This window comes from Sphingomonas sp. (assembly GCF_023266535.1).
In the GTDB taxonomy this organism is placed as follows: Bacteria; Pseudomonadota; Alphaproteobacteria; order Sphingomonadales; family Sphingomonadaceae; genus Sphingomicrobium.
Genome location: NZ_JAHFPY010000005.1, coordinates 1 through 54,372, shown reverse-complemented (window position 1 = coordinate 54,372; position 54,372 = coordinate 1). Strand labels below are relative to the sequence as shown.

The following is a 54,372-nucleotide window of genomic DNA, read 5'->3' as shown; positions in this document are numbered from 1 at the left end:
CGCAGGCCGCCTCGGGCTAGCCATGATCCCGCTTGCGTTGATCGGCGCCTCGGCCTCGGCCGTCACCAGCAGCCCCGACCCGTCGACCGATCCGATGCGCTTTTTCGAGGGGCGCACCGAAAGCAACAGCATAGTCAAGCTGATCATGCGAAGGCCGTTCAATTCGCGCTCGATTGGCCAGGGCGAGATCGATAGCGGGGTGCTGGAACTGGTTCAGCGGGTCCAGGACGAAGGCAAGGCGCCGTTCAACCGGCAATGGCGCATGCGGCAGGTTGCGCCGGGACGTTTTGCGGGAAGCATGAGCGAAGCGGCCGGCCCGGTGGTCGCCGAAGAAATCGACGGACGCTTTCGTTTCCGGTTCAAGATGAAGGGCAATTTGACGGTCGAGCAGTGGCTGGTGCCGCTACCGGGCGGCCAGGCCGCGCAGACCAGGACCAGCATCCGCAAGTTCGGCATGACGGTTGGCCGGTCCGAAGGGACCATCCGCAAGCTCTAAACCGATCTACATATTGCGCTCGGTGACCCGCTCCATCGCCTCGGCATGGGCCTCGGGCGGCGCCATCGGGGCGGAGTCCATGCTTTCCTCGATGGTGAAGCGCGCACCCTCGGTCAGCGCCTTGTGCACCGGGCACTTGCCGGCGATTTCAATGAGCCGCGCCCGCTGCTCCTCGTCCAGATCACCTTCGAACGCCATGCGGACGTCGAACCGGTCGCGCGGGACCTGGTCTAGCTCGCGGGTGTGACCGACGGCGGTCCTGATCCGCTTGACCGCCCATTCCTTGCGATCGGCATAAAGCCGCACGGTCATGGTCATGCAGGCGGCCAGCGCGCTGCCGAGCAGTTGGAAGGGCGAGGGTCCGCTGTCCAATCCGCCAAAGCTGTCGGGCTCGTCGGCGAACAGCTGGTGCTTGCCGGTGCGGATCAGCAGCTGGAACTTGCCGCGGCCGGTCTCGACCGCCTCGACATCCTGCGGCAGCTCAACGTCCGGCGCGGGCTCGATATAGGCATCGGCCCAGGCGCCGATCAGCGTCGCGGCGCGCGCCGCATCCTCCTTGCGGGTCAGCAGATGGTCGGCTTTGTCGAGCGACAGGAAACTCTTGGGCTGGCGCGCGGCGGTGTAGATTTTGGTGGCATGGTCGATCGACACGCTATTGTCGGTCGGCGCATGCAGCACCAGCAGCGGCCGGTGGAGCGAGGCGATGCGTTTGCCCTGGTCCTGCTCGCGGAGGCTGTCGATCAGCTCGCGCCCGACGCGGAACGGGCGCTGGGCGAGATGGACCTCGGCGCTGCCGTACCGCTCGATCGCGGCCAGGTCTTCGGGCGCGAATTGATGGATCGCATGGGCGACGTCGAACGGCGCGTTGATCGTCGCCACCGCGCGCACGGTCGCACATTTGCCCGCCGCCGCCAGCACCGCGGATCCGCCCAGGCTGTGCCCGACCAGCAGGCTGACCGGCCATCCGTGCTCGGCCATCGCCCCGCAGGCGGCGACAATGTCCTCGACATTGGAGGCGAAGCTGGTCTCGTGGAACGGACCCTCGCTGTCGCCGATGCCGGCGAAATCGAACCGCAGCACGCCGATCCCCTGCCCGGCCAGCGTGCGGGCAATGCGCACCGCGGCGAGATTGTCTTTTCCGCAGGTGAAGCAGTGGGCGAACAGTGCCCAGCCGCGCACGCGGCCCGACGGCACTTCCGGCCGTCCGGCCAGCTTGCGGCCTTCGGCGCCCTGAAACTCGAACGAGTCGATCATTCCAGCCGAACTTCAAGCACGGCGGCGTGGATGATGCACCTCATTCCGCATTTTTGCGCGAGCGGCTCGGGAAGCTAGCAATCTATCAACCCTGGCGCGCTATCGGTGCACCGATTGATGTCGCGTGGAGCAAATAAATGATGGCGCGTTGGAACTTTCGCCTTAGCCGGAGACCCTATTCCTTCTTGCTGGGCATCCTGGTCGTTTTGGCAGCTCATCTCAAATCGCCCGTCGGCTCGATTGTGAGCTACACATTGTTCGCGGTGCTAACCGCAGCGCGGTTTCGAGCGCTCGAGTGGAAGGTTGCGAAAGCATTCATCCCGCTAGCGATCGTCGCAGGGGCAACTTTGCTAAGCGCGGTGCTCATGCCCTCGACCGTAGCGGCCGCGCATGGCGTCGCCTTATTCGCGCAGTTATTCATTTCTGTCCGAGCAGGGCTGAGCACTGGCCCGCACGATCCGGTATCGCCGAAGCTCGCGCTTGCCCGAGACCTTCTTGCCAAGCGGCGGAAGCTATTGAGTACCCTACGGGAATCCAAGCCACTTCACGAGGCGCGCCAACGCGAGGTGGCGAAACTCGTCGCGCTCAATACGCAGCGGCAAGCTTACGTCGCGGAGCACGGATATGAGATGACGGAGGAACATAAGGCGCTGGCCGCGCGCTTCGAAGCGCAGAGGAACATCATTGCGCCATTGGCGGCCGAAACGGACGCGGCTACTGAACGTGCTAAAGCCCAGTCAGAAGAACTTAGGCAGGCTCGGGATGCGTGGAAGAACCGCAACCAGCGCATGGTCGGGTAAGTACAAAGGCTTGCGGAACAGCTTCGCCGGTGCTTCGCTGACGGGCAAGAGGAGACCCTATGTCCATCCGCAAGATGATCGCGCTGCATCCCGGTTCGAAAGACCATGTCAACCAGGCGTTGGGCGATGCGGTGCATCACCTGATGTACTGCGCCAAGATGTGCCTGAGCTGTGCCGATACCAGCATGGCCGAGGCGATGGACACGACCCAGTGCATCCGGCTGTGCCTCGACTGCTCCGATATATGCGAGGCGACGGCGCGGCTCGGCCTCAGGCGCACCGGCAACGACCAGCCGATGCTGCGCGAGCTGCTCGAGCTGTGCGGACGGATGTGCGAGCAATGCGCGGCGGAATGCGAGCGGCACGACCATGAACATTGCAAGCTGTGCGCGCAGATTTGCCGCGAATGCGCCAGCGACTGCGCCAAGGCCGCGGCGAGCCTGGCCTAAATCCTAGAAGTCCGACTTGCCGAAACGCGGGACGCCCTGGTTGACGCCGGGCGGGTCGAGCACGGTCACGTCGAGCTCAAGCGGTTCGCCGATCCAGTGAGCCAGCGTGGTGTGATCGGCGAGATCGTCGTCGGTCAGCGGATGGACCAGCGCGCGCAAGCCCGCCGCTTCGATCGCGGCGATCACGCCGGCGCGCGATTCTTCAAGGAAATGCACTTCATATTGCGGGATCGGGTGCGGTCCGACGCCGCGGTCGGTCATCGCTCCGGTGAAGAGGATGGCGGGGTCGCGCGAAAAGCGGTCGTGCAAGGCGCTGGCGACCGCGCGGTCGTCATCCGAATAATAGATATGGGCGTGGTAGGGCGCGTCGCTCATCAGGCGGCGCGCAATCCGCGCTCCTTGCGAGCCTTGGCCAGCTTCTTCAGCACCATGTCGCGCTTGAGCTTCGACAGATGGTCAATGAAGAGAATGCCCTCCAGATGGTCCATCTCGTGCTGCAGGCAAATCGCCAGCAGGCCGTCGAGGTCTTCCTCATGGGCCTTGCCATGTTCGTCGAGCCAGCGGGCGCGGATCTGGTCGGGGCGCATCACCTCGGCATATTGGTCGGGCACCGACAGGCAGCCCTCGGTGTAGGGCACCTCATGATCCGAATGCGACAGGATCTCGGGGTTGATGAACACCTGCGGCTCGCGGACCGGCTTGCTCTCCGGATCGTCCTCATCCTCCGGCTCCTGCAAGTCCATCACCAGCAGGCGCTTGGGAACACCAACCTGGACCGCGGCGAGGCCGATGCCGGGCGCGGCGTACATCGTTTCGAACATGTCGGCGATCAGCGCGCGCAATTCGTCATCCACCTTGTCGACCGGGGTCGAAATCTGGCGGAGCATCGGATCGGGTGTCTCGTAGATGGGCAATAGGGCCATGGCGGCGATTTAGTCTTTCAGTGGGAGGGGTTCAAGCGACCGGCCTGCGGGCGCGAAGCGCCTGGGCAAGCGTTCCCTCGTCGAGATAGTCGAGCTCACCGCCGACCGGCAGGCCGTGGGCCAACTGCGTCAAACGTATGGGAAATTTCTCCAGCCGCTCGGCTAGGTAATGGGCGGTGGTCTGACCTTCGAGCGTGGCGTTCATCGCCAGCACCACCTCGTCGATGCCGCCGGCCGCGACACGCTTCACCAGCTGGTCGATGCTGAGATCCTCTGGACGCACTCCCTCCAGCGCCGACAGCCGCCCGCCAAGCACATGGTAGCGGCCCGGGAACAGCCGCGAGCGATCAAGCGCCCACAGGTCGGCGACTTCCTCGACCACGCACAGCAGGCGGTCGTCGCGCTTGACGTCGCGGCAGATGCTGCAGGGGTCGCTGGTATCGACATTGCCGCAGGTCGAGCAGGTCGACAGCGTGTCGGCCACCGCCCGCAGTGCGGCCAGCAGCGGCTCGAGCGACGCCTCGCGCTTTTTCATCAGGTGCAGCACCGCCCGCCGCGCCGAGCGCGGGCCAAGGCCCGGCAGCCGCGCCAGGGCCTGGGTCAATGCTTCGATCTGGTGGCTGGCCATGATTGGATTGCTTCGCTTTGCTCGCAATGACGGTGGAATGTTCGTCATTGCGAGGAGTGAAACGACGAAGCAATCCAGAATCTCGCAATTTCCAGAATGCTCGGCCATAGGCGGAACCCATGCGGATCATCTTCATGGGCAGCCCGGACTTCGCCGTGCCAACGCTCGACGCGCTGGTCGCGGCCGACCATGAGGTGATCGCCGCCTATACCCAGCCGCCGCGCCCGGCCGGCCGCGGCAAAGGCGAGCGGCCGACGCCCGTCCAGGAGCGCGCCGAGGAGCTGGGAATCGAGGTGCGCAGCCCCAAATCGCTCAAGGGCGGGGCGGAACAGGAGGCGTTTGCCGAGCTGGACGCCGATGTCGCGGTGGTCGCGGCCTATGGCCTGATCCTGCCGCAGCCGATCCTTGACGCGCCGATGTTGGGATGCCTCAACGTCCATGGTTCATTGCTGCCGCGCTGGCGCGGCGCGGCGCCGGTGCAGCGGGCGATCATGGCCGGCGACGAAGCGACCGGCATTACCATCATGCAGATGGAGGCCGGGCTCGATACTGGACCGATGCTGCTCAAGCGCGCGGTTGAAATCGAGGACAGGAACGCCGCGCAACTGACCGAAGAATTAGCGAAATTGGGTGCGGCGATGATGGTCGAGGTGCTTGCCGACCTGCCCAATTACGATCCGATCGAGCAGCCCGACGACGGCGTCACCTATGCGGCCAAGATCAGCAAGGATGAGGCGCGGCTCGACTGGTCGAGGTCGGCCAGGGAGCTGCAACGCCATATCCAGGGCCTCGCTCCCTTCCCCGGCGCCTGGTTCGAGGTGAATGGCGAGAGGATCAAGCTGCTCGCTGCCGAAATGGCCGGTGGGCATCGCGGCCCGGGGGAGGTCCTGGATGATCAGTTGACGATTTCATGCGGCAATGGCGCGCTGCGGCCGACGCTGGTGCAACGAGCTGGCAAGGGAGCGATGAGCGCCGAGGAGCTGCTGCGCGGCTTCGCTATCCCCAATGGCACGGTCCTGCGATGACCCGCTGGCGGCTGACGGTAGAATATGATGGCGGGCCATTCATGGGCTGGCAGCGGCAGGACCATGGACCGTCGGTGCAGGAGACGCTCGAACAGGCGATTTTCCGCATGACCGGAGAGCTGGCGACGCTTCACGCCGCGGGACGGACCGACGCGGGAGTCCATGCACTGGCGATGGCCGCCCATGTCGATGTGGCGAAGACGCTAACCGAGCACCGGCTGCGCGAAGGAGTGAATGCGCTGGTGCGCCCCGCCCCGGTCAGCGTGACGGCGGTCGAGCCGGTCGCCGACGACTGGCATGCGCGCTTTTCGTGCATCGGCCGGCGCTATCTCTACCGCATCCTCAACCGCCGCGCGCCACCGGCGCTGGACAAGGGCAAGGTGTGGCATGTTCCCGTAGCGCTCGACGCCGAGGCCATGGCCGTGGGCGCCGCGCAACTCGTCGGTAGTCACGACTTCACCACCTTCCGTTCGGTCCATTGCCAGTCGCAAAGCCCGGTCAAGACGCTCGACAGCCTGACGGTCGAGCGGGTCGGCGAGGAAATCCATATCCGCGCGGCGGCGCGCAGCTTCCTTCACCACCAGGTGCGGTCGATGGTCGGCTGCCTGGCGCTGGTCGGGCGCGGGCGGTGGACGCCAGACGATGTGAAGGTAGCGCAGGAAGCGAGGGACCGGCAGGCGCTGGGCCTCAACGCGCCGCCGGAAGGCCTCTATTTCGTGGAAGCGATTTATCCTTAGTTCTCCTGCGAAGGCAGGAGCCTAGACCAGCGCCGCAGGCGCTGCCTTTGGCAGCGGACTGGGCCCCTGCCTACGCAGGGGAACTACACAAGTATTTCGCGAGCACGCGGCTGCGACAGGAACTCCTGAGGGCTCGCACTCAGCCCGTAGGCGCCGGCGCAGAAGATGGCGACCAGATCGCCGACTTCGGCGCGTGGCAACATCGCCTCGTCCGCCAGCAGGTCGAGCGGGGTGCACAGGCAGCCGGTGACGGTCGCTTCCTCCTCCGGTTCGGCATCGAAGCGATTGGCGATGGCGACCGGATAGTTGCGGCGGAGCAGCTGGCCGAAATTGCCCGAGGCGGCGAGCTGGTGCTGGAGTCCGCCGTCGGTGACCAGGAAGCTCTTCCCGCGGCTTTCCTTGCGGTCGACGATCCGGGTCAGATAGACCCCCGCCTCGCCCACCAGCCAGCGACCCAGCTCAATCGCGAATTCGGTACTTGCGAGGATTTTCGGCCGCTCCGCCAAAGACTTGGCCAGCGCCTCTCCCACGGCTTCGACATCGAGCGGCTCATCCTTGGCGAAATAGGGAATGCCGAACCCGCCACCCAGGTTGACATGCGGCGGGGCATGGCCCGCTTCTTTGGCAATCGAGGCGGCCAGTGCCACCGTTTCGCGCTGGAGCTTGATCAGTGCATCGGCCTGCAGCGCCTGGCTGCCGGCGAAGATGTGCAACCCTCGCCAGTCGGCGCCGGCCTCGACGATGCGGCGGACCAGCGCGGCGGCGCGATCATGGTCGATCCCGAACTGGCTAGGCAGCCCGCCCATCTTCTGGCCCGAACCCTTGAGTCCGAACGGCGGATTGACCCGAACGGCCAGCCTGGCGGTGAGGCCGTCGCGCTGGCAGATCGCCAACGCCCGCTCCGCCTCCCCCTCGCTCTCCAAATTGATGGTGATCCCGGCGCGGATCGCCGTTTCCAGCTCCTGGTCGCGCTTGCCGGGCCCGGCGAAGCTGATCGGCAGCCCGAGATGGGCGATTTTGCCCAATTCGCCCGTCGAGGCGACGTCGAATCCGTCGACCAGTTCTGCCATCGCTTCGAGCAATGGCGCGTAAGGATTTGCTTTTACTGCATAATGGAGCGCGACATCGGGAAAGGCCGCGCGGAACCGCCGGGCCTGCAGCGCGATCCGCTCGCTGTCGTAGACGAACAGCGGCGTGCCGCCCGCATGCTCGACCAAGGTCTCGACATCATGGCCGCCGATCAGCAGCCGGCCCTCGGCGTCATGTTCATAGCCGGGCGGGATTGGCCCCAGCGCCTTCATGCGATTTCGGCCTTCAGCGCCGTTCGATCGAGCTTGCCGTTGGGTCCGACCGGCAGCTCCAGCTTCCAAAGGATCCGCTGTGGCAGCATGTGCGCGGGAAGCTCGCGCCGGAACCAGGCCTGCAGCCTTTGCTCAGCCCCCTCGCCCTTGGCAACCGCGACCAGCACAATCGCCTGGCCCAGCCGCTCGTCCTTGACGCCGAAAGCGGCGGCATCGCTGACCGCGCCGCTGGCCAATGCCGCTTCCTCGATTTCGGTCGGGCTGATGCGGTTACCGCTGACCTTGATCATCGCGTCATCGCGGCCGCGGAAGCGGAGCAGCCCGTCCTCACCCTTGACCACCGTGTCGCCAGACCAGACCGCCATGCCACCCAATTTGCTGAATTTGGGCGCCGGCTTGAACCGTTCTGCAGTGCGCTCGGCATCATTCCAATAGCCTTGCGCCACCAACGGCCCGGCATGGACCAGCTCGCCTTCCTCTCCCGGCGCGGCTTCGCTGCCGTCCTCGCGCACGACCATCAGTTCGGCATATGGGATCGCAGAGCCGACGCTGTCGGGATGCTCGTCGACTTGGCTTGGATCGAGGCTCGACGAGCGAAAGGCTTCGGTGAGGCCGTACATCAGGTGCAGCTTCGCCTGCGGGAACAAGCTTCGCAAGCGGCGGACCAAAGGCTCGGGCAAATGGCCGCCACTATTGGTCAGGGTGCGCAGGCTCCGGCCCGCTTCACCCCAATCCTGCTCAGCCAGCTGCAGCCACAACGGCGGCACCCCCGCCAGCATCGTGACGTCATGACGTCCGACGGCGCGAACCACGTCGCGCGGCAGCAAATGGTCGAAGGCGATCGCGCAGCCGCCGGCCGCCCAGGTCGAAAGCAGCTGGTTCTGGCCATAGTCGAACGCCAGCGGCAACAGGCACAGCGTGCGGTCGCCGGGCTCCAGGCCGAGATAGTGGGCGACGCTGATCGCGCCGAGCCAGAGGTTGGCGTGGCTCAGCATTACGCCCTTGGGCCGCCCGGTCGAACCGCTGGTGTAGAGCAGCGCGGCCAGCTCATGCGGATCGCGGGCCGACGGCGGCAGCACTTCCTCGCCATCCGCCCAATCTTCCAGCGCAACAGCCCTGGCGTCGGCCAATTCACCGCCCTGCAAACTGTCCAGCCGCCCGCGATTGGCGACCAGCAGCCTGGCGCCGCTGTCCGCCAGGATATGGGCCGCCTGACCGTGCTTCAGCACCGGGTTGATCGGAACGTGGACCAGCCCGGCCCGCGCGGCGGCGAGCGGCATAATGCAGGCGAGCCGGGTCTTGCCCATCCAGGTTGCGATGCGGTCGCCGGGCTCAAGGCCGTTGGCGAGCAGCGCGGCAGCGGCCCTGCCGATCGCATTGTCGAGCTGCCGGTAGGTGAGCCGCACTTCGCCGACGGCTAGCGCATCTGCCTCCGGCGAGCCGCGCAGCGCCAGGTGATCCAGCGGATAGGGCGTCGGGTCGAGCACGATCACATGCCCCGCCTAGCCCGCCTCATGCTGCACTGCAAAGCTTGCCTCCGTTCGCGCCATTGCCTAGGTCGCGCAGGAGCGACCAGGGGGACCGCAATTGGCGTTGGACGATCGCAATCAAGTCGACGAAACCGTGCGCTCGCTGCTGGTCGACGTACTTGGCCTCACCAAGTCTCGCGTCGCCAGGTTCGACGATGAGACCGAATTGTTCGGTGCCCTCCCCGAATTCGATTCCATGGCCGTCGCGACATTGCTCACCGAGATGGAAGAGCGGCTGGGCATCCTGATCGAGGACGAGGACGTCGAGGCCGAGGATCTGATGAGCTTCGGCCGGCTGGTATCGCTGGCCGAGCGGCTATCGCTGACCTAGCTGTCACAAATTCGTCATTCTTCTTGCGGGCAATCTGCCTGCGCTTTACGTGCTTCACCATCGCTCAACAGGGGTAAGAGCCATCCGCCAAATCGCTGCCCTGCCTTATCGCAACGTAGGTGGCGGCCTGCGCGCGCCGGTACAGGTGCTGCTGGTGACGTCGCGCGAGAGCGGGCGTTGGGTGATTCCGAAGGGCAATTTCGCCAATACCGTGTCGCCGCACTCGGCCGCAGCGCAGGAAGCCGAGGAAGAAGCCGGTGTGCGCGGTGCGGTCTGTCCGACCCCGCTCGGCACCTATCGCTACCGCAAGCGCAAGGGCAGCGGCGCCGCGCTGATGGCCGACGTCGAGGTCTTCCCCCTGGCGGTCAGCGAGGAGCTGGCCGACTGGAAGGAAATGAAGCAGCGCGAGCGGCGCTGGTTCAGCCTGAGCGAGGCCGCCAATGCGGTCGAGGAGCCCGATCTTCGCGACCTCATCCGCTCGTTCAACAGCAGCGAATTCAACCAGATGGCGCGCGGGACCTCGGTCCTCAGCGTCGTCGCCGAAAAATCGAAAGTGGGCCCGATGTTTGCCTGGTTCCAACGACTGCTGCCAAAGACCGGCGGCTTTTTCGAACTGTTCGAAGCCCATGCCGTGGCGCTGACCGCGGCAGGCGATGCCATGGGCCGGCTGGTCCAGGGCGGTCCGGCAGTGCACGAAAATGCGCGCGAAGTGTTCGAGCGTGAGCATGACGCCGACGAAATCATCCGCGAGGTGCTGAAGACGGTCCGCCAGACCTTCCTCACGCCATTCGACCGCAGCTCGATCACCGCGCTGATCGGTTCGATGGATGACGCGATCGACGAGATGCAGGCCGCCGCGTCGGCCATCGAGCTCTACGAAATGACCGAGTTCGGCCAGGAAATGAAAGACATGGCCGCGATCATCGTCGACTCCGCCCGGCTGGTCGCGGAAGCGATGCCATTGCTGCGCAACGTCGGCGCCAACGGCGGCCGGCTGCACGAACTGACCGAACGACTGGTGCGGATGGAAGGCCATGCCGACGAAATCCATTCGGCCGGGCTCAAGGCCGCCTTCGAAGCTCATCGCCACGGCAATGCCATCGACTTCATCGTCAAGCGCGAGATCTTCAAGCATCTCGAGCGGATCGTCGACGCGTTCGAGGACGTCGCCAACGTCATCGACAGCATCGTCATCGAACATAGCTGAGCGGACGCGCCCCGATGCATGAACTGGCGATGCCGCTGCTGGTCGGGCTGGTCGTCCTGGCGCTGGCGTTCGATTATTTGAACGGCCTCCACGATGCCGCCAACTCCATCGCCACGGTGGTCGCGACCAAGCTGCTCGGCCCGGTGCAGGCGGTGGCCTTTGCCGCCTTCTTCAACTTCGCGGCCTATTTCCTCACGCTTTGGTTCCCCGCCCTGCACAAGGTCGCCGACACCATCGGCAAGGGCCTGATCGACAAGGACATGGTGACGCCGGCGGTGGTCTTTGCGGCGCTGGTCGGGGCGATGTTCTGGAACGTCGTTACCTGGCTGAAGGGCATACCCTCCTCGTCCAGCCACGCGCTGGTCGGCGGGATCGTCGGCGCTGGCGTGGCGGCGGCGGGGACCGGCACGATCCAGTGGACCGGCCTCAGCAAGACACTGCTGTTCATCCCGTTGGCGCCGTTCCTGGGCATGCTGGTGGCAATGCTGATCATGCTGCTGAGCAGCTGGCTGGCGGTGCGGGCCTCGAACCGCGGAGCCGAAGGGAGCTTTCGTGCGCTCCACCTAGTCTCGGCGGCGGCCTATTCGGTCGGCCACGGCCTTAACGATGCGCAGAAGACGATGGGGATCATCACCGTGCTGCTCTATTCGACCGGCTATCTGCACGGCGAATTCCATGTGCCGCACTGGGTGGCGATCAGCTGCTATATCGCCATCGGCCTGGGGACGATGACCGGCGGCTGGCGGATCATCGAGACGATGGGCAGCCGCATCACCAAGCTGTCGCAGCACCAGGGTTTCGCCGCCTCGACCGGCGGATCGGTCATGCTGTTCGGCGCCAGCTGGTTCGGCATTCCGGTGTCGACCACGCACACCATCACCGGCGCGGTGATCGGCGCGGGCGTCGCCAGGCGCGCTTCGGCGGTGCGCTGGGGCGTGGCGGGCAACGTCGTCACCGCCTGGGTGATCACGATCCCCTGTTCGGGAGCCGTGGCTGCCCTGTTCTTCTGGCTGACGACCTTCTTTTAGTTCGATCTATTCGGCAGCCTGAAGCGCTCCGAACTCCTCTGCCGCGAGGAATTTCTCGGCATCGAGCGCGGCCATGCAGCCGGTGCCGGCGGCGGTGACCGCCTGGCGGTAGATTTTGTCCATCACGTCGCCGCAGGCGAACACGCCCGGCACTGACGTGCGGGTCGTGCTGGTCTCGACCAGGATATAGCCTTCGGAGTCGAGCTTGAGCTTGCCCTGGAACAGCTCGGTCGCGGGCGTGTGGCCGATGGCGACGAAAGCGCCGTCGACGTCGAGTCGGGTGATCGCGCCGCTCTTCACGTTGCGGACGTCGAGCCCGACCAGCGCGTCCGGCATGCCGCCGGCGACAAATTCGGCGACCTCGCTGTCCCAGATGATCTTGATGTTCGGGTGAGCGAACAGCCGGTCCTGCAGGATCTTTTCGGCGCGGAGCGAATCGCGGCGGTGGATCACGGTCACGTCATGGCTGTGATTGGTGAGGTAAAGCGCCTCTTCGACCGCGGTATTGCCGCCGCCGATCACCGCGACCTTCTTGCCGCGATAGAAGAAACCGTCGCAGGTCGCGCAGGCCGAGGCGCCCTTGCCCTTCATATGCTCTTCGGACGGCAGGCCGAGCCATTTGGCCTGGGCGCCGGTGGCAATGACCAGCGCATCGGCATGATATTCGCCGCCGCTGTCGCCCTTCAGCACGAACGGGCGGCGCGACAGGTCGACTTCGGAGATGTGGTCCCACACCACCTTGGTGCCGACATGCTCGGCCTGGGCCTGCATCTCTTCCATCAGCCAGGGGCCCTGGATGACGCTGCGGAAGCCCGGGTAATTTTCGACGTCGGTGGTGGTGGTCAGCTGGCCACCCGGCTGAATGCCCTGGACGACAATCGGATTGAGGCCGGCGCGCGCGGCATAAATGGCGGCGGTATAGCCCGCGGGACCGGAACCAAGGACGATCAGGCGGCTGGAAATGACGTTGCTCATCGCGCTCAATTAGGGTGCGAGTCGCGGTCCGACAATGGGGAGCGAACGTTAGAGCAGGAAGGTCGGAGTCGGATCGACCACCGACGGGATCGACCGGGTGATCGGGCAGCCCTGCGGCTTGTTGCGTGGCGGTTGCTGCTGGGCCCATTGCTGGCGCTGCTGGACCTGCTGCGGCTGCTCGCCCTTCGAACAGGTCTGGCGCGGGGGCTGTTGCACGGCGGCGACTGACGGCGACCCGAGGGTCGCAATCAGGAAGGTGCCGACAATGAGCTTCCCCTGCATGAAGCGGAGGTAACGCCTTCGTCCATGAACGACAAATGAATCGTAACATGAGACACCGAGCGCAGCGGAGGCTTTGCAAAGCAAAGGCGAGGCAGCGCGTAGAGATGTTGAACGCCGGCCGACGGGTCAGCGCAGCTGAACCCGATCGACGTCACGAATTTACTTCGTGACGTTGTACCCCCTCACCCTACCCTCTCCCCGCCGGGGAGAGGGAATCAAACGAGTCGGCTTTGCCTTACCGCCGCGCCGACAAACCCGGCGAAAAGCGGGTGCGGGTTAAAGGGCCGGCTCTTCAATTCGGGGTGGAACTGGACGCCGATGAACCAGGGATGGTCAGGGCGCTCGACGATTTCCGGAAGTTCGCCGTCGGGCGACATACCGGAGAAGATCAGTCCGCCCTTCTCGAGCGCGTCGCGATAATGGACGTTGACCTCGTAGCGGTGGCGATGCCGCTCGCTGATCTCTGTCGTGCCATATTGCTCGGCGACCTTGCTGTTGTGGCCCAATGTGGCGGCATAGGCGCCGAGCCGCATCGTTCCGCCAAGATCGGTGTCGGCGTTGCGTTTCTGCAGGCCTTCGGGGCTCATCCATTCGGTGATCAGGCCGACCACGGGCTCCGCGGTCTCGCCAAATTCGGTGGTCGATGCGGCGGCGATGCCGGCGGTGTTCCGGGCGCCCTCGATGCAGGCCATTTGCATGCCGAGACAGATGCCGAAGAAGGGCACCTCGCGCTCGCGCGCGAACCGGACCGAGGCGATCTTGCCTTCGCTGCCGCGCTCGCCAAAGCCGCCGGGCACGAGAATGCCGTGCAGCGGCTCGAGCTTGGCCGCCAGGTCGGTATCCTCGCCTTCGAACATTTCCGCGTCGAGCCACTCGATGTTGACCTTGACCCGGTTGGCGATGCCGCCGTGGACCAGCGCCTCGCGGAGGCTCTTGTAGGCGTCGGGAAGGCCGACATATTTGCCGACGACGCCGATCGTCACCTCGCCCTCGGGATGGTCGACCCGGTCCATGATGTCGTCCCAGCGCGCCATGTCGGGCGCGGGCGCATCATCGATGCCGAAGACCTTGAGCACTTCGTCATCGAGCCCTTCTGCATGATATTGCAGCGGCACGTCATAGATCGACCGGGCATCGAGCGCCTGGATGACCGCTTCCGTGGGAACGTTGCAGAACAGGGCGATCTTGGCCCGCTCGCTTTCGGGAATCGGCCGGTCGGCCCGGCACAGCAGCACGTCCGGCTGGATGCCGTAGCTGGTCAGTTCGCGGACGCTATGCTGGGTCGGCTTGGTCTTCAGCTCGCCGGCGGCGGCGATGTAGGGCACCAGCGTCGTATGGATGAAGCAGCTCTGGCCGCGGCCGAGGTTGTTCTTCAGCTGGCGGATGGCCTCAACGAACGGCAGGCTTTCGATGTCGCCGACCGTCCCGCCAATCTCGCAGATGACGAAGTCGAGCCCCTCGATGTCGGCCTGGGCGAATTCCTTGATCGCATTGGTGACATGCGGGACGACCTGCACGGTCGCGCCGAGATAATCGCCGCGCCGCTCCCGGGCGATGATGTCGCGATAGATGCGACCCGAAGTGATGTTGTCGGACTGGTGCGCCGAAACGCCGGTGAAGCGCTCATAATGACCAAGGTCGAGATCGGTCTCCGCCCCGTCGTCGGTCACATAGACTTCGCCATGCTGATAAGGCGACATCGTGCCCGGATCGACGTTCAGATAGGGGTCGAATTTCCTGATGCGCACGGAATAGCCGCGCGCCTGCAGCAACGCCCCGAGGGACGCTGCGAGAAGACCTTTGCCGAGCGAGGAAACCACGCCGCCGGTGATAAAGACATACCGCGCCATGGGAGTCGGGCCTTAGGGGCGCTTTGCCTCGTTAGGCAAGCGCTCAAATCAAAAAAGACGAAAAAGCGACCGATCTGCCTACTGGGCGTCGGGAACGGCCGGAGCGCCCTGGTTGCTCGTCGGAGCCGGGGCCGCGGGTGCGACCGGTGCCTGCTGCTCGACCGGCTTGGCCAGGCTGGTGTCGACCGTGGTCGATTCGCGGCTGACCCCGGCGATCGCCGCGAGCAGGATCGAGATGGTGATGAACAGGCCGCCGAGGATCGCGGTGGCGCGAGTCAGGAAATCCGCCGCGCCGCGGGCGGTCATCAGGCCGGCCGAAGAGCTGCTGACGCCCAGTCCGCCGCCTTCCGAACGCTGCATGAGAATGACCGCGACCAGTGAGGCGGCAATCAGCGTCTGGAGGACGAGCAGGAAGGTGAACATCGGAAATGCCTATTCGGAAAAGGAGAATTCGAAGCGCCAGATAGCGGCGGACACGCGAATGTTCAACGCGCCGCTTGGATGATCGGCAGGAAGTCCGTCGCATTGAGGCTGGCCCCGCCGACCAGCGCACCATCGACATCCTCGACCGCGAAGATCTCGGCCGCGTTCGACGCCTTGACTGACCCACCATAAAGGATGCGGATGGCATCACCGGCCTCGCCATAAGCGGCCTTAAGCCTCCCGCGCAGCGCGGAATGCATTTCGCCTATGTCGCCGACCGACGGCACCTTGCCGGTCCCGATGGCCCAGATCGGCTCATAGGCGACCGAGAAACGGGATGGATCGGCCACCGACGCGGGCAAGGACGCATCGAGCTGCGCCAAGACGGTTGGCACCGCCGCTCCGGCTTCGCGCACCGCGTCGCTTTCGCCGATGCAGAGAATCACGTCGAGCCCGGCAAGCAGCGCTGCCTCTGCCTTGGCTTTTACATTGGCGTCCGTTTCGCCCTGGGCCTCGCGCCGTTCGCTATGGCCGACGATGGTCAGGCTGGCACCCGCATCGAGCAGCATGGCGGCGGAGACGCAACCGGTATGCGCGCCCTTGTCGGCCTGGTGGACATCCTGGCCGCCGATCGGAAATCCGGGGGCGGCGCGCACCGCACGCTCGATCAATGTCGCCGGCAGGCACAGGGCGACGTCGCAGCCGGCGGTTCGTGCGGCGTTTGACACCGCGACGACCTCCGCCAGGTCGGCCGCCAGACCATGCATTTTCCAGTTGCCCGCCACCAGCTTGCGCCGCGCCATAAATCGCCCCTTCACCCTGCTTGCCGTTACAGAGTGCCGCCCCTAAAGCGACCCCGACCATTTTCAAAGCCAAGAGACGTTCATGCTTTCTTTCTTCCGCCGCCTGTCCAAATCCGCGGTCGGCACGGGCCTGATGGTCCTGATCCTCCTGATGATCCTCGCCGGCTTCGCGATGCAGGACATCCGCAGCGTCTTTTCCGGCAATTTCGGGATGAGCAAGGGGACGCTGGTCAAGATCGACGGCGAACCGGTCAGCGAGCGCGACCTCGACAACGCGATGAAGCGGGCGCTCAACGAACAGCGGCAACAAAATCCGGAAGCGACCTACGCCACCCTTGCCCCACATTTTGACGATATTCTCGGCGGCCTGGTCGACGAGCATGCGCTGATCGCCTTTGCCACCGACCACGGCTTCATCCTGTCGAAGCGGCTGATCGACGGCGAAATCGCCAGCCTGCCGCAAGCCAAGGGCCTCGACGGCAAGTTCAGCGAGCAGGCCTATGCATCATTCCTCCAGCAACAGCAGCTGACCAATGCCGACCTCCGCCGCCTGCTGGAAGTGGCGTTGACGCAGCGCCTGGTGCTGGCGCCGACCGCGGTCGAAGCCAAGGTGCCGGTCGGCGTGGCCCGCCCCTATGCGGCGATGCTGCTGGAAGGCCGCCAGGGCCAGCTGTCGCTGGTTCCGGTCGAACAATTCAAGGCCGGCCTCAATCCGTCGGACGGCGATTTGCAGTCCTTCTATGCCCGGAACCGGCCGCGTTACATGGTAGCGGAGCAGCGCGTCCTGCGCCTGGCCAAGATCGGCCCTGAGTCGGTCGCCCATCTCACCCCGAGCGAGGCCGAGATCGCGGCTTATTACAAGGCCAACCAGGCGACCTACGCCGGCAGCGAAACCCGGGTGATCAGCCAGGCCGTCGTCCAGGACAAGAAGCAGGCCGATGCGATAGCCGCCCGCGCCCGATCCGGCGCCAGCTTCGTCGACGCCGCGGCGCCGGCAGGGCTGTCCGCCGAGGACGTCAGCGTCGGGCCGCAGAGCAAGGCCGAGTTCACCGGCCTGGCCGGTGCGGGCGTGACCAATGCGGCGTTCGGCGCGGCCAAGGGCGCGGTGGTCGGGCCGATCCGCTCCGACCTCGGCTGGCACGTTATCAAGATCGATGACATTCGCGGCGCCACCGGCAAGAGCCTTGCCCAGGCCAGCGGCGAGATCGCGACCCTGCTCACCGCCAGCAAGCGCAAGGACGCGCTGACCGACCTGGTGACCAAGGTCGAGGACCAGATCGACGGCGGCGCCAGCTTCGCCGAGGCGGTCGGCGCGGCCAAGCTGCCGGTCATCACCACCCCGGCGGTCAACTCGGGCGGCGTGGCGCGCACCGACGCGGCCTATAAATTCCCGGCCGAACTGCAGCCGGCCCTGAAGGCCGGCTTCACCATGGCGGTCGACGATGACCCCGAAGTGGTCAACCTGCCCAATGACGGCGGCTATGTGATCGTCGCGGTCGACCGGATCATGGAAGCCGCACCGGCGCCGCTGGCCGAAATCAAGGACCGCGTGCGCGAGGACTGGATCCACCGCAAGGCAAACGACCGCGCCCAGGCCGTGGCAGCGCAAATCGCCGCCAAGGTGGCCAAGGGCATGCCGATGGACCAGGCGATCGCCGAGGCCGGCGTCGCCCTGCCTCCGGTCCAGCCGATGTCGGCGCGCCGGATCCAGCTTTCGCAGGCCGACCCCAATGCCGTCACCGCGCTCAGGATGCTGTTCACGCTGGCGGCAGGCAAAAGCCGGATGGTCGCGGACCCCAAGGGTCGCGGCTTCTTCATCGTCAAGACCGACAAGATCGTGCCGGGCAATGCGCTCACTGCCCCTGGGCTGATCGTCCAGACCCAGCAGGAATTCCAGAAGCAGGTGCCGGACGAACTTGGCGAGCAGATGCTGCTGGCGATGAAGGCCGACCAGAGCATCAAGCGCAACGAGGACGCGATCGAAGCGGCCAAGAAGCGCTATTCGGGCGCGGATCAATAATGGGGTGAGCGCGTCGCGCATCCTGGTGATCGACAATGTCGACAGCTTCACCTTCATGCTGGTCGACTATCTCGCCGCCCTTGGCGCCGAAGTGGCGGTCAAGCGCAACGACGCGCTGACGGTCGAGGAAGCGATCGGCTCCAGCGCCGACGGCATCCTGATTTCACCGGGCCCGGGAACGCCGGAAGATGCCGGCATTTCGGTCGCCTTGGCCGCCGCCTGCATCGAGCGGCGCGAGCCGCTGCTCGGGGTCTGCCTCGGCCATCAGGCAATTGCATTGGCCTGCGGTTCCAAGGTCGAGCGGACCTGGCCGGTCCATGGCAAGGTCGCCAGCGTCAGGCACGACGGCAGCGGCCTGTTCGAAGGCCTGCCCTCACCCTTCGCCGCGACCCGCTATCATTCGCTCGCCGTGACCGATCCGCTGCCGCCACTGATCGCCAATGCGTGGAGCGAGGACGGCACGGTCATGGCCATGCGGCACGCCCGCGCACCCGTGCACGGCATCCAGTTCCACCCCGAAAGCGTCGCCTCCGAACAGGGCCGGCCACTGCTGTCGGCCTTTCTGCAGTCATGTCGGCTTCCCGCTTGACGCGAGTCGGTTTGTTGCCTACACGTTCTCTATTCGTTCCGAACGGAGGGGTCCGATGCTCACCGCCAAGCAGCATGAGTTGCTGAACTTCATTCACCAGCGCCTGTCGGCCACTGGCGTGTCGCCCAGCTTCGATGAAATGCGCGAGGCACTCGACCTCAAGTCCAAGTCGGGTGTGCACCGGCTGATTTCGGCGCTGGAAGAGCGGCAGTTTATTCGCCGCCTGCCCAACCGGGCCCGTGCATTGGAAGTCGTGAAGATGCCCGACATTGCGGCGCCGGCGGTAGCAGTTGCGCCAATGGCGGCGCGGCCGGTCACTCCCGCGGCGGCCAACGACACGATCGAGATCCCGCTGCACGGGCGGATCGCCGCCGGCACGCCAATCGAGGCGCTGCAGGGCACCGAAGGCTTTGCGGTTCCGGCCGCGCTGCTCGGCCCGGGCGAGCATTATGCGCTCGAGGTTTCCGGGGATTCGATGGTCGACGAAGGCATTCTCGACGGCGACTTCGCGCTGATCCGCAGGGTCGACAGCGCCCGCGACGGCGAAATTGTCGTCGCCCTGATCGATAATGAGGAAGCGACCCTCAAGACCTATCGCCGCGAAGGGCAGATGATCCGGCTCGACCCGGCCAACCGCTCCTACGAGCCGCAGCGCTATGACGAGAGCCGGGTGACCATCCAGGGCCGCCTTTCCGGCCTGATCCGCCGTTACTGACCCGGCCATGGCCAGGATCGATTATGTCGAACTTCCCAGCGTCACCGCGCATGAATTGACGCGCGGATTTTACGCCAAGGCGTTCGGCTGGACCTTCACCGATTACGGGCCGGACTATGCGGCAACCACCAGTGGCGACGTCGACCTTGGCCTCAATGGCCAGCCGAGCGAGGCGCTGGCCGCGCCGCTGCCGGTGATCCGCGTCGACGACCTCGAAGCCGCCTTCGATGCGGTAATGAAGTCCGGTGGGATCATCGCCAAGGCAATCTTTTCCTTCCCCGGCGGGCGCCGCTTCCACTTCATCGACCCGTCGGGCAGCGAATTGGCGGTGTGGCAGACCGCTGAATAGGGGATTTCCATGACAGGATCAGTGAAACGGTTAGGGCTGCTCCTGTCAGCTGCCCTCGGCATGGCTGTAACGGCCGTTCCTGCCAATGCTGTTCAAACCCCTGCACCCGCAACCGCGGCCCAGCGAGACGGCCAGCACGATTTCGACTGGGAGTTCGGCAGTTGGGCGACCCATGTTCGCGTGCTCCGCAATCCCTTGTCGGGTGCTGCGCCGGACTGGGCCGAGTTTCAGGGGACCAGCATCGTCAAACCGATCCTCGACGGGCGGGCCAACAGCGTCGAGCTATCGGTCAAGAATGCGAAGGGCGCGATCGAGGGTGTGTCGCTCCGTCTTTACAGCCCACAGTCGCGCCAATGGAGCCTCAACTATGCGACCGTTCGCGGTGGCGTGATGACCGCGCCGGTCTATGGCGGGTTCGACGGCAAGGGCCGCGGCACCTTTTATGGGCAGGACACGATTGACGGGCGAGTGGTGCTGGTGCGCTTCGTCATTACTAACGTGTCGGCCAATGAAGCCCGCTTCGAGCAGGGCTATTCGGCTGACGGCGGGGTCAGTTGGGAAACCAACTGGATCGCGGTCGACACCCGCATGCCGAACTAGCAGTCAGCCTGCCCAGGGATGGGCGGCGACGCGGCCGGCCACCGTCGCGACGCGCGGCCGCTCACCAAGATAAATTGCCATTCCGCCGGACCTCTCCAGTGCCTCGCGATCCAGCTTGAGCCAGCGAGGGGTGCATGCACGCGGCAGGCGCCGGTCGGCGACGACGATATCGGCGTCGGCGCAGGCACGGGTGAGGTCAGTCCAGTCGATCCGGTTGCGGCTGCGGATCGCGAGCAAGCGCCAGGCACGGCCTTTCTCGACCAGGTCGGCGACGCAGGCGTCGCGGCTGCAACGCGCGAAATGCTGCTCCTCGAGCGCCAGCGGGTCGCCGTCATAGGCCGATGCCTCGCTCATCAAGTCGCGGACGAAGTCGCCACTGCGGCTACGCAGCAGCACCGGCACGCCATCGTCGCGGACCAATGCCAGATGTTGGCCATCTCCGGTGACGAGCAGGCTGGGAACCGGCGCGGTCGCGGCGCCAAGCACGCCAGCAGCGAACAGCACAAGACCCCAGCGGCGGACGCGCCCGCTCCACAGGCATAGCCACAGGCCGCCGCAGATCATCAGGGCAAAGGCCCAGCGCGGCATGGTCGGCAACATCGCCACCGCGCCCTCGGCCTCGCCGACGCGATGAGCCAGGTGCAGCATCGCCTCGATCGACCAGCCGGCCGCCGTCCATAGCGGCGCTCCCAGCCCGACCAGGTCGAACATCAGCGCCAGCGCCTCCAGCGGCATGATGACGAAGGTGGTTAGCGGGATGGCGATGAGGTTGGCGGCAACGCCGTAAAGCCCGGCGCGATGGAAATGGTAGAGCGCGAACGGGATCAGCGCGATCTCGACGACGAGGCCGGTCAGCAACAGTCCGACAATGCCGCGCAACATGCGCGCCGCCCAGCTTTCCTCGCGCGGACCGAGCAGGCGCCGCACCGGCTCCCAATGATGCAGGGCGATGATCGAGGTGACCGCCGCGAAGCTCATCTGGAAGCTGGCGCCGGCAAGCGCCTCCGGACGGACCAGCAGCACCACGAGCGCCCCGACCGCGACCAGCCTCAGGCTGATCGCGTCGCGGCCCAGCGCAATTCCGCCCAGCACCAGCAGCGCGGCGATGCAGGAGCGCACGGTCGGCACCTGCATCCCGGTCAGCAGCGTATAGCCAACCCCGGCGAGCGCCCCCGCTCCCGCCGCCACCAGTACCAGGTTGAACCGCAGCGCCAGCCGCTCGCTCAGCGCCAGCAATTTGAGCGTCAGCAACATCGCCGCCCCGACCACGGCGGCGATGTGCAGGCCGCTGACCGATAGCAGATGGGCCAGGCCGGAGCGGCGCATCGCCCCGGCATCTTCCTCGCTGACCGCCGCCTGGTCGCCAGTCGCCAGCGCGGTGGCAATGCCGCCGGCACCTTCGGGCAATTGTTCGCGAATATGGCGGCCGAGCCGATCCCGCAGCGCATCGAGGCCGCCGCCCGGCGCCGGCTCGATGACCTCCACCCGGCCGACGCCGCCGATCCCGGCGAACCATAGGTCGCGCGCGAAATCATGACTTCCGGGCAGCGCCATCGGTGGCGGCGGCTGCAGCCGGGCCTTGAGTCGGACTTTGGCGCCGTCGCCGAGACCCGACGCGACATCCTCCTCCGGGACCGAAACCCGGACCAGCGGCGGCATGCCGGGCGCCTCGGGAACCAGCGTCAGCCGAACGTCCCCCTTGGCGGCGCGCGCCTCGACCTTGTCCACCCTCGCCTCAAACGCCACGACCTGCGGCCGGTCGAGCCGAGTTGCCGCAACTAATTCGCTCCGCCACCAGATCAGGCCGCACCCCGCCACCATGGCCAGACCGCCGAACAGCAGCGCCCGGCCGGTCCGACCGGCGCCCAGCGTCACGCCGCCGGCGGTCATCCCCAGGCCGAGCAAAATCGCCGCGCTCCAGCCAATGCGATCGGGCAGCCACAGCCAGGCGGCGATGCCGGTCGCGAACGCCGCCGTGAACCACAGCGGCAGCTGAGCCCGCTGTTCCTCAAGAAATGCTTCAATGCACTCGAAAACTGCCGAAAATGGCGCCAGGATTCTTGGGGACAAAAAGCGTCGATGCGCCGGTTCCAGCGGCGCGTCCTCTGTGATAGGGGCGCTCGTCCAGTCCATTCGGCCCCAGCAGACAAGAGGAAAGATCGGTTGAGCGCAAGCGGCAAAATCGAAGGCGTCGTCACTCGCTTTGCGCCCTCGCCCACCGGCTACCTGCACATTGGCGGCGCCCGTACCGCGCTGTTCAACTGGCTGTTCGCGCGCCACCATGGCGGAAAATATCTGCTGCGGATCGAGGATACCGATAAGGTTCGCTCGACCAAGGAAGCGATCGACGCCATCCTCGACGGGCTCGACTGGCTGGGGATCAGCGGCGACGGCGAACCCTATTTCCAGTCGCAGTTCGAAAAGCGTCACGCCGAGGTCGCGCACCAGCTGATCGACATGGGCGCGGCCTATCGCTGCTACATGACCCAGGACGAGCTGGCCGCGGCGCGCGAGAAGGCGCAGGCCGAACGCAAGCCGTTTCGCATCAACAGCCCGTGGCGCGAGCGCAGCGATTGGCCGGAAGGCCAGCCCTACGTCATTCGCATCAAGGCGCCGCAGGACGGTGAAACCGTCATCGACGATCTGGTCCAGGGACGTGTCACCGTCGCCAATGCCGAGATCGACGACTTTATCCTGCTGCGCTCCGACGGGACCCCGACCTACATGCTGGCCGTGGTCGTCGATGATTTCGATATGGGCGTTACACACGTCATCCGCGGCGACGATCACCTCAACAACGCCTTCCGGCAGCTGGCGATCATCAAGGCGATGGGCTGGCCGGTCCCGACCTATGCCCATGTGCCGCTGATTCACGGCTTCGACGGCGCCAAATTGAGCAAGCGCCACGGCGCGCTCGGAGTCGACGCCTATCGCGACGAGCTCGGCATTTTGCCCGAGGCGCTGTTCAATTATTTACTCCGCCTCGGCTGGGGCCATGGCGATGATGAGATCATCAGCCGCGACCAGGCAATCGAGTGGTTCGACGTCGACCATGTCGGCAAAAGCCCTTCGCGCTTCGACTTGAAGAAGCTCGAAAACCTCAACGGCCATTACCTGCGCGAAGCCGACGACACGCGGCTGGCGATGCTCATCTCGCGCAAGTTCGGCCTCGCCTATGAGGAACTTCCGCTGCTCGTCCGCGCTATGCCGGAATTGAAGGCCCGCGCACACAATCTGAACGAGCTGGCCGAAGGAGCCGAATTCCTGTTCGCGAAACGCCCGCTGCCGCTGGATGAAAAGGCCGCCGACCTTCTCACGGGCGAGGCGCGTACCCATCTCGCACTTGCACACGACGCCCTTGCTGCGGCGCCGAAGTGGGAGCACGATACGTTGGATGCTGCAGTGCGGGATGTTGCAGAGCAGAGCGGACTTAAGCTAGGCAAGCTCGCCCAGCCGCTCCGCGCGGCGCTGACGGGCAAGACGACCTCGCCGGGGATCTTCGACGTTCTTGTCCTGCTAGGCAAAGACGAGAGCCTCGCCCGCATCGCCGATCATATGCTGGAGCCGACCAAATGACCGCAAAGACCGTCAAACTCACCACCGAAGGCGGCGATTTTTCCTATCCGCTGATGGAAGGCTCGGTCGGTCCGGACGTGATCGATATCCGCAAGCTCTACGGCGAGACCGACAAGTTCACTTACGACCCCGGCTTCACCTCGACCGCCAGCTGCCAGAGCGCGATCACCTACATCGACGGCGACCAGGGGATTTTGCTCCATCGCGGCTATCCGATCGACCAGCTCGCCGAGCAGTCCAACTTCATGGAAGTGGCCTATCTGCTGCTCCACGGCGACCTGCCGAAGAAGAAGGAGCTGGAGGAATTCAGCTATACCATCAGCCGCCACACCATGCTGCACGAGCAGCTGGCGACCTTCTATCGCGGTTTCCGCCGCGACGCTCACCCGATGGCGATCATGTGCGGCGTGGTCGGCGCACTCAGCGCCTTCTACCATGACTCGACCGACATCACCGATCCGCAGCAGCGGCTGATCGCCTCCCACCGGCTGATCGCCAAGATGCCGACCATCGCCGCGATGGCCTTCAAATATTCGATCGGCCAGCCGTTCCTCTATCCGCAGAACAACCTCAGCTACACCGGCAACTTCCTGCGCATGACGTTCGGCGTCCCGGCCGAGCCCTATGAGGTCAACCCGATCATCGAAAAGGCGATGGACCGGATCTTCATCCTCCATGCCGATCACGAGCAGAATGCCTCGACCTCGACCGTCCGCCTGGCCGGCTCGTCGGGCGCCAACCCGTTTGCGTGCATCGCCGCCGGCATCGCCTGCCTGTGGGGCCCAGCGCATGGCGGCGCCAACGAGGCCGCGCTCAACATGCTGCGTGAAATCGGCGACGTAAAGCACATCAAGGAATATGTCGCCCGGGCCAAGGACAAGAACGACCCGTTCCGCCTGATGGGCTTCGGCCACCGCGTCTACAAGAATTACGACCCGCGGGCGAAGGTCATGCAGCAGACCGCCGAAGCGGTGCTGAAGGAATTGAAGGTCAGCGATCCGGTGCTCGATGTCGCCCGCGAGCTCGAGCATATTGCGCTCAACGACGATTATTTCATCGAAAAGAAGCTCTACCCGAATGTCGATTTCTACTCGGGCATCATCCTCAACGCGATCGGCTTCCCGACCGAAATGTTTACCGCCCTGTTCGCGCTGGCCCGCACCGTCGGCTGGGTGGCGCAGTGGAACGAGATGATTTCCGATCCCGAGCAGAAAATCGGCCGCCCGCGCCAGCTCTACGTCGGCGCGACCCAGCGCGACTATGTCGCCGTTTCGAAGCGCTAGGCTGACGGCAACAGGAGCGTGAACCGCGCGCCCTGGCCCAACGCGCTTTGCAGCATCACGTCGCCGCCCATCGAGCGGGCCAGACGTCGTGAAATGGCCAGACCCAAGCCGATACCGCCTGGCGCGTCGCCGATCCGCTCATATTTCTCGAAGATGCGCTCCTGGTCGGCCTGGTCGATGCCCGGGCCTTCATCGGCGACCGTAACCGTGACCTGATCGCCCTTTCGCTCGGCGATCACCGCGATGGTGCCCTTGTCGGGTGAGTGGCGCACGGCATTGCCAAGCAAATTGACCAGGATCTGCACTGCGCCTCGCTGTTCGCCCACAGCATTGAGCGGCTGGTCGGCGCCAACCAGCTCGATCTGGATCGAGCGCTCCTCCGCCCTCGCCTGGACCAGCTGGATCGCCTCCTCGGCGGCTTCGGCCATGTCGAGCTGGCTGGCGGCCTTGGCGGCTTCTTGGTCGGTCATGTTGCGGATTACGGACAGCAAATGACGGCCGGCTGCGGCGATGTCGCCAGCGTAGGCGGCATAATCGCTGCGCAGCGGCCCTTCGCTCCGGTCGGAAATGCGCTCCGCCGCGGCAATGATCCGGTCGAGCGGCGAGCGCAGCGCTTCGTCCAGCGCCGGATCGATCACCGTCGCCGCCGCAGGCGCATATTCGCCGGGCCGGTCCAATTCGATTTCATAGCCGTCGAACCGGTCCGCCGATGTGCGGCGAACCGTCCCCTTCAACGTGACAAGTGATTCATCGCCCTGTCCGCGGATGCGAGCCCGCTGGCCGGTGAAGTCCTCGCGGCCAGCCAGTGCGGTCAGCAGCGGCATCACCCCGTCGCCGTTGTCGGCCAGCAGGAAATGACGGGTCAGCGGCTGGCCAACAGCAGCCGACGCACTGGAACCAAGCAGATTGGCCAGTTCGTCATCGATCCGCTTGATCCGGAGCTCGGCATCGGTCGTCAGGCTGAGCGGCCTTGCTGCAGCTTCCTCCTCGCCGCCAAGCGGCTCGTTGGCGACCAGGGTCAGGCGTGGCGGGGCCGGAGGCTTGGCCTTCCAGCCGTCGATCGTCAGAGTGACGCCCTCGGCATCGGGCTCGGCCCGTACCCACAGGTCCAGATCGCGGTCGCTCGAAGCGGCGATGACCGAGCGCGACAGCGGAACGCCAAGCTTCATCGCCGATCGGGCGACAGCAGCAATTTGCGGCAGCGCCAGCGGCGCGCCGAGCGATGAGCCGGCCTCTTCCTGCAACCGCAGCAGTGCCGGGTCCGCGGCAACCAGCCGGCCGTCGCGGTCAACGCGGCCCGAAACCGGTCCGACATCGAATGGCGCGCTAGCCATTGGCCTGTTCCATGGCCCGGCGGGCGGTGCGGTAGTGCGGATCGAGCCGCAGCCAGCGGCGGCAGCGCTCGACCGCCGCATCGTCGATCGCAGCGAACCGGTCGATGATCCGCTCGGCAGCGTGGGCACCCGACATCGGCTCGAACGCCGCGAGCATTTGCGCGGCGGTGGTGCGATCACACCCGGCCAGGCGGGCGAGCATCATGGCCTCGCCACCGGTGAAGAAATTCCAGGCGTCGAGCTGGTCGATCCCGGCGCGGCGCGCCAGCAATCCAACCAGCAGCGCCGCATCGCCATCCTCGGCCAGCCGGTGGACGAGCGCGTCATCGGCGCGGTTCTGCGTATCAAGCACCCGGGCCAGTGCGGCCACCGCGGCGTCGAGCCGGCGGCCCTCGTCGTGCCGCGAAAGCAAAGCGCGAGACGCCGACCCAAGCGCTTCATCGGCTTCGTCGGACAGCGCGTCGCGCAGGCCCGCCGCGACGGCATGGACCAGTGCGACCGCATCCTCGGCGTCAAGATCGTCGAACTCGATGCTCATCCGGCCGAACCGGTCGCGGCGGCGCCCCCTGGCCAGCGCCAGGGCCATCGCCGCTTCCGCCACCGGGGCGCTGTCGTCGCTGACCAGCGAAGCCACGGTCGGATGATTGCGGTCGGCCCGCGCGGACAGCTGCTGCTCGTCGGCGCGGCGCAACAGCAATGAAACCAGGTTGGGCCGTTCCATCAGCCCGGAAGCGCGCAAGCGCCGGTACAGGCCGTCGCGGCCCCGATCGGCCTGCGCGGCCAGCAACCCGGGCAAGCCAGCGATCAGCTCATCGACGATATCGCCGACCAGCCCGCGCAGCATGGCGGCGATCAGCGCCCGTTCCTCGTCGGTCAGCCGCGAGCCATCGTCGAGGAAGAAATCGGCCATAGCGACGCCCAGCCGGTCGCGCCCCACACGCGGGCGCGCAGGATCGACCGGGCGGTCGGCTGCCGATGCAGCAAGCGGCCATTCCACGGGCATCATCCAGTTTTTATAGAACGGAACGGGTTAACGCGCGGTCAATTATGAGGCGCTGTTTCCACCGCATGGCGGAAGTGCTGGGCGGTGAAGAAACTGGTTGCCGCATAGAGGGCGACCAGCGTCAGATAGAGGTTCCACCAGCCGCCCACCGCAAAGGGCAGCGCGAGCCAGATCGCGTTGCGGCGCGCAAATTGCCATTCGATGGCCGGGATCGGGCGTCCATTGCGTTCGATGCGCCCGGCCTCGCCAAAGGCCGCCGCAGTGAGCGCCGCCATCATCGCGCCCCAGCCCGAGCCATGCCGGGCCTCGAACCACCCCAGCGCCAGCAAGGCCAGTCCCGCTGCCGGCCAAAGCAAGCGGCGCGACAGCATCGACGGGCTGAGCGGCCGCAGCCGGAGTGTTGCCAAGCGCTGCGCTACCAGGTCGAACGGCGTCGACAGAAACAGCAGGCCGAGCGCCGCCAAATGCCAGCCGCGGCTGAAGCAGAAGGCGCCGGCAATGGTCATGACCAATGCCGCCATGACCAGCCAGGACGGACGCACGCCCGTTTCCATCAGCTTTTCCGTCGCGACTTCCTCGACCACCGGCAGGAAGTAGCGAGCGACCGCATCCTCGCGCGCCGTCCGGGAGGCGACCAGCAACCGCCGTTCGAAGCCGGCCATTGCCCCCTCGTCGATGGTCAGGAACGGGCCGCGCCCGTCGCCGGGATTGGACGGGACCAGCCGCGCCCCGGCCTGGACCGCGCGGCGCAGCAGCGTCGACTGCAGGTCCCAGTCGCCGAGCATTGCCGCCGTCGCGCCGAGCATGTTGGAATCGACCCTGGCCAGGCCGGCCCAGCGATTGTGACCGTCGATCCGCTCAAACGCCTCATGGACTTCGTCGTCGGGGACGGTGACGATCGCGCCGTCGCTTTCTTCCAGCAGCAGCTCGAGGTCGCCCATGTCTGGCGCCACGCCGTCGGCCAGCAGGATCAGCTGGCTGCCCGCCTCGAACCGGCTGGCGGCCTCATTGCCATCGCTGACCGGCACTACGGCGATGCCCTCGCCCCGGAGCCGTTCGAATGCCTCGTTGAGCGCCGGCGGCACGCGCTCGACCAGCACGGTCAGCGGCGCGGCGCCTGCGGCGGCGAGGCAGCGCACCTGATATTCGATCAACGTGCGACCGGCGAGCGGAAGCAGGGCGCGCAAGGCCCCCGCATCATCCTCCTGATAGGCCCCGATCAAGGCGCCGAGCGCCATGGTCACCCTCGCGTTCCGGTAATTCCCCCCTGAAGCCACCATGCATAGGGCAGCGTGTGTCCCAATTTCCAGTGGCGACTGTGCCCTTTTGTCGCTTTCGCATGTCTACAAAGGTGGTAAACTCCCCGATCATGAGCACCAATCCATATCGCGCCCAGGGCAATCGCTATGCCGAGGACCAGGAAATTCCGATCCCGGTGATCGAAGGCGAAGAGATCCACTCGGAGCCAAGCTTCAGCCGCATGGATTGGGCCGAAATCCGCGACGTCCATGGCGTCGCCAGCGAAGGCGGCCGGATGGTGCTCGGTTGGGCCCTTGGCATCCTCGCCTTGCTATGGACCGGCTACACCGCCTGGTCGGCCGGCCGGGTCCTTGCCGAAGAGCCGCTGACCAGCCCAGCCGTTGCCCAATGGGTGGCGATCCTCGCCGGTCCGCTGGCGCTGATGGGGCTGGTGTGGCTGATGTTCGGCCGCACCCGCCGCAAGGAAGCCGAGAAATTCACCCGTTCGGTCATCGCGATGCGCAAGGAAGCGCGCTCGCTGCAGGACATATTGGCGGCGCTGTCGCACCAGATTAGCGAAAATCATCGCACGCTCGGCGTCATGGCAGGCGATCTGATGGGCCTGGGCGACCAGGCCGCGACCCGGCTGGGAGCGATCACCGCGGACCTCAATCGCGGGTCGCAGTCACTCGCCGAACATGGCGCAGCGCTGGACCGGGCAGCGGAATCGGCGCGGACCGATATTGGCGTGCTGCTCACCGACCTGCCCCAGGCCGAGGAAAGCACCCGGCGGATGGCCGAGACGCTGCGCACCGCGGGTCAAACAGCGATCGAACAGGCCGGCGGCTTCGGGACCCAGGTCTCCAGCCTGTCGGCGCACGCGCAGCAGGCCGATTCGATCGTTCGCGAAGCGTCGGAGCGGTTGCTCGCCAGCCTTGCCAATATCGAAGCCGCCGGAGCCGCCGCGAGCCTGCGCGTATCCGAAGCCCGTTCCGAGACCAGCGCCACGGTTGACGCATTGCTGGCCCGCTCGGCCGAAGCGCTGACCGAAATCCGCACCGGCATCGACGCCCAGGCCGCGGCCATTTCGGCGTTGGTCGCCCAGAGCCAGGCCAGCATTGGCCGCGCGGGCATGGATGCATCGGAGCTGCTCGGCGAGCGTCTGACCCATGCCGGCAGCGCGCTCGACAGTTTGACCACCCGGATTGCAGAGCAGGAACGCGCCTCGCAGCGCCTGGTCGCCGATCTCGACAGCGGGCTTGCCGCGCTCGACGAGCGGTTCCTCGACCTCGCCCGTTCTGGCGACGAGCGCGCCAGCCATGTCCAGGCCGCCCTGGGCCGCCTGCGGGGCGAGCTTGAGGGCCTCACCTCGGCGACAGCACTCCACGACAACAGCCTCGACAGCCTCGCCGACCGCTCCGAACGCCTCCGCGAAGGCCTCGACCGGCTTGGCGCGGTGCTGTCCGGCGAGATGACCACGACGCTAAGCGAGGCCGAAGCCGGCGCTGCCCGAATGCTGGCATCGGCCGAGGCCGCGCGGCCCCATGTCGAGCAGATGCGCGATGCCTCGATCGAGGCGCAGAGCCGGATCGAATCCGGCGCATCGATTGTCGAGCACCAGCAAGAGCGGTTGGCGACGCTGATGACGTCGGTCGACCTTGGCGTTCGCCAGGCCGAAGAACGGCTGGCCGAGCTGGGCGCCGCCATCGCCACCGCCAGCGACGAAGCCAGTCGCCTTTCGGGCGAGACCGGCCCGGCGCTGGTTGAGGCGCTGGTTCGGGTCAAGGAAACCGCCGCCCATGCCGCCGAACGCGCCCGCGAGGCGATCGGCAAGGTCATTCCGGAATGCGCCGGCGAACTCAGCGAGCAAACCCGCGCCGCCCTGGAAAAGGCCGTGCGCGACAGCGTCGAGTCCAAGCTTGCCGAGCTCGACCATGTCGCCACCCGGGCGGTCGAAACGGCGCGCGAGGCGTCGGGCCGGCTGACCGCGCAAATGCTGTCGATCGGCCAGAGCGCCGCCGCGCTGGAAGCCCATATCGAACGCAATCGCGAGGCCCAGCTGAAGGACAGCGGCGAGGACTTCGCCCGCCGCGTGTCGCTGCTGATCGACTCGATGCATTCGGCCTCGATCGACGTGCAGAAGATCCTCAGCGACGAGGTCGATGACAAGGCCTGGGCCCATTATCTGAAGGGCAACCGCGGCGTGTTCACGCGGCGCGCGGTCCGGCTGCTCGATGGATCGGAAGGCCGCGGCATTGCCGCCCATTATGAGTCCGATCCGGAGTTCCAGACGGCCGTCAATCACTATGTCCACGACTTTGAAGCAATGCTGCGGCGGGTGCTGGCGGAGCGCGACGGCGGAATGATCGCGGTCACCTTGATGTCGAGCGACATGGGCAAGCTCTACGCCGCGCTGGCGCAGGCGGTGGGGAAAGAGCGTTAAAATTCCTCCCCTGCATTTTGCTGGGGAGGGGAACCATCCGAAGGATGGTGGAGGGGTAAGTGAAGGCATGTCAACCGCCCCTCCACCAGCTACGCTGGTTCCCCTCCCCATCGCTGTGCGATAGGGAGGAAACTCAATTATAGAAGTCGAGATCGTCGACGGTGATCCAGCCGAACTGATAATTGGCGACGTACAGCGCCGTCAGCAGGCAGGCGAGCAGCGCCGCCTTGAGCAAATGCCTCGGCAAATCGAATTTGTGCGGCGCGCTGTCGGCCTGGCCGGGCACGCGCTCTACGCCGACTTCCTCATGCGTCCTCACACCAAACGGCAACAGCAGGAAGGCGGAAAAACAGAAGACCAGGAAGTAGATCGCCAGGACCGAAGTCCACTTCATCGCGCAACCTCGAGCAGCATGACCTCAACCACCGGCTTTTTGCCGGTCCACAGCGTGGCACAGCGGCGCACTGCCAGCCTGACCGCTTCGCGGACTTTCTCGGCGTCACGCGACGGCTCATAGGCGCGGGTCGCGGCGTCGGCGGCGTCGGCGATGAAATCGTCGCGATCTTCCTCGATCGGCACGCCGAACGGCCGCACCAGCACCTTGCCGGCCAGCCGGCCGTCACCACCCACCGGCAGCGCGACCGTGATCAGGCCATTGTAGCCGATTTTGCGGCGCTCGTTGATGGTCACACCGTCGGACGGCAGGATCACGTCGCCGTCGAGCACCAGCCGCCCGACCCTCTCCTCGCCGATCTTCTCCGGCCCGTCCGGCGCCAGGCGGATGAGGTCGCCGTTGCGCTGGACGACCGCGCTCGGAATGCCCTGCTCGAGGCCCAACCGCGCCTGCTCGCGCATGTGGCGGATCTCGCCATGGACCGGCACCAATATCTGCGGGCGGATCCAGCGGTACATTTCCGCCAGCTCGGGCCGGCCGGGGTGGCCGGAGACATGGACATGCGCCTGCCGGTCGGTGACGATCAGCGCGCCGAGGTCGCTGAGCGCGTTCATGATCCGGCCGATGGCAATCTCGTTGCCCGGGATCTGCTTGGACGAGAAGATCACCGTGTCGCCCTCGGCGAGTTTCAATTCGTGCTGGCCGAACGCAATCCGCCCCAGCGCCGCGCGCGGCTCGCCCTGGCCGCCGGTGGCGATGATCAGCAACTCCTGCTTGGGCAGCAGCATCGCCTCATCGAACCGCACCGGCTCGGGGAAATCCTTGAGGTAGCCGGTCGCCTTGGCAACCTTGAGGATGCGCTCGAGGCTGCGGCCGGCGACGCAGACGCGCCGCCCGGTCTCCAGTGCCACCCGGCCGATGGTCTCCAGCCGGGCGGCGTTGGACGCGAAGGTGGTGACCAGCACCCGGCCTTTGGCCTTGGTCACGGCCTCCAGCAGCCCGGCATGGACGCCGGATTCGCTGCCCGATGCCTTGTCCTGGAAGACATTGGTTGAATCGCACACCAGCGCCAGCACGCCGGCATCGCCGATCTCGGTCAGGGTTTCGGTGGAGCTGGGGTGGCCCAGCACCGGCGCTTCGTCGATTTTCCAGTCGCCGGTGTGGAAGATATTGCCGAACGGGGTTTCGATCAGCAGGCCATTCCCTTCGGGGATCGAATGGGCCAGCGGCACATAGGTGATGCGAAATGGGTCTAGATCGATCGACCCGCCGCGCTCGATGACCCGCAAGGCGACCTGCCCGGTCAGCCCCTCTTCCTCCAGCTTGCCGGCGATCAGGCCGGCCGTGAACGGCGTGGCGTAGAGCGGCACCTTTAAATCGGCGGCGAGGTAGGGAAGCGCGCCGATATGGTCCTCATGACCGTGGGTCAGGACGATCCCGACCAGATCGTCCATCCGCTGCTCGATAAATTCCAGATCCGGCAGCACCAGGTCGACGCCCGGATAATCGGAGTCGGCGAAGGTCAGCCCGAGGTCCGCCATCAGCCATTTGCCACGGCAGCCATAGAGGTTGACGTTCATGCCGATCTCGCCTGACCCGCCGAGGGCCAGGAACAGCAGTTCTTCTCCCGGGGTCATCGGCTCGCCCGCGCGGCCAGCAGCGCCAGTCCATGGATGGTGAGGTCGGGCTCGATCGCGTCAAACGCGTCCGTATGCTTGTCGAACAGGACGGCGAGGCCGCCGGTTGCGATGACCGTCACCGGCCGGCCGATCTCGGCCTTCATCCGCGCAACCAATCCTTCGATCATCGCCACATAGCCCCAATAGACGCCGATCAGCATCTGCGTTTCGGTGGTCCGCCCGATGACGCTCTCGTCCTCCGGCTCGGAAATGGCGACGCGCGGCAGCTTGGCTGCCGCCCCGACCAGCGCGTCGAGGCTGAGGTTGATGCCCGGCGCAATGATCCCGCCCTTGTAGGCGCCGGAAAAATCGATCGCGTCGAAGGTCGTCGCCGTGCCGAAATCGATCACGATCAGGTCGCCGGCATGCTTGGCATGGGCGGCGATGGTGTTGAGCGCACGGTCGGCGCCGACGCTTTGTGGCTCCTCGACATCGAGCGCGATCGGCCATTCGGCCCTGCCCTGCCCAGCGACCATCGGCTCAACGTTGAAATATTTCTTCGACAGCACTTCGAGGTTGTGCAGCGCACGCGGCACGACCGTGCCGATGATGACCTGGCTGACGTCGCCCCGGCCATAGCCCTCCAGCTCGAGCAGCTGGTGCAGCCAGACGGCATATTCGTCGCCGGTTCGCCGCGGGTCGGTGGCGATCCGCCAGCGCGTCTTGATCTCCTCCCCGTCGACCAGGGCGAAGACGCAGTTGGTGTTCCCGGCATCGATGGCGAGCAGCATGTCGTTCCTCAATCGACGATAAACAGTTTCGCGCCGCTGGCCGTGACCGAACGGTGCGCGGCGTCGCCAAAGTCCGATACCTGATAGCTCATGCCTGGCTTCAAAAGATATTGGCGGCCGTCGCGCAATTCCGTGGTCAATTCGCCTTCGACCACGAACAAGATGTGGCCGCGATCGCACCAGTGATCGGCGACGTAGCCCGGCGAATATTCCACCATCCGGATGCGGACATCGCCCAGCACCCTGGTCTGCCAATAGGCCATGCCGGTCTCGCCAGGATGCTCGGTCCTGGGCTCGCCTTTCCAGTCGACGGTTTCAAAAGGGCTTGAAGCGAATTTCAACGAGCGGCCTCCCGGGCCTGAATTAAGTGCATCACAGCGGCGAGCCGCATCGCGCCCTAGCCCGAAGCACGGCCAAATGTCACGCCAGCGTGACGTCGCCGGCGCGGATGATGTCGATCATCCCATCGCGCTTCAGCCGCATCGCTCCGTCCGGCTCGATCCCGTCGAAGGTGCCGGAGACGCGCTCGGATGGACTGCTATGAACCTCCAGCGGCGTTCCAATGGGATGCGCCCGGGCCATCCACGCCTGGGCGAACTGCGCCGGCTCGGAAGCCCGCCAGGCGGTCAGCAATTGGGCGAATTTGCCGGCCAGGAGCGGCGCGAAGGCCTGCGGCGAAAACTCCGTGCCCAGCGCGGCAGTCTTGCGGCCTTGTATTTCGGGCGCCCGCGCCAGATTGGCGCCAAAGCCGACGACGATCCGGTCGCCCGACCGTTCGAGCAGGATCCCGGCCAGCTTGGCCTCGGCCAGCATCAGATCGTTGGGCCATTTAAGCGAGGCTGCGATGGCGGGGGCGGCGACATCCACCGCCTCGATCAGCGCCAGCCCCGCGACCAGGGTCAGCGACGGAGCCGGCGGATCGGTTGGGCGCAGTTCGACCAGCGTCGAACCGGTGAAATTGCCATCAATCGATTGCCATGGGCGGCCCTGGCGGCCCTTGCCGCCTTCCTGCCTCAGCGCGACCAGCCAATCGCCTTCGACGGCCGCATCATCCGACAATAATGCGCTGTTGGTCGAACTCAGCCGCTCGACGATGCGGATGCGGCTCAGAACAAGCTTCCCGCGGCGTTGTTGGTCAGCGTCGCGATCGGGTCGATCAGGCCGTAGCCGAGGGGCGAGACGATCAGCGCCGCCAGCAGGATCAGCACGCCCTCAAGGTTGGCCCGCCCCTTGGCGTAGGCCGGACCGCTCGGCGCATCGAAATACATCACCTTGACGATGCGAAGGTAATAGTAGGCGCCAATCACCGTGCCGAGAATGCCGACCACCGCCAGCAGCGTGAAGCCCTCGTTCACTGCGGCCTGGAACACCAATAATTTTGGCCAGAAGCCGAAGAAGGGCGGCAGGCCGGCCAGGCTCCACATGAAGGTCGCCATTGCCGCGGCGAGGCCCGGGCGGGTCTGGGCGAGGCCCGACAGGCTGTCGATCGATTCGACATATTCGCCGTCCTCGTTCCGCATGCGCTGCACGCAGAGGAAGGCGCCGAGCGTCATCACGACATAGACCGCCATGTAGAACAGCACCGCGCTGGCGCCGGCAGTCCCGCCCGCGACCAGGCCGATCAGCGCGAAGCCGACATTGTTGATCGACGAATAGGCCAGCAGCCGCTTGATGTTGGTCTGGCCATAAGCGGCAACGGCGCCGAGGATGATCGAGGCCAGCGCGGCAAAGATCATGATCTGCCGCCATGCGTCGATTGCCGGGCCGAGCGCATCGAGGCAGACGCGGACGCCAAGCAAAACCGCCGCGACCTTGGGCGCCGAGGCGAAGAAGGCGGTAACCGGCGTCGGCGCGCCTTCATAGACGTCCGGCGTCCACATGTGGAACGGTACGGCGCTGATCTTGAACGCCAGGCCGGCGAGCAGGAACACCAGGCCGAATAGCAGGCCGATCGACTGGGTACCTTCGCGGGCGAAGGCCGCCGCCACGCCGTCAAACTGGGCGGTGCCGGTGAAGCCGTAGAGCAGCGAAATGCCGTAGAGCATGATGCCCGACGCCAGCGCGCCAAGGACGAAATATTTGAGGCCGGCCTCGGCCGATCGCTCGTCGGTGCGGCGATAGGAGGCCAGCACATAGGCGGCGAGGCTGTTCAGTTCGACGCCGACGTAGAGCGTGACGAGGCTGGTCGCCGAGACCATCACCGACATGCCGACCGCGGCCATCAGCACCAGCACCGGATATTCGGCGCCATGCTCGAAATCGCGCTCGAACCAGCTGTGGGCCATGACGATCGCCACCGCCGCGCACAGATAGATGATGAGCTTGCCGAGCGCGCCGAACCCGTCGGCGGCGAGCTGGCCGCCGAACAACATCCCGGCATGCTGCGGCGGACCGATCAGCGACACGCAGGCGGCGAGCAGCAGCGCGATCGAGGCCCAGCTGGTCAGCGCGCTGCCGCGCCGGCCGAGGAAGGCCGCGACCATCATCAGCGCGATCGAGCCGATCGTCAGGATAAGTTCGGGAAGGATCGCTGCGAGGTTCATCAATGCGCTTCCGCGTGGATCGGGGTGGCGGCGGGCTTGCCGGCGGTAAGGAGGGCGTCACCCGGTGGCCGGGCGCGCTCGACCCGCTCCAGCAGCCGGCCGACGTCGGCGCGGATCGGCCGCAGGAAGCTCTCCGGATAGACACCCATCCAGAACACCGCGGCGGCGATCGGGCCGAGCAGCCACAGCTCGCGCATGCTGAGGTCGGTCATCGCCGCGGCGTCGGCATGGACCAGCTTGCCGAAGCAGATCCGCCAGTAGAGGTAGAGCATGTAGACGGCGCCGAGGATGATACCGGTGGTCGCCGTGATGCCCGCCCAGCTCGACACCGCATAGGTGCCGACCATCGACAGGAATTCGCCGACGAAGCCGCTGGTGCCGGGAAGGCCGACGCTGGCCATGGTGAAGATCATGAACAGCAGCGCATATTTGGGCATATTGTCGCTAAGGCCGCCGTAGCGCGCGATCTCGCGGGTGTGCAGCCGGTCGTAGATCACGCCGACGCACAGGAACAGCGCGCCCGAGACGAGTCCGTGGCTCAGCATCACTAGCATCGCGCCCTCGATGCCCTGGCGGTTGAAGGTGAACAGGCCGAAGGTGACGAACGCCATGTGCGCCACCGACGAGTAGGCGATCAGCTTCTTCATGTCGGTCTGGGCGAGCGCAATCAGCGAGGTCACCACCAGCGCGATGCCGGAGAGCACATAGACGAACGGAATGAAGGCGTTCGACGCCTCCGGGAACATCGGCAGCGAGAAACGGATGAAGCCATAGCCGCCCATCTTCAGCAGCACGCCAGCCAGGATCACCGAACCCGCTGTCGGCGCCTGGACGTGCGCGTCGGGAAGCCAGGTGTGGACCGGCCACATCGGCATCTTGACCGCGAACGAGGCGAAGAAGGCGAGCCACAGCCACCATTGCAGCGACGGGTCGAAATCATGCGCCATCAGCACCGGGATCGAAGTCGTGCCGGCCTTGAAGATCATCACCAGCATGGCGATCAGCATCAGCACCGACCCGGCCAGCGTGTAGAGGAAGAATTTGTAAGACGCCTTGATCCGCTCGGCGCCGCCCCACACGCCGATGATCAAATACATCGGGATCAGGCCGGCCTCGAAAAAGATGTAGAACAGCAGCAGGTCCTGCGCGGTGAACACGCCGATCATCAGCGACTGCATGATCAGGAAGGCGGCCATATATTCGGGCACGCGCTTCTCGATCGCGCGCCAGCTGGCGCCGATGCAGATCGGCATCAGGAACAGGGTCAGCTCGATCAGCACTAGCGCGATGCCGTCGATGCCCATCGCCCATGAAACGCCGCCGCCGATCTTGTAATGCTCGACGAACTGCCACTGCGCCCCGTCCGGATCGAACGCGGTCCACAGCCACACGCCGATGGCGAGGCTGACCAGCGTGGTGATCAGCGCATTCCAGCGCGCACCATTGGCCGACTGGAACAGGGCGAGGATGCCCGCCACCATCGGCAGCAGGACCAGGATGGAAAGGACGGGCACGCTACTCATCGGATCCACCAAAAGGCCCAGGTGGCGGCGCCGATCAGGCCGAGCAGCATCACCAGGGCGTAGCTATAGACATATCCCGACTGGAACCGCGCGGTGATGCGGTTGCCGACGCCGACCGCATAGGCGGCGCCATGCGGGCCGAAGCGGTCGATGGTCTGCTCGTCGCCGCGTTTCCAGAAGAAACGGCCGAGGGCCATCGCCGGACGAACAAAGATGACGTCGTAGAGCTCGTCGAAATACCATTTGTGCATCAGGAAGCGGTGGAGGTGCGGGAACATGGCGACGAATGCCGCCGGCGCTTCCGGCTTCAATATGTAGTTGCGGTAGGCGATGGCGAGGCCGATCAGCATCACCGCGAACGGCGACCATTTCACCCAGGCCGGCACCTCGTGCATGGCATGCGCCAGATGCTCGCTGAAGGCGACGCTGCCGCGCCAGAACTCCGGCCCGCCCTCGGGCTGGATGAAGCTGTGGTTGAACAGGAAGCCGGAGAACACCGCGCCCACCGCCAGCAGGATCAGCGGGACCAGGATAACCCACGGGCTTTCGTGCGGATGATAGCCGGCGGTGCCTTCGAGCTTGGCGCAGCCATGGTCGTGCGCGCTGTCGGCGTCGGCCGGCATTTCGCCGGCATCCTCGTGAATGTGGTGGACGGCGTGCTGGATATGCTCGCTGCCCGCCCAGCGGGCTTTTCCGTAGAAGGTCAGGAAGATCAGCCGCCACGAGTAGAAGCTGGTCAGCAGCGCCGCGAACACGCCGAGGAAGAAGGCGACATGGCCATGGACCGTGCCGCTGGCGAAGGCGCTCTCGATGATCGCGTCCTTGCTGTGATATCCGGCGAATCCGACCCCGAACAGGCCGACGCCGGTGATCGCCAGCGTGCCGGCGATCATCGTCCAGAACGTCCACGGGATCTCCTTCCGGAGGCCGCCGTAATAACGCATGTCCTGCTCATGGTGCATGGCGTGGATCACGCTGCCCGCACCCAGGAACAGCAGCGCCTTGAAGAAGGCGTGGGTGAACAGGTGGAACATCGCCGCGCCATAGGCGCCGACGCCGGCGGCGAAGAACATGTAGCCGAGCTGCGAGCAGGTCGAATAGGCGATCACGCGCTTGATGTCGTTCTGCACCGTGCCGACGGTGGCAGCGAAGATCGCCGTGGCGGCACCGACATAGGTCACCACCATCGTCGCCGTATGGCTGGTCTCGAACATCGGCGACAGGCGGCAGACCATGAACACGCCGGCGGTGACCATGGTCGCGGCGTGGATCAGCGCGCTGACCGGGGTCGGGCCCTCCATCGCGTCCGGAAGCCAGGTGTGGAGGCCCAGCTGGGCCGACTTGCCGCAGGCGCCGACGAACAGCAGCAGGCACAGCAGGGTCATGGTGTCGACCCTGAGGCCGGCAAAGCCAATCGTCGATCCGGCCATGCCCGGCGCGGCGGCGAGGATCGCCGGGATGGAGACGGTGCCGAACACCAGGAAGGTGCCGAAAATGCCTAGCGAGAAGCCGAAATCGCCGACGCGGTTGACCACGAACGCCTTCAGCGCCGCCGCATTGGCCGAGGGCTTATGGTACCAGAATCCGATCAGCAGGTAGGAGGCGAGGCCGACGCCTTCCCAGCCGAAGAACATCTGCACCAGGCTGTCGGCGGTGACCAGCATCAGCATGGCGAAGCTGAACAGCGAGAGGTAGGCGAAGAAGCGAGGCTGGCTCGGATCTTCCTCCATATAGCCCCAGCTGTAGAGGTGGACGAGGCTCGACACGGTCGTCACCACCACCAGCATCACCGCGGTCAGCGTGTCGACGCGCAGCGCCCAGTCGACGTTCATCGCGCCGGAGCGGATCCATTCAAACACCGGCACGACCGCAGGCTCGCCATGACCGGCGACGTAGCTCAGGAAGATCGGCCAGCTCAGCACCGCACCGATCATCAGCGCGCCGGTGGTGACCACTTTCGATGCGGTCTTGCCGATGACGCGGCCGCCCAGCCCGGCGACGATCGCGGCGAGCAACGGCAGGAAAACGATGAAGATTACCGGATGCATCATGCCCGAACCTGTTCCCCGGCGAAGGCCGGGGTCCAGTCATCGCAACACCGGCTCAATGCCGGTGGCGGCGATTTCTTGTGCGCGGCCGCGCAAAATGGCCCTTCGGGCGTCTGGGCCCCGGCCTTCGCCGGGGAACTAAAAAGGAAAATCCGCATCAGCCGCGCATCCGGTTGACGTCGTCGACCGCGATCGAGCCGCGGCGACGGAAGAAAATGACAAGGATGGCGAGGCCGATGGCGGCCTCGGCAGCGGCGACGGTCAGCACGAACATGGCAAACACCTGGCCGGTCAAATCGCCGAGGAAGGCGCTGAACGCCACCAGGTTGATGTTCACCGCCAGCAGGATCAGCTCGATCGCCATCAGCATCAAGATGATGTTGCGGCGATTCAAAAAGATGCCGAGCACGCCCAATGTGAACAGGATCGCGGCGACGGCGAGATAATGGGTTAGGCCAATCACAGCTTCACCCCCCCGCCCACCGGCGGTTGCTCAAGCTTGATCGCCTCGTCCGGGCGGCGGTCGACCTGGCGCGCGACATTCTGCCCGCGAACATCGCCGCGGCTGCGGTGGGTCAGCACGATCGCGCCGATCATCGCCACCAGCAGGATCAGGCCGGCGATTTCGAACGGGAACAGGAAGCGGGTGTAGAGCAGCTCGCCGATCGCCTGGATATTGGGTTGGGTGGTGGCCGCGGGCTGGACACCACCGGTCACCGGGCCGGCCTTCCACGCGGATACGGCGACGACCATCTCGGCGAGAAGGACGAGCGCCACGAGGAGCCCGAACGGCAAATTCCTGGTGAAGCCCGACCGCAGTTGCGCGAAGTCGATGTTGAGCATCATGACGATGAACAGGAACAGCACCGCCACCGCGCCGACGTAGACGATTACCAGCAGCATCGCGATGAACTCGGCGCCGAGGATCAGCATCAGGCCGGCGGCGTTGAAGAAGGCCAGGATCAGCCACAGCACGCTGTGGACCGGGTTGCGCGCAAAAATCACCGCCACCGCCGAAGCGATGGTCAGCGTCGCGAACAGGTAAAAGGCAAGGACGGTGATCATTCCACGTCACTCCCGCGAAGCGGGAAATTATTGCTCACGCAGAGACGCAGAGACGCAGAGAGGAAAGGCGCGGCATCTCTGCGCCTCTGCGCCTCTGCGCGAAATATCTTTGATCCCAGCTTTCGCTGGGATGATGAAAATGGGGTCACCGATGGTCCCTGTTTGAACAAGTTCGCCGCCCCTATCTATACGCCGCATCGGCGGCAAGGTTGGCGGCGATCGCCTGCTCCCAGCGGTCGCCATTCTCGAGCAGCTTGGCCTTGTCGTAGAGCAATTCCTCGCGCGTTTCGGTGGCGAATTCCAGGTTCGGCCCCTCGACGATGGCGTCGACCGGGCAGGCCTCGGCGCACAGCCCGCAATAGATGCACTTCACCATGTCGATGTCGTAGCGGGTGGTGCGGCGGCTGCCGTCCTCGCGCGGCTCGGCCTCGATGGTGATCGCCTGCGCCGGGCAGATCGCTTCGCACAACTTGCAGGCGATGCAGCGCTCTTCGCCGTTCGGGTAGCGGCGCAGCGCATGCTCGCCGCGGAAGCGGGGCGACTGCGGCGTCTTTTCGAACGGATAGTTGATCGTCGCCTTGGGCTTGAAGAAATATTTGAGCGTCAGGGCGTGCGCCTTGACGAACTCCCACAGCGTGAAGGCCTTGATGGTGCGCGCAATCATGATCCTAAGCCCTCGGAAGAGTACCAGGAGGCACCGGATCGCAGGATCCGTAACCTATCAGCGTGTAGGTTTTGCCATTCCAAGTGGAAACTGAGACATCTTGCTGAATTCCCCCACCTGTCTCCTCTAGCCTGAGTCCAATTCCCACCTGATCTGCCGAATTCTTTGTTTGGGCAGAACCGTTCATTTGGAATACTCCACGGGCGCCCTTGAAGCCCTCTTTCCGGAGCGCCGCTGTGGTCTTGCCATTGAGTTCAAGGGGGCCAAAGTGCCACCGGTCCGATTGGGCCTCGCGCACCACAATCCTCAGTTTGTCATATGACCACCAAGTCACAGCTATCGGGAGATCAAACAGACCGCCATCAGGCCTGACCAGCGTACAATTGGCTACCCAACTCGCGTCAACTGGCTTCTTGTTTTCGCCAGCGAGACGCACCCACCAGAGACTGCCATGCTGCTCCAGTTCGACCTCGCTTGGCGGTGAAACCGTTACGGCCGACCGATCAGATACACAAACCCCTCGCAAAACCGTTTGTCGATATGGAAATGACCGGCCTAAATCCTTGATGATGCGGACTGTCCTAGGACGCTCTGCCCCTTCGAAGTTGCTTAACTCTACAAGTTGGTCGCCCGTTGGCGCCTTGACGCGCAAGCGAATATCTGACGGAAGCTTCAATCTTTCGAACACGCGCGGTTGGGCATCCGTTCCTGGGAGGCCCCGCGCATCGATTGCGTCGCCGGCGGCATTAACGACGATCGAGAACTTGATAGCAGTTCGGCCGTTATCGACCGCCGTGCAGTTCCAAAGCGGCGGCGCTGGAGGCAGTGCTGTCGCTGACAATAGGGTCATCAGCATGCTCATGCCGGCACTCCATAGCGGGTCCACATCAGCCAGCCGCTGATCAGCGCGACGAACAGCAGCGACAGCGGCAGGAAGATTTTCCAGCCGAGCCGCATCAGCTGGTCATAGCGGTACCTCGGAACGGTCGCTTTCACCCAGCCGAAGACGAAGAAGAAGAAGCACATCTTGCCCAGCAGCCAGAGGATGCCGGGAATGTAATAGAGCGGCGCCCAGTCGATCGGCGGCAGGAACCCGCCCCAGAACAGGATGGCGTTGAGCGCGCACATCAGGATGACGTTGGCATATTCGCCAAGCCAGAACAGCGCGAAGCTCATCGACGAATATTCGGTCTGGTGACCGGCGACGAGCTCGCTCTCCGCCTCGACCAGGTCGAACGGGGTGCGGAAGGTCTCGGCCATGGCGCTGATCAGGAACACGATCGCCATCGGGAATAGCAAGGGATTGAACCCGAATCCGTTGAGGATTCCCAGTACATTGCCCTTCTGCGCCATGACGATCCCGGTCAGGTTGAAGGTGCCGGCGTAGAGCACGACGCAGATCAGCACGAAGCCGATCGAGACTTCGTAGCTGACCATCTGCGCCGCGGCGCGGAGCGCGGAGAAGAATGGGTACTTCGAATTGGACGCCCAGCCGGCGATGATCACGCCGTAGACGCCGAGGCTGCTCGCCGCGAGGATGTAGAGCAGGCCGACATTGATGTCGGTCAGCACCACGCCGACGTCGAACGGCACCACGGCCCAGACGATCAGCGCGACGGTGAAGGTGATGATCGGCGCGATCAGGAACAGCCCCTTGTTGGCGCTCGACGGGATGATGGTTTCCTTCAGGAACACCTTGAGTCCGTCGGCGAAGCTTTGCAGCAGGCCCCACGGACCGACCACGTTCGGCCCGCGGCGGAGCGCGATCGCCGCCCAGATCTTGCGCTCGGCATAGATGATCATCGCCACCGCCAGCATCAGCGGCAGGGCGATGACGAGGATCAGGATCAGATTGGCGACGAACCAGCCGCCATCCGGCCCCAGCCAAGTCTGTTGGAACCAGGCCGTCATTGGGCGGTGCTCATGCGAATGACATCCACAACATCGCTATTGTCGTAGCAACGAGGATCAACATGATCACGGGCAAGAACGAATTGGGCCAGCGCCTTTGTGCAAAAATGCCAAGCGTCGCTACCGCCGCTGCAATCACTATGTTCCAAGGAATCTCCATAGGTCACTCCGCCGCCTCCGCATATTCATGGCCATGGACCAGCTCTTCGGAGCAGCGGCGCATGGTCGGGCTGGCGCGGCAGATCGCGTTGGTCAGGTAGAAATCCTTGATCGGATAGCCGATGGGGCCGCTGGCCTTGGCATCCAGCTTGGGCGGCGCCCATTTCATGTCGATGATGCCGTCGATACCGAGTTCGGGGACGTCGGCGATCATCGCGCTACGCAGCTGGTCGAAGCGGTCGAACGGCAGCGGCTTGCCGATCAGGTCGCTGAGCGCCCGCAGGATCGTCCAATCCTCGCGCGCGTCGCCCGGCGCGAATGCGGCGCGTTCGCTCCGCTGCACGCGGCCCTCGATGTTGACGTAGGTGCCATGCTTTTCGGCATAGGTCGCGCCCGGCAACACCAGGTCGGCATTGGCCGCGCCCTTGTCGCCGTGGTGGCCGATATAGACCTTGAAAGCGTTCTTGAACTTGTCGGCCGGCACTTCGTCCGCGCCCAAGAGGATCACCAGCTCGGGCTTGGCCTTCTCGATGTCGGCGAGGCCGCCCTTCTGCGCATAGCCGAGCAGCAGGCTCGCCATCCGCGCTGCCGCGATGTGCAGCACGTTGAAGCCGTTCCAGCCATCCTTGATGAAGGGCTTGGACGCCGCCAGCGCCGCGCCCAGCGCGCCCCTAGCGAGCGCGCCCGGACCGACGATCAGCACCGGCTTTGCCGCGCCCTTGATCGCGTCCGCCGTAGCCTTGGGCAGCTTGCCGATCAGCGCCAGATCGTCGCCCAGCCACTCGACCGGATAGGCCAGGTCGACCTCCGGCCCGATCGCGAACACCTTGGCGCCGCGCCGCACCGCCTTGCGGATGCGGGTGTTGACCAGCGGCGCTTCCCAGCGGGTGTTCGACCCGACCAGCAGCACGACATCGGCGTTCTCGATCTCGGCGATGGGCGTGTTGAACCGCACCGCGGCGAGGCTCGTCACATCATAGTCGAGCCCGGTCTGCCGCCCTTCGAGCAGGCTCGAGCCCGCGCCCGCCAGCAGCGCCTTGGCCGCATACATCGTCTCGGCGTCGAGCAGGTCGCCGGCGATCGCCGCGACCTTCTTGCCGGCCTTCTTGAACTGCTTGGCGAAGGTCTCGAGCGCGTCGCCCCAGCTCGCTTCCTTGAGCTTGCCCTTGCCGTCGCGCACCCACGGCCGGTCGAGCCGGTTCCGCACCAGCGCGTCCACATGGTGACGCGTCTTGTCGTGGGCCCATTCCTCGTTCACCGCATCGTTGATGCGCGGCAGGATGCGCATCACCTGGCGCTGGCGGACGTCCATGCGGATGTTGGTGCCGAGCGCGTCCATCACGTCGATGCCGGGGACCTTGCGCAGCTCCCACGGCCGCGCCTCGAAGCTGTAGGGCTTGCTGAGCAGCGCGCCGACCGGGCACAGGTCGACCAAATTGCCGGCCAGCTCCGACGTGAACGCCTTTTCCAGGTAGGTGGTGATCTGCGCGTCCTCGCCGCGGAACAGCATCCCGATTTCCGGCGTCCCCGCCACTTCCTCTGCGAAGCGGGCGCAGCGGGTGCACTGGATGCAGCGGGTCATCGAGGTCTTGACGATCGGCCCGAAATATTTGTCGTCGACCGCGCGCTTATTCTCGTCGTAGCGCGAATGGCCGCGGCCATATTGCATGGCCTGGTCCTGCAGGTCGCACTCGCCGCCCTGGTCGCAGATCGGGCAATCGAGCGGGTGGTTGATGAGCAGGAACTCCATCACCCCTTCGCGCGCCTTCTTGACCATCGGCGTGTCGGTCTTGATCGCCTGGCCTTCCTGCGCCGGCAGCGCGCAGCTCGCCTGCGGCTTGGGCGGCCCCGGCGCGACCTCGACCAGGCACATGCGGCAGTTGCCGGCGATGCTGAGCCGCTCGTGGTAGCAGAAGCGCGGGATTTCCTTGCCGGCCAGCTCGCACGCCTGCAGCACGGTCGCGCCCTGCGGGACCTCGATCTCAACGCCGTCGACGGTGACTTTAGGCATGCGGCATTCTCGTGATCATCATTTGAAGCATGCGGAAACGAAGGTTGGCATTGCCAGCGACAACATCGAATATCTTCGAGTTGCACGTGCCTGAACCTGTCCCAACCAAAGTCCGCAATTCATCCGTTGACTGAGCAGCTTTAGCGACGGCCTTTTCGCTACGCTTTCCGAGCGTCTCGATTTTCACTTTCGCTTCCGGGGTTAGATTGTTGAAAAGGCAGTCGGCAAGAAGGTTCATTCGCATTTCAGCAACGCGCATCCCCGCATCAATGGCCGCTTGTGGGTTGTTCGCGTACCCCCGATAAGGACCCTGGAAGCAAGGATGATCCAATTGGAAGCGGACGCTTCCCGGGCCGTCGTCTGCCATCATTGCAAAGAATATTTCGTCCGCCTTTGCCGGATCTTTCTGCACGATGCATTCTGCCAGGGACTGGTCCTTATTTCCCGCAGCCGTTTGTGCAGACGCGGGCAAGGAGGCTGAGGCTGTCGCAGTACACGCGATTAGGATGAGCAAAGCGCTTCTCACTCCGCTGCCTCCTGCACGCCTGCGTGGCGCTCGGCGATGCGGCGCTCGTTCGCCAAGGCGAAATAGCGATAGGCAAGCAAAGCGGCGGACAAGCCAACTCCAGTCCATCTGACAATTTGGTTTGAAGCGAGCCCGGCACGCCACGTTGCGACAGCAACTGCAGAAGGCACCGCTAGCAAGAAAACATTGGTCAGCAGGGGCTGTGAAATCTGGAAGTCCTTGATTTCCTTGGCGGTAAAATCGTTCAACAGCGAAGATGCACTAGCAACGCGCCTGCCCATTGAGCTACCCGCCAGAAAGCTGGCGCAATAATAAAGCAGGGCAACAGACAATTCCTTCGCCGCGACCAGCGCTGCGACAGCGCCCAACAGCTCGAACGGCAAGGAAATCAGGTTTTTGCGCAGCAAATAGCGCCGAACGGCAAGGTTAAGAGGCTGGCTCACTTCGCCGTTCCTTGTGCTGCAACCTGCGGCGACGCCGCCCGCGGCGCATGGGCCAGCCGATAGTAGTTCATGGCGATGGTGCCGCGCAGCGTTGACTTGTTGAACGACAAGTCCTGACCCGCGGCCAGGCAACCGTCAAAAGCCGGCATCAGCCCCTTGAGCGCTACGTCTTCCTTCGGCGTTTCTGCGTCGGACATCAGCAGGGCGTAGCTGTTCGCCGGGTCGGCGCGAACTACGCATTCCCCGAAGTGCGCCACATAGATGGTTGCAACCCGCTTTTGCCTATTTTCAGCCAGTTCTTTCAATTCAGACTGCTTGGCCTTGCGGCCGGGCCTTGGCGCATATTCAGATTCATCAAGCACCGGCTGAACAATAGGGCCGGCGTCCTTCAATGATGGCGACGCGCCGGCAAATTCCCGCCGAACCAGCGCGTCAGCAAGCGCGTAGCGCATTGTGTCCCCAGGGAAACGCATCTCCGAGCCAAAGCTCGCGGAAGCAGTCAGCAGACACCAACTGTCGCCGACTTTGGGCAAAATCCGACGCAAAGCCCCTGATTCAAACCACGGCGTGATAACAAACTCCCGCGCGGCCGCCGGCTGCTTTTTCACAACGCATTCGCCGTATTCCGCCTGAACCTTGCGCGTCTTGTCCGCGTCCCACACGTTGACAACCGCGCGCTTCGACAGACGCGACCCAGTTTCAAACTCTCGCCGAACCGGCTCGTCCGCATCAGGACCGCCGGCAACGCCAATCTCTCGCCGGACCGGCCCCCCCGGGGCGGGAATGCCGGTAGGAGCTTGAAGGAGCGCAAGACTGAGGGACAGCATCACTCCGCCGCCTCCTGCACGCCTGCGTGACGCTCGGCGATGCGGCGCTCGAGCTCGGGGCGATAATGGCGGATCAGGCCCTGGATCGGCCAGGCGGCGGCGTCGCCCAGCGCGCAGATGGTGTGGCCCTCGACCTGCTTGGTGACGTCGTACAGCCGGTCGATATCGCCGACATGGGCATCGCCCTCGCGTAGCCGCTCCATCGTCCGCCACATCCAGCCGGTGCCCTCGCGGCAGGGCGTGCACTGGCCGCAGCTCTCATGCTTGTAGAAATAGCTGATGCGGCTGATCGCGCGGACGATGTCGGTCGACTTGTCCATCACGATCACCGCCGCGGTGCCGAGGCCCGAGCCCAGTTCCTTGAGCCCGTCAAAATCCATCGGCGCGTCCATGATCTGCTCGGCCGGGACCAACGGCACCGACGATCCGCCGGGGATCACGGCAAGGAGATTGTCCCAGCCGCCGCGGATGCCGCCGGCATGCTTGTCGATCAGCTCGCGGAACGGGATCGACATGGCTTCCTCGACCACGCACGGGCAGTTCACATGGCCGCTGATCTGGAACAGCTTGGTGCCCTCGTTCTTGGGCCGCCCGAAGCTAGCGAACCAGGCCGCGCCGCGCCTGAGGATGGTCGGCACCACCGCGATGCTCTCGACATTGTTGACCGTGGTCGGGCAGCCGTAGAGGCCGGCGCCGGCCGGGAACGGCGGCTTCAGCCGCGGCTGGCCGGTCTTGCCCTCCAGGCTTTCCAGCATCGCCGTTTCTTCGCCGCAAATGTAGGCGCCGGCGCCGCGGTGGACGAACACGTCGAAGTCGTAGCCTGAACCGACCGCATTCTTGCCGAGCAGGCCGGCGTCATAGGCTTCGGCGACCGCTTTCCGGAGCGCCTCGGTTTCGACGATGAACTCGCCGCGGACATAGATGTAGGCGGCGCGGCAGCGCATGGCGAAACCGGCGATCAGCGCGCCCTCGACCAGCTTCTGCGGGTCGTGGCGCAAAATTTCGCGGTCCTTGCAACTGCCCGGCTCGGATTCGTCGGCGTTGATCACCAGGAAATTGGGGCGCCCGGCGGTCGGCTCCTTGGGCATGAAGCTCCACTTCATGCCGGTCGGGAAGCCCGCGCCGCCGCGGCCGCGCAGGCCTGATGCCTTGACGATCTCGATGATCGGATCCTGGCCGATCTTCATCAGGTCGGCGGTCTTGTCCCAGTCGCCGCGCTGCATCGCCGACTTCAGGTCCGCGCCCTGGAAGCCGTAGAGGTTGGTGAAGATCCGGTCCTTGTCGGTGAGGGAGGTGATCCCGCTCATTGCTTGGGCCCCTCAAGCAGCTTGACCCCGCCGTAGATGACGAGACCGGCGATCGCGACGCCGACCAGCAGGCCAAGAATGGCGCCGATGATCTTGATGGCGATCAGGATGATGACGATCGCCACGACGGCTTTGAGGATGTCCTTCATCTTCCCTCTCCCTCGTGGGGAGAGGGCAGGGTGAGGGGGTTCGACGGCCGAGAGTGCCCGCAGTCGCAGAGCCCCCTCACCTCAATCCTCTCCCCGCCGGGGAGAGGAGGCTTGGTTGCATCTCTCACCACCATCACCATTGCCCCCGATAGTCGTAATTGCGCTCGGCCATCTTCTTGAGCGTGGTCGGGCCGCTTGTCGGACAGCTGGTCTTGCGGTCGACCTGCGGGCCGATCTTGGGCTGCTGCCCATTGGCCAGCGCGTCGAGAATCGCCTTCATGCTGTCCTCGGTCAGGTCCTCATAATTGTCGTCGTTGATCTGGACCATCGGCGCATTGGCGCAGGCGCCGAGACATTCGACCTCGGTCAAAGTGAACAGCCCGTCGGCGGTGGTGTGGCCCTTCTTCAGGCCCCGCTTATAGCAAGCGGAAAGCACGTCGTCGGACCCGCGCAGCATGCAGGGCGTGGTGCCGCACACCTGGACGTGGAATTTGCCGACCGGCGCAAGATTGAACATGGTGTAGAAGCTGGCGACCTCCATCGCCCGGACTGGCGGCATATCCAGCTCGCGCGCGACAAATTCGATCACCGGGATCGGCAGCCAGCCCTGGGTGCCGGTCATCGCGCCGACCTGGCGCTGGGCAAGGTCGAGGAACGGGATCGACGCCGACATCTGCCGGCCCGCCGGGTAGCGGGCGACGATTTCCTTGGCCTGCTTGGCGTTGGCCTCGGTCCAGGCAAAGTCGCCCCACTCGGCGCGAAGCTCGAGCGTGTCGGGGGCGAAAGCGCGCTCAGCCATTGGCAACCTCGGAATTTTGAAGCCGAACGGTTCGGCGACGCAAAATGCGCGGGTTCATCCATCCCCACCACAAAGCGTTGAAGGCGCAACTGACGTAGACCGCAGGCTTGCCGGTCAGGATCGCCAGTTCGGGAAGCGTAATGAAACCCGCCCACGATGCGAAGCTGAGCCCGAGCCAGATCGCGCCCAGGATCGTAATCGGCCGGCGATAGCGCTCGGCGAATGAATCGACGGCGTCGATGGTGCGATCGATCAGGGAGCGCTCAGCCATTAGTTGCTGCCCTTCATTCGCGCGTAAGCGTCCATAGAAACGTAGCGATGGAAAGGAACCGACAGCGGCTCCATCGCATCAATGCCCTTGATCCTGCCATGATCAAACCAAACGGTGAGCGATAGCTCCGGGCTTTCCCGAAACTTCAGCAGCTGGGCCAGCGGAGCATCTTCATCGACACGGCATACCCAAGACAGCTGCGCCCAATCTGACCCTTCCTCTATGGAAAAGGGGCCCAAGCAGCTCTTCGTGGCAGCCTGAATGACTCCAGCTGTGAAAGGTGCCTTTTTCAGCTCATGATCAACGAAATAGATGAGATTCAACTCAGCCTTCGGCGTAAGGAAGCCCTTGAATCCCTGTCCATTCCCTTGGTTTGCAGCCGCAAATGCCTGCTTTACCTTTTGAAACAGGGGACCTCCTGACTCATCGAGTGCGCCAGCTTCAGCGACCGTAGCGACGATCTTCGGTCTATTGTTCGCCGGGCTGGATTGCACCTGAGCCGAAGCAACACCACCGAAGGCGACTGCTGACACGAATATCGTTGTGAATGTCCACCTCACCGGTCGACCTCCCCGAAGACGACGTCGATGGCGCTCAGCACCGCGGTGGTGTCGGCGAGCATGTGGCCTTTCATCATGAAATCCATGGCCTGGAGGTGCGAGAAGCCGGTCGGGCGGATCTTGCAGCGATAGGGTTTGTTGGTGCCGTCGGCGACCAAATAGACGCCAAACTCGCCCTTTGGGCTTTCGGTCGCGACATAAACCTCGCCGGCGGGGACGTGATAGCCCTCGGTGTAGAGCTTGAAGTGATGGATCAGCGCCTCCATCGACTGCTTCATCTCGGCGCGCTTGGGCGGGAACACCTTGCGGTCCATCGTGCCGATCGGACCCGACGGCATTTCCTTCAGGCACTGGCGCATGATCTTGGCCGACTGCCGCACTTCTTCGACCCGGACCATGAAGCGGTCGTAGCAGTCGCCGCGCGTGCCGACCGGAATGTCGAACTCCATCCGGTCATAGACATCATAAGGCTGTGACTTGCGCAGGTCCCAGGGGATGCCAGCGGCGCGGATCATCGGGCCGGAGAAGCCCCAGGCCAGCGAATCTTCCTTGCTGACGATGCCGATGTCGACGTTGCGCTGCTTGAAGATGCGGTTGTCGGCGACCAGCGAAATCGCGTCTTCGAAGATGTGCAGGCGCGTGTCGAGCCACTCGCTCATGTCGGCCAGCACGCTCTCCGGAATGTCCTGGTGAACCCCGCCGACGCGGAAATAATTGGCGTGCATCCGCGCGCCCGACACCCGCTCGTAGAATTGCAGCGTGTCTTCGCGCACTTCGAACAACCACAGGTTGGGCGTCATCGCGCCGACGTCCATGATGTGGCTGCCAAGGTTGAGCATATGGTTGGAGATGCGGGTCAGCTCGGCCATCAGCACGCGGATGTACTGCGCGCGAAGCGGCACCTCGAGGCCCATCAGCTTCTCGACGGCGAGGACGTACGAGTGCTCCATGCACATCGGCGAGCAGTAATCGAGCCGGTCGAAGTAGGGCAGCGCCTGGGCGTAGGTCCGATATTCGATCAGTTTCTCGGTGCCGCGGTGGAGCAGGCCGATGTGCGGATCGACCCGCTCGACGATCTCCCCGTCCAGCTCCATGATCAGCCTGAGCACGCCATGCGCGGCCGGATGCTGCGGGCCGAAATTGATCGTGTAATTGCTGATCGTCTCGTCGCCGGCGGTCGGCTTGGGACCGGTCTGCTGGCTGGGCGCGCCAACCATGATGTCGAGGGTTTCGCTCATAACCCGTTCTCCTGCGAAGGCAGGAGCCTAGACCGCTGCCGATAGGCAGCGCCTCCGGCGCTGGACTGGGTCCCTGCCTTCGCAGGGGAACAGGACAGAACGACGCTCACTTCTTCACCTTCTTGGCCGGAGCCTTTTTCCTGGGCGCAGCTTTCTTCGCCTCGACCTTGGGTGCGCTGGCTGGTGGCGGCGCCGCCGGCGGTGGCGGCGGAGCGACAGCCTTCTCATCGCCCGGCAGGCGATAGTCCGGCCCTTCCCAAGGCATCAGGAAGTCGAAATTGCGGAAGTCCTGCGGCAGCTCGACCGGCTCATACACGACCCGCTTTTCGGCCTCGGAATAGCGCAGCTCGACATAGCCGGTCTGCGGGAAATCCTTGCGCAGCGGATAGCCCTCAAACCCGTAGTCGGTGAGGATACGGCGGAGGTCGGCATTGCCGGCGAAAGTCACGCCGTAGAGGTCGAACACTTCGCGCTCGAGCCAGCCGGCCACCGGCCACAGCGAGGTAACGCTCGGCACCGGCGTATCCTCGTCGGTCGCGACCTTGATGCGGACGCGGTGGTTATGGGTCACCGACAGCAAATGATAATTGACCTCGAACCGCTCGGGCCGCTCGGGATAGTCGACCCCGGCGATCTCCATCAGCTGCTGGTAGCCGAACTTGTCGCGGGCGATGCGGCAGGCCTCGACCAGCCCATCGCGGGTGACGGTGACGGTCAGCTCCTCGACCGCGTCCTTGGCGGCGACAAACGCAGCGCCAATCGCCGCGCGATAGGCGTCTGCGAAGCCCTCGCGGGTCCGGATCACGGGGACGGTCATTCAACTAAGACCTTCACGGAGTCGCAGAATTGTTCTGCCAGCCTCAGGGCGTCAGCACGCTCAGGTGCCGGAATGGGGCTAGAATGGTCCTCCCCAGCAACTACCAGTACCGGGCCTCCGGAACCCAGATCAACTCCCACGACACAAACCATGAAATCGGGAGAGAATGTTACGGACCGGAAAGCAGGATGACCACTAACGGATATTTGTCTGACATCCTTGATCTCATTGTCATCTTGAGCGCTGGCCAGAAGATCAGCGTAAGTTGCTGCCCTTTGCTCATCGATGGGAGATGGGAAGCCGCGTGAGGCGGTAAATACCATTCCTCCATGACTGCAAATTAGGATCTGAGCGTTGCCCTTTTGCTTAGTCTCCACATCAGTGCAGGGGAATTCGGCTGAGAATGACCCATCAGGCGCAGTGACCGGCTTCGCCGCAAATGGCTCGTCAGCGAATGCTAGGCTGCTGCATACGACTGCACACACAAACAAGACGTGTAGAAGCTTCACCGGTCGATCGTCCCCTCGCGGCGGATTTTCCGCTGCAGCTGCATGATGCCGTAGAGCAAGGCCTCGGCGGTCGGCGGGCAGCCGGGAACATAGATGTCGACCGGCACGATGCGGTCGCAACCGCGCACCACCGAATAGCTATAGTGATAATAGCCACCGCCGTTGGCGCAGCTGCCCATCGAGATGACGTAGCGCGGCTCCGACATCTGGTCGTAAACCTTGCGCAGTGCAGTCGCCATCTTGTTGCACAGCGTCCCGGCGACAATCATCACGTCCGACTGCCGAGGCGAGGCGCGCGGTGCGGCGCCGAACCGTTCGAGGTCGTAGCGCGGCATGTTGACGTGGATCATCTCGACCGCGCAGCAGGCGAGGCCGAAGGTCATCCACCACAGCGAACCGGTCCGCGCCCAGGTGAACAAATCCTCGGTCGTGGTGACGAGGAAGCCCTTCTCGTCCAGCTGCTTGCGCATCTCGAGGAACTTGCTCTCCTCGACGCTGCCCGGAACGAGACCCGCCGCGCGGGCGACTTCTTCCTCGGTAATGTTGGGATTGTCGCGGGGACTGAGCATCACTCCCATTCGAGCGCTCCCTTGTTCCACGCATAGGCGAGGCCAAGCGCAAGCTCGGCGAGGAAGATCATCATCGCGATCCAGCCGGTCCAGCCGGTGCCCATCAGGCTGACCGCCCAGGGGTAGAGGAAGGCCGCTTCGAGATCGAATACGATGAACAGGATCGCGACCAGGTAGAAGCGCACGTCGAACTGGGCGCGGCTATCCTCGAAGGCGGGGAAGCCGCACTCATATTCGCTCAGTTTCTCCGCGTCGGGCTTGTGCGTGCCGGTCAGGCGGCTGACCAGCATCGGCAGCACGACGAACGCCGTCGACAGCGCCAGCGCGACGGCGAGAAACAGGAGGATCGGCAGATATCCGGCAGCAACGCTGGCCAAGAGAGGACTCCCGAAGGGGTTACTAGGTTGGCGGCGCTTTAGGACGCCGCCTTGCGTCGA

Annotated in this window: 57 protein-coding genes; 16 read left to right on the top strand and 41 right to left on the bottom strand. The window is 64.9% G+C overall.

Annotation, left to right across the window (positions count from 1 at the left end; all coding sequences use genetic code 11):
• Window positions 1-496 (top strand): DUF3833 family protein (locus Q0C64_RS01395; protein WP_294120289.1); only part of this gene is annotated, 496 nt, incomplete at its 5' end.
• 6 nt (window positions 497-502) lie between these two features.
• Here Q0C64_RS01395 and Q0C64_RS01390 read toward each other — a convergent pair.
• Complete coding sequence (locus tag Q0C64_RS01390) at window positions 503-1,750, bottom strand: bifunctional alpha/beta hydrolase/OsmC family protein (RefSeq protein ID WP_294120287.1); 1,248 nt, start codon at window positions 1,748-1,750, stop codon at window positions 503-505.
• Between the two features lie 185 nt (window positions 1,751-1,935).
• On the opposite strand from Q0C64_RS01390, the gene Q0C64_RS01385 reads away from it, so the two are divergent.
• On the top strand, window positions 1,936-2,550 hold the full coding sequence (locus tag Q0C64_RS01385) for a hypothetical protein (RefSeq protein ID WP_294120286.1): 615 nt from the start codon (window positions 1,936-1,938) through the stop codon (window positions 2,548-2,550).
• A 59-nt stretch (window positions 2,551-2,609) separates the two neighbouring features.
• On the top strand, window positions 2,610-2,999 hold the full coding sequence (locus Q0C64_RS01380; RefSeq protein WP_294120285.1) for a four-helix bundle copper-binding protein: 390 nt from the start codon (window positions 2,610-2,612) through the stop codon (window positions 2,997-2,999).
• A 3-nt stretch (window positions 3,000-3,002) separates the two neighbouring features.
• Here Q0C64_RS01380 and Q0C64_RS01375 read toward each other — a convergent pair whose 3' ends face one another.
• From Q0C64_RS01375 to recR, 3 genes are read right to left on the bottom strand one after another with little or no spacing between them, the layout of a single operon-like run.
• Window positions 3,003-3,374 carry a DOPA 4,5-dioxygenase family protein gene (locus tag Q0C64_RS01375; protein WP_294120284.1) on the bottom strand — a complete coding sequence of 124 codons (372 nt, stop codon included), beginning with the start codon at window positions 3,372-3,374 and terminating at the stop codon, window positions 3,003-3,005.
• Window positions 3,374-3,922, bottom strand: coding sequence for a peptide deformylase (def, locus tag Q0C64_RS01370; RefSeq protein WP_294120282.1), 549 nt, complete (start codon window positions 3,920-3,922; stop codon window positions 3,374-3,376). Before def ends, Q0C64_RS01375 begins: the two co-directional genes overlap by 1 nt.
• A gap of 31 nt (window positions 3,923-3,953) precedes the next feature.
• Window positions 3,954-4,550 carry a recombination mediator RecR gene (gene recR, locus Q0C64_RS01365; protein WP_294120281.1) on the bottom strand — a complete coding sequence of 199 codons (597 nt, stop codon included), beginning with the start codon at window positions 4,548-4,550 and terminating at the stop codon, window positions 3,954-3,956.
• A 119-nt stretch (window positions 4,551-4,669) separates the two neighbouring features.
• On the opposite strand from recR, the gene fmt reads away from it, so the two are divergent.
• A complete protein-coding gene (fmt, locus tag Q0C64_RS01360) occupies window positions 4,670-5,575 on the top strand; it encodes a methionyl-tRNA formyltransferase (protein WP_294120279.1) in 906 nt (301 codons plus the stop codon).
• On the top strand, window positions 5,572-6,312 hold the full coding sequence (gene truA / locus Q0C64_RS01355) for a tRNA pseudouridine(38-40) synthase TruA (protein WP_294120278.1): 741 nt from the start codon (window positions 5,572-5,574) through the stop codon (window positions 6,310-6,312). Before fmt ends, truA begins: the two co-directional genes overlap by 4 nt.
• Window positions 6,313-6,395: 83 nt before the next feature.
• On the opposite strand, the gene Q0C64_RS01350 is transcribed toward truA, so the two are convergent.
• Window positions 6,396-7,613: a pyridoxal-dependent decarboxylase, exosortase A system-associated gene (locus Q0C64_RS01350; protein ID WP_294120277.1), complete on the bottom strand. Its 1,218-nt coding sequence runs from the start codon at window positions 7,611-7,613 to the stop codon at window positions 6,396-6,398.
• The gene (locus tag Q0C64_RS01345; protein WP_294120276.1) at window positions 7,610-9,106 is read right to left on the bottom strand and encodes an acyl-CoA ligase (AMP-forming), exosortase A system-associated; all 1,497 of its coding nucleotides are present in this window, start codon (window positions 9,104-9,106) and stop codon (window positions 7,610-7,612) included. The genes Q0C64_RS01350 and Q0C64_RS01345 overlap by 4 nt, the downstream gene beginning before the upstream one ends.
• 94 nt (window positions 9,107-9,200) lie before the next feature.
• Here Q0C64_RS01345 and Q0C64_RS01340 point away from each other — a divergent pair, with 94 nt between their 5' ends.
• The 3 genes from Q0C64_RS01340 to Q0C64_RS01330 are packed head-to-tail and all read left to right on the top strand — an operon-like array spanning window position 9,201 to window position 11,708.
• A complete protein-coding gene (locus Q0C64_RS01340) occupies window positions 9,201-9,473 on the top strand; it encodes an acyl carrier protein (protein ID WP_294120275.1) in 273 nt (90 codons plus the stop codon).
• 49 nt (window positions 9,474-9,522) lie between these two features.
• Window positions 9,523-10,680, top strand: a complete 1,158-nt coding sequence (locus Q0C64_RS01335) for a DUF47 family protein (protein ID WP_294120274.1) — start codon at window positions 9,523-9,525, stop codon at window positions 10,678-10,680.
• Window positions 10,681-10,694: 14 nt separating this feature from the next.
• Window positions 10,695-11,708: an inorganic phosphate transporter gene (locus Q0C64_RS01330; protein ID WP_294120273.1), complete on the top strand. Its 1,014-nt coding sequence runs from the start codon at window positions 10,695-10,697 to the stop codon at window positions 11,706-11,708.
• A 6-nt stretch (window positions 11,709-11,714) separates the two neighbouring features.
• On the opposite strand, the gene trxB is transcribed toward Q0C64_RS01330, so the two are convergent.
• The 5 genes from trxB to tpiA all read right to left on the bottom strand — a co-directional run bounded on the left by trxB (window position 11,715) and on the right by tpiA (window position 16,041).
• Window positions 11,715-12,683 carry a thioredoxin-disulfide reductase gene (gene trxB / locus Q0C64_RS01325; protein ID WP_294120272.1) on the bottom strand — a complete coding sequence of 323 codons (969 nt, stop codon included), beginning with the start codon at window positions 12,681-12,683 and terminating at the stop codon, window positions 11,715-11,717.
• Between the two features lie 48 nt (window positions 12,684-12,731).
• Window positions 12,732-12,965: a hypothetical protein gene (locus Q0C64_RS01320; protein WP_294120271.1), complete on the bottom strand. Its 234-nt coding sequence runs from the start codon at window positions 12,963-12,965 to the stop codon at window positions 12,732-12,734.
• Between the two features lie 215 nt (window positions 12,966-13,180).
• Window positions 13,181-14,815 carry a CTP synthase gene (locus Q0C64_RS01315; RefSeq protein WP_294120269.1) on the bottom strand — a complete coding sequence of 545 codons (1,635 nt, stop codon included), beginning with the start codon at window positions 14,813-14,815 and terminating at the stop codon, window positions 13,181-13,183.
• A 78-nt stretch (window positions 14,816-14,893) separates the two neighbouring features.
• Window positions 14,894-15,238, bottom strand: a complete 345-nt coding sequence (secG, locus tag Q0C64_RS01310; RefSeq protein ID WP_294120268.1) for a preprotein translocase subunit SecG — start codon at window positions 15,236-15,238, stop codon at window positions 14,894-14,896.
• Between the two features lie 62 nt (window positions 15,239-15,300).
• Window positions 15,301-16,041: a triose-phosphate isomerase gene (gene tpiA / locus Q0C64_RS01305; protein ID WP_294120267.1), complete on the bottom strand. Its 741-nt coding sequence runs from the start codon at window positions 16,039-16,041 to the stop codon at window positions 15,301-15,303.
• 82 nt (window positions 16,042-16,123) lie between these two features.
• Between tpiA and Q0C64_RS01300 the strand changes: the two genes are divergently transcribed.
• The 5 genes from Q0C64_RS01300 to Q0C64_RS01280 are packed head-to-tail and all read left to right on the top strand — an operon-like array spanning window position 16,124 to window position 20,314.
• Window positions 16,124-18,061, top strand: a complete 1,938-nt coding sequence (locus Q0C64_RS01300; protein WP_294120266.1) for a peptidyl-prolyl cis-trans isomerase — start codon at window positions 16,124-16,126, stop codon at window positions 18,059-18,061.
• Window positions 18,062-18,065: 4 nt separating this feature from the next.
• Window positions 18,066-18,650, top strand: a complete 585-nt coding sequence (locus Q0C64_RS01295; protein ID WP_294120265.1) for an aminodeoxychorismate/anthranilate synthase component II — start codon at window positions 18,066-18,068, stop codon at window positions 18,648-18,650.
• Between the two features lie 55 nt (window positions 18,651-18,705).
• On the top strand, window positions 18,706-19,365 hold the full coding sequence (gene lexA / locus Q0C64_RS01290) for a transcriptional repressor LexA (protein ID WP_294120264.1): 660 nt from the start codon (window positions 18,706-18,708) through the stop codon (window positions 19,363-19,365).
• A 7-nt stretch (window positions 19,366-19,372) separates the two neighbouring features.
• Window positions 19,373-19,714 carry a VOC family protein gene (locus Q0C64_RS01285; protein ID WP_294120263.1) on the top strand — a complete coding sequence of 114 codons (342 nt, stop codon included), beginning with the start codon at window positions 19,373-19,375 and terminating at the stop codon, window positions 19,712-19,714.
• Window positions 19,715-19,774: 60 nt separating this feature from the next.
• On the top strand, window positions 19,775-20,314 hold the full coding sequence (locus Q0C64_RS01280) for a hypothetical protein (RefSeq protein ID WP_294120262.1): 540 nt from the start codon (window positions 19,775-19,777) through the stop codon (window positions 20,312-20,314).
• Window positions 20,315-20,317: 3 nt separating this feature from the next.
• Here the strand turns inward: Q0C64_RS01280 and Q0C64_RS01275 are convergent, their stop codons facing one another.
• Window positions 20,318-22,384, bottom strand: a complete 2,067-nt coding sequence (locus Q0C64_RS01275) for a ComEC/Rec2 family competence protein (RefSeq protein WP_294120261.1) — start codon at window positions 22,382-22,384, stop codon at window positions 20,318-20,320.
• A gap of 93 nt (window positions 22,385-22,477) precedes the next feature.
• Between Q0C64_RS01275 and gltX the strand changes: the two genes are divergently transcribed.
• Window positions 22,478-23,890, top strand: coding sequence for a glutamate--tRNA ligase (gene gltX, locus Q0C64_RS01270; RefSeq protein WP_294120260.1), 1,413 nt, complete (start codon window positions 22,478-22,480; stop codon window positions 23,888-23,890).
• Window positions 23,887-25,173: a citrate synthase gene (locus Q0C64_RS01265; protein WP_294120259.1), complete on the top strand. Its 1,287-nt coding sequence runs from the start codon at window positions 23,887-23,889 to the stop codon at window positions 25,171-25,173. Before gltX ends, Q0C64_RS01265 begins: the two co-directional genes overlap by 4 nt.
• Here Q0C64_RS01265 and Q0C64_RS01260 read toward each other — a convergent pair.
• Genes Q0C64_RS01260 through Q0C64_RS01250 form a run of 3 tightly spaced genes read right to left on the bottom strand, consistent with a single transcriptional unit; the run spans window position 25,170 to window position 28,754 of the window.
• Window positions 25,170-26,507 carry a HAMP domain-containing sensor histidine kinase gene (locus Q0C64_RS01260; protein WP_294120258.1) on the bottom strand — a complete coding sequence of 446 codons (1,338 nt, stop codon included), beginning with the start codon at window positions 26,505-26,507 and terminating at the stop codon, window positions 25,170-25,172. The two genes, Q0C64_RS01265 and Q0C64_RS01260, sit on opposite strands and share 4 nt — an antisense overlap.
• On the bottom strand, window positions 26,500-27,504 hold the full coding sequence (locus tag Q0C64_RS01255; RefSeq protein WP_294120257.1) for a DUF2336 domain-containing protein: 1,005 nt from the start codon (window positions 27,502-27,504) through the stop codon (window positions 26,500-26,502). The genes Q0C64_RS01260 and Q0C64_RS01255 overlap by 8 nt, the downstream gene beginning before the upstream one ends.
• Before the next feature lie 44 nt (window positions 27,505-27,548).
• Window positions 27,549-28,754, bottom strand: a complete 1,206-nt coding sequence (locus Q0C64_RS01250; protein ID WP_294120256.1) for a hypothetical protein — start codon at window positions 28,752-28,754, stop codon at window positions 27,549-27,551.
• A gap of 125 nt (window positions 28,755-28,879) precedes the next feature.
• Here Q0C64_RS01250 and Q0C64_RS01245 point away from each other — a divergent pair, with 125 nt between their 5' ends.
• Entirely contained in the window at window positions 28,880-31,192 is a 2,313-nt protein-coding gene (locus Q0C64_RS01245) for a hypothetical protein (RefSeq protein WP_294120255.1), read from the top strand.
• Window positions 31,193-31,325: 133 nt separating this feature from the next.
• On the opposite strand, the gene Q0C64_RS01240 is transcribed toward Q0C64_RS01245, so the two are convergent.
• The 26 genes from Q0C64_RS01240 to ndhC form a co-directional block, all read right to left on the bottom strand.
• Entirely contained in the window at window positions 31,326-31,586 is a 261-nt protein-coding gene (locus Q0C64_RS01240; protein ID WP_294120254.1) for a DUF1467 family protein, read from the bottom strand.
• The gene (locus tag Q0C64_RS01235) at window positions 31,583-33,223 is read right to left on the bottom strand and encodes a ribonuclease J (RefSeq protein WP_294120253.1); all 1,641 of its coding nucleotides are present in this window, start codon (window positions 33,221-33,223) and stop codon (window positions 31,583-31,585) included. Before Q0C64_RS01235 ends, Q0C64_RS01240 begins: the two co-directional genes overlap by 4 nt.
• Window positions 33,220-33,996, bottom strand: coding sequence for a type III pantothenate kinase (locus Q0C64_RS01230; RefSeq protein WP_294120252.1), 777 nt, complete (start codon window positions 33,994-33,996; stop codon window positions 33,220-33,222). The genes Q0C64_RS01235 and Q0C64_RS01230 overlap by 4 nt, the downstream gene beginning before the upstream one ends.
• Window positions 33,997-34,004: 8 nt before the next feature.
• On the bottom strand, window positions 34,005-34,337 hold the full coding sequence (locus tag Q0C64_RS01225) for a DHCW motif cupin fold protein (protein ID WP_294120251.1): 333 nt from the start codon (window positions 34,335-34,337) through the stop codon (window positions 34,005-34,007).
• A gap of 79 nt (window positions 34,338-34,416) precedes the next feature.
• Window positions 34,417-35,091, bottom strand: coding sequence for a biotin--[acetyl-CoA-carboxylase] ligase (locus tag Q0C64_RS01220; protein ID WP_294120294.1), 675 nt, complete (start codon window positions 35,089-35,091; stop codon window positions 34,417-34,419).
• Between the two features lie 11 nt (window positions 35,092-35,102).
• Window positions 35,103-36,539: an NADH-quinone oxidoreductase subunit NuoN gene (gene nuoN / locus Q0C64_RS01215; RefSeq protein ID WP_294120250.1), complete on the bottom strand. Its 1,437-nt coding sequence runs from the start codon at window positions 36,537-36,539 to the stop codon at window positions 35,103-35,105.
• Window positions 36,539-38,062: an NADH-quinone oxidoreductase subunit M gene (locus tag Q0C64_RS01210; protein ID WP_294120249.1), complete on the bottom strand. Its 1,524-nt coding sequence runs from the start codon at window positions 38,060-38,062 to the stop codon at window positions 36,539-36,541. Before Q0C64_RS01210 ends, nuoN begins: the two co-directional genes overlap by 1 nt.
• A complete protein-coding gene (gene nuoL, locus Q0C64_RS01205) occupies window positions 38,059-40,110 on the bottom strand; it encodes an NADH-quinone oxidoreductase subunit L (protein ID WP_294120293.1) in 2,052 nt (683 codons plus the stop codon). The genes Q0C64_RS01210 and nuoL overlap by 4 nt, the downstream gene beginning before the upstream one ends.
• Window positions 40,111-40,267: 157 nt before the next feature.
• The gene (gene nuoK / locus Q0C64_RS01200) at window positions 40,268-40,573 is read right to left on the bottom strand and encodes an NADH-quinone oxidoreductase subunit NuoK (protein ID WP_249914499.1); all 306 of its coding nucleotides are present in this window, start codon (window positions 40,571-40,573) and stop codon (window positions 40,268-40,270) included.
• Window positions 40,570-41,175 (bottom strand): NADH-quinone oxidoreductase subunit J, encoded by a 606-nt coding sequence (locus tag Q0C64_RS01195; RefSeq protein ID WP_294120248.1) that lies wholly within the window; start codon window positions 41,173-41,175, stop codon window positions 40,570-40,572. The genes nuoK and Q0C64_RS01195 overlap by 4 nt, the downstream gene beginning before the upstream one ends.
• Before the next feature lie 181 nt (window positions 41,176-41,356).
• Complete coding sequence (gene nuoI / locus Q0C64_RS01190) at window positions 41,357-41,839, bottom strand: NADH-quinone oxidoreductase subunit NuoI (RefSeq protein ID WP_294120247.1); 483 nt, start codon at window positions 41,837-41,839, stop codon at window positions 41,357-41,359.
• Between the two features lie 4 nt (window positions 41,840-41,843).
• On the bottom strand, window positions 41,844-42,701 hold the full coding sequence (locus Q0C64_RS01185; RefSeq protein WP_294120246.1) for a hypothetical protein: 858 nt from the start codon (window positions 42,699-42,701) through the stop codon (window positions 41,844-41,846).
• Window positions 42,698-43,750: an NADH-quinone oxidoreductase subunit NuoH gene (nuoH, locus tag Q0C64_RS01180; RefSeq protein WP_294120245.1), complete on the bottom strand. Its 1,053-nt coding sequence runs from the start codon at window positions 43,748-43,750 to the stop codon at window positions 42,698-42,700. Before nuoH ends, Q0C64_RS01185 begins: the two co-directional genes overlap by 4 nt.
• A 163-nt stretch (window positions 43,751-43,913) precedes the next feature.
• Window positions 43,914-45,920 carry an NADH-quinone oxidoreductase subunit NuoG gene (gene nuoG / locus Q0C64_RS01175; protein ID WP_294120244.1) on the bottom strand — a complete coding sequence of 669 codons (2,007 nt, stop codon included), beginning with the start codon at window positions 45,918-45,920 and terminating at the stop codon, window positions 43,914-43,916.
• Entirely contained in the window at window positions 45,913-46,332 is a 420-nt protein-coding gene (locus tag Q0C64_RS01170; RefSeq protein WP_294120243.1) for a hypothetical protein, read from the bottom strand. Before Q0C64_RS01170 ends, nuoG begins: the two co-directional genes overlap by 8 nt.
• A gap of 110 nt (window positions 46,333-46,442) precedes the next feature.
• Window positions 46,443-46,889 carry a hypothetical protein gene (locus Q0C64_RS01165; RefSeq protein WP_294120241.1) on the bottom strand — a complete coding sequence of 149 codons (447 nt, stop codon included), beginning with the start codon at window positions 46,887-46,889 and terminating at the stop codon, window positions 46,443-46,445.
• A complete protein-coding gene (locus Q0C64_RS01160) occupies window positions 46,886-47,716 on the bottom strand; it encodes a hypothetical protein (protein ID WP_294120240.1) in 831 nt (276 codons plus the stop codon). Before Q0C64_RS01160 ends, Q0C64_RS01165 begins: the two co-directional genes overlap by 4 nt.
• Window positions 47,716-49,023 carry an NADH-quinone oxidoreductase subunit NuoF gene (nuoF, locus tag Q0C64_RS01155; RefSeq protein ID WP_294120236.1) on the bottom strand — a complete coding sequence of 436 codons (1,308 nt, stop codon included), beginning with the start codon at window positions 49,021-49,023 and terminating at the stop codon, window positions 47,716-47,718. Before nuoF ends, Q0C64_RS01160 begins: the two co-directional genes overlap by 1 nt.
• On the bottom strand, window positions 49,020-49,172 hold the full coding sequence (locus Q0C64_RS01150) for a hypothetical protein (RefSeq protein ID WP_294120234.1): 153 nt from the start codon (window positions 49,170-49,172) through the stop codon (window positions 49,020-49,022). The genes nuoF and Q0C64_RS01150 overlap by 4 nt, the downstream gene beginning before the upstream one ends.
• Window positions 49,173-49,305: 133 nt before the next feature.
• A complete protein-coding gene (locus Q0C64_RS01145; protein WP_294120233.1) occupies window positions 49,306-49,971 on the bottom strand; it encodes an NAD(P)H-dependent oxidoreductase subunit E in 666 nt (221 codons plus the stop codon).
• A complete protein-coding gene (locus Q0C64_RS01140) occupies window positions 49,964-50,242 on the bottom strand; it encodes a hypothetical protein (RefSeq protein WP_294120231.1) in 279 nt (92 codons plus the stop codon). The genes Q0C64_RS01145 and Q0C64_RS01140 overlap by 8 nt, the downstream gene beginning before the upstream one ends.
• Window positions 50,242-50,802, bottom strand: coding sequence for a hypothetical protein (locus tag Q0C64_RS01135; protein ID WP_294120229.1), 561 nt, complete (start codon window positions 50,800-50,802; stop codon window positions 50,242-50,244). The genes Q0C64_RS01140 and Q0C64_RS01135 overlap by 1 nt, the downstream gene beginning before the upstream one ends.
• Entirely contained in the window at window positions 50,799-52,040 is a 1,242-nt protein-coding gene (locus Q0C64_RS01130; protein WP_294120227.1) for an NADH-quinone oxidoreductase subunit D, read from the bottom strand. The genes Q0C64_RS01135 and Q0C64_RS01130 overlap by 4 nt, the downstream gene beginning before the upstream one ends.
• Window positions 52,041-52,146: 106 nt before the next feature.
• Window positions 52,147-52,857, bottom strand: a complete 711-nt coding sequence (locus tag Q0C64_RS01125) for an NADH-quinone oxidoreductase subunit C (protein ID WP_294120226.1) — start codon at window positions 52,855-52,857, stop codon at window positions 52,147-52,149.
• Window positions 52,858-53,362: 505 nt separating this feature from the next.
• Window positions 53,363-53,908, bottom strand: a complete 546-nt coding sequence (locus Q0C64_RS01120; RefSeq protein ID WP_366004085.1) for an NADH-quinone oxidoreductase subunit B family protein — start codon at window positions 53,906-53,908, stop codon at window positions 53,363-53,365.
• 26 nt (window positions 53,909-53,934) lie between these two features.
• Window positions 53,935-54,312, bottom strand: a complete 378-nt coding sequence (gene ndhC / locus Q0C64_RS01115) for an NADH-quinone oxidoreductase subunit A (protein ID WP_294120291.1) — start codon at window positions 54,310-54,312, stop codon at window positions 53,935-53,937.
• Window positions 54,313-54,372 lie beyond the last annotated feature (60 nt).

Bases quoted from the DNA above. Each gene is read 5' to 3' on its own strand.
- Q0C64_RS01390 (WP_294120287.1), bottom strand. From the start codon at position 1,750: ATGATCGACTCGTTCGAGTTTCAGGGCGCCGAAGGCCGCAAGCTGGCC.
- Q0C64_RS01380 (WP_294120285.1), top strand. From the start codon at position 2,610: ATGTCCATCCGCAAGATGATCGCGCTGCATCCCGGTTCGAAAGACCAT.
- Q0C64_RS01375 (WP_294120284.1), bottom strand. From the start codon at position 3,374: ATGAGCGACGCGCCCTACCACGCCCATATCTATTATTCGGATGACGAC.
- def (WP_294120282.1), bottom strand. From the start codon at position 3,922: ATGGCCCTATTGCCCATCTACGAGACACCCGATCCGATGCTCCGCCAG.
- recR (WP_294120281.1), bottom strand. From the start codon at position 4,550: ATGGCCAGCCACCAGATCGAAGCATTGACCCAGGCCCTGGCGCGGCTG.
- fmt (WP_294120279.1), top strand. From the start codon at position 4,670: ATGCGGATCATCTTCATGGGCAGCCCGGACTTCGCCGTGCCAACGCTC.
- truA (WP_294120278.1), top strand. From the start codon at position 5,572: ATGACCCGCTGGCGGCTGACGGTAGAATATGATGGCGGGCCATTCATG.
- Q0C64_RS01350 (WP_294120277.1), bottom strand. From the start codon at position 7,613: ATGAAGGCGCTGGGGCCAATCCCGCCCGGCTATGAACATGACGCCGAG.
- Q0C64_RS01330 (WP_294120273.1), top strand. From the start codon at position 10,695: ATGCATGAACTGGCGATGCCGCTGCTGGTCGGGCTGGTCGTCCTGGCG.
- trxB (WP_294120272.1), bottom strand. From the start codon at position 12,683: ATGAGCAACGTCATTTCCAGCCGCCTGATCGTCCTTGGTTCCGGTCCC.
- Q0C64_RS01320 (WP_294120271.1), bottom strand. From the start codon at position 12,965: ATGCAGGGGAAGCTCATTGTCGGCACCTTCCTGATTGCGACCCTCGGG.
- Q0C64_RS01315 (WP_294120269.1), bottom strand. From the start codon at position 14,815: ATGGCGCGGTATGTCTTTATCACCGGCGGCGTGGTTTCCTCGCTCGGC.
- secG (WP_294120268.1), bottom strand. From the start codon at position 15,238: ATGTTCACCTTCCTGCTCGTCCTCCAGACGCTGATTGCCGCCTCACTG.
- tpiA (WP_294120267.1), bottom strand. From the start codon at position 16,041: ATGGCGCGGCGCAAGCTGGTGGCGGGCAACTGGAAAATGCATGGTCTG.
- Q0C64_RS01300 (WP_294120266.1), top strand. From the start codon at position 16,124: ATGCTTTCTTTCTTCCGCCGCCTGTCCAAATCCGCGGTCGGCACGGGC.
- lexA (WP_294120264.1), top strand. From the start codon at position 18,706: ATGCTCACCGCCAAGCAGCATGAGTTGCTGAACTTCATTCACCAGCGC.
- Q0C64_RS01285 (WP_294120263.1), top strand. From the start codon at position 19,373: ATGGCCAGGATCGATTATGTCGAACTTCCCAGCGTCACCGCGCATGAA.
- Q0C64_RS01280 (WP_294120262.1), top strand. From the start codon at position 19,775: ATGGCTGTAACGGCCGTTCCTGCCAATGCTGTTCAAACCCCTGCACCC.
- Q0C64_RS01265 (WP_294120259.1), top strand. From the start codon at position 23,887: ATGACCGCAAAGACCGTCAAACTCACCACCGAAGGCGGCGATTTTTCC.
- Q0C64_RS01260 (WP_294120258.1), bottom strand. From the start codon at position 26,507: ATGGCTAGCGCGCCATTCGATGTCGGACCGGTTTCGGGCCGCGTTGAC.
- Q0C64_RS01245 (WP_294120255.1), top strand. From the start codon at position 28,880: ATGAGCACCAATCCATATCGCGCCCAGGGCAATCGCTATGCCGAGGAC.
- Q0C64_RS01240 (WP_294120254.1), bottom strand. From the start codon at position 31,586: ATGAAGTGGACTTCGGTCCTGGCGATCTACTTCCTGGTCTTCTGTTTT.
- Q0C64_RS01235 (WP_294120253.1), bottom strand. From the start codon at position 33,223: ATGACCCCGGGAGAAGAACTGCTGTTCCTGGCCCTCGGCGGGTCAGGC.
- Q0C64_RS01230 (WP_294120252.1), bottom strand. From the start codon at position 33,996: ATGCTGCTCGCCATCGATGCCGGGAACACCAACTGCGTCTTCGCCCTG.
- nuoN (WP_294120250.1), bottom strand. From the start codon at position 36,539: ATGAACCTCGCAGCGATCCTTCCCGAACTTATCCTGACGATCGGCTCG.
- Q0C64_RS01210 (WP_294120249.1), bottom strand. From the start codon at position 38,062: ATGAGTAGCGTGCCCGTCCTTTCCATCCTGGTCCTGCTGCCGATGGTG.
- nuoL (WP_294120293.1), bottom strand. From the start codon at position 40,110: ATGCATCCGGTAATCTTCATCGTTTTCCTGCCGTTGCTCGCCGCGATC.
- Q0C64_RS01195 (WP_294120248.1), bottom strand. From the start codon at position 41,175: ATGATCACCGTCCTTGCCTTTTACCTGTTCGCGACGCTGACCATCGCT.
- nuoI (WP_294120247.1), bottom strand. From the start codon at position 41,839: ATGATTGCGCGCACCATCAAGGCCTTCACGCTGTGGGAGTTCGTCAAG.
- Q0C64_RS01185 (WP_294120246.1), bottom strand. From the start codon at position 42,701: ATGAGCATGCTGATGACCCTATTGTCAGCGACAGCACTGCCTCCAGCG.
- nuoH (WP_294120245.1), bottom strand. From the start codon at position 43,750: ATGACGGCCTGGTTCCAACAGACTTGGCTGGGGCCGGATGGCGGCTGG.
- nuoG (WP_294120244.1), bottom strand. From the start codon at position 45,920: ATGCCTAAAGTCACCGTCGACGGCGTTGAGATCGAGGTCCCGCAGGGC.
- Q0C64_RS01160 (WP_294120240.1), bottom strand. From the start codon at position 47,716: ATGCTGTCCCTCAGTCTTGCGCTCCTTCAAGCTCCTACCGGCATTCCC.
- nuoF (WP_294120236.1), bottom strand. From the start codon at position 49,023: ATGAGCGGGATCACCTCCCTCACCGACAAGGACCGGATCTTCACCAAC.
- Q0C64_RS01150 (WP_294120234.1), bottom strand. From the start codon at position 49,172: ATGAAGGACATCCTCAAAGCCGTCGTGGCGATCGTCATCATCCTGATC.
- Q0C64_RS01145 (WP_294120233.1), bottom strand. From the start codon at position 49,971: ATGGCTGAGCGCGCTTTCGCCCCCGACACGCTCGAGCTTCGCGCCGAG.
- Q0C64_RS01140 (WP_294120231.1), bottom strand. From the start codon at position 50,242: ATGGCTGAGCGCTCCCTGATCGATCGCACCATCGACGCCGTCGATTCA.
- Q0C64_RS01130 (WP_294120227.1), bottom strand. From the start codon at position 52,040: ATGAGCGAAACCCTCGACATCATGGTTGGCGCGCCCAGCCAGCAGACC.
- Q0C64_RS01125 (WP_294120226.1), bottom strand. From the start codon at position 52,857: ATGACCGTCCCCGTGATCCGGACCCGCGAGGGCTTCGCAGACGCCTAT.